At 58.3% G+C, this 57,363-nt stretch carries 55 protein-coding genes (1 of these 55 only partly in view); 24 read left to right on the forward strand and 31 right to left on the reverse strand.

The window, feature by feature from the left end; translation table 11 throughout:
- The first annotated feature begins 352 nt into the window (after positions 1–352).
- Positions 353–1,216, forward strand: coding sequence for a calcium-binding protein (locus MK208_RS18850; protein WP_294119119.1), 864 nt, complete (start codon positions 353–355; stop codon positions 1,214–1,216).
- A gap of 143 nt (positions 1,217–1,359) precedes the next feature.
- On the opposite strand, the gene MK208_RS18855 is transcribed toward MK208_RS18850, so the two are convergent.
- The gene (locus tag MK208_RS18855) at positions 1,360–3,849 is read right to left on the reverse strand and encodes an ATP-binding protein (RefSeq protein ID WP_294119120.1); all 2,490 of its coding nucleotides are present in this window, start codon (positions 3,847–3,849) and stop codon (positions 1,360–1,362) included.
- Entirely contained in the window at positions 3,849–4,577 is a 729-nt protein-coding gene (locus MK208_RS18860) for a response regulator transcription factor (protein WP_294119121.1), read from the reverse strand. The genes MK208_RS18855 and MK208_RS18860 overlap by 1 nt, the downstream gene beginning before the upstream one ends.
- Before the next feature lie 258 nt (positions 4,578–4,835).
- Here MK208_RS18860 and phnD (MK208_RS18865) point away from each other — a divergent pair, with 258 nt between their 5' ends.
- The 5 genes from phnD (MK208_RS18865) (at position 4,836) to MK208_RS18885 (ending at position 9,259) form a co-directional block, all read left to right on the forward strand.
- Positions 4,836–5,813, forward strand: a complete 978-nt coding sequence (gene phnD / locus MK208_RS18865; protein ID WP_294119124.1) for a phosphate/phosphite/phosphonate ABC transporter substrate-binding protein — start codon at positions 4,836–4,838, stop codon at positions 5,811–5,813.
- Between the two features lie 114 nt (positions 5,814–5,927).
- Positions 5,928–6,701, forward strand: coding sequence for a phosphonate ABC transporter ATP-binding protein (phnC, locus tag MK208_RS18870; RefSeq protein ID WP_294119125.1), 774 nt, complete (start codon positions 5,928–5,930; stop codon positions 6,699–6,701).
- On the forward strand, positions 6,698–7,492 hold the full coding sequence (gene phnE / locus MK208_RS18875; RefSeq protein ID WP_294119127.1) for a phosphonate ABC transporter, permease protein PhnE: 795 nt from the start codon (positions 6,698–6,700) through the stop codon (positions 7,490–7,492). Before phnC (MK208_RS18870) ends, phnE (MK208_RS18875) begins: the two co-directional genes overlap by 4 nt.
- On the forward strand, positions 7,492–8,301 hold the full coding sequence (gene phnE, locus MK208_RS18880; RefSeq protein ID WP_294119128.1) for a phosphonate ABC transporter, permease protein PhnE: 810 nt from the start codon (positions 7,492–7,494) through the stop codon (positions 8,299–8,301). Before phnE (MK208_RS18875) ends, phnE (MK208_RS18880) begins: the two co-directional genes overlap by 1 nt.
- A gap of 55 nt (positions 8,302–8,356) precedes the next feature.
- Positions 8,357–9,259 carry an HAD-IIA family hydrolase gene (locus MK208_RS18885; protein ID WP_294119130.1) on the forward strand — a complete coding sequence of 301 codons (903 nt, stop codon included), beginning with the start codon at positions 8,357–8,359 and terminating at the stop codon, positions 9,257–9,259.
- Between the two features lie 24 nt (positions 9,260–9,283).
- On the opposite strand, the gene MK208_RS18890 is transcribed toward MK208_RS18885, so the two are convergent.
- Positions 9,284–10,378, reverse strand: a complete 1,095-nt coding sequence (locus MK208_RS18890) for a Xaa-Pro peptidase family protein (protein ID WP_294119131.1) — start codon at positions 10,376–10,378, stop codon at positions 9,284–9,286.
- Between the two features lie 361 nt (positions 10,379–10,739).
- On the opposite strand from MK208_RS18890, the gene MK208_RS18895 reads away from it, so the two are divergent.
- The 9 genes from MK208_RS18895 to MK208_RS18935 all read left to right on the forward strand — a co-directional run bounded on the left by MK208_RS18895 (position 10,740) and on the right by MK208_RS18935 (position 19,033).
- On the forward strand, positions 10,740–11,540 hold the full coding sequence (locus MK208_RS18895; RefSeq protein WP_294119132.1) for a transporter substrate-binding domain-containing protein: 801 nt from the start codon (positions 10,740–10,742) through the stop codon (positions 11,538–11,540).
- A gap of 66 nt (positions 11,541–11,606) precedes the next feature.
- On the forward strand, positions 11,607–12,269 hold the full coding sequence (locus MK208_RS18900) for an amino acid ABC transporter permease (protein WP_294119133.1): 663 nt from the start codon (positions 11,607–11,609) through the stop codon (positions 12,267–12,269).
- A 10-nt stretch (positions 12,270–12,279) separates the two neighbouring features.
- A complete protein-coding gene (locus tag MK208_RS18905) occupies positions 12,280–12,942 on the forward strand; it encodes an amino acid ABC transporter permease (RefSeq protein ID WP_294119135.1) in 663 nt (220 codons plus the stop codon).
- Complete coding sequence (locus MK208_RS18910; protein WP_294119136.1) at positions 12,939–13,661, forward strand: amino acid ABC transporter ATP-binding protein; 723 nt, start codon at positions 12,939–12,941, stop codon at positions 13,659–13,661. Before MK208_RS18905 ends, MK208_RS18910 begins: the two co-directional genes overlap by 4 nt.
- A gap of 31 nt (positions 13,662–13,692) precedes the next feature.
- Positions 13,693–14,652 (forward strand): dihydrodipicolinate synthase family protein, encoded by a 960-nt coding sequence (locus tag MK208_RS18915; protein WP_294119137.1) that lies wholly within the window; start codon positions 13,693–13,695, stop codon positions 14,650–14,652.
- On the forward strand, positions 14,643–15,575 hold the full coding sequence (locus MK208_RS18920; RefSeq protein WP_294119138.1) for a proline racemase family protein: 933 nt from the start codon (positions 14,643–14,645) through the stop codon (positions 15,573–15,575). The genes MK208_RS18915 and MK208_RS18920 overlap by 10 nt, the downstream gene beginning before the upstream one ends.
- Before the next feature lie 66 nt (positions 15,576–15,641).
- Positions 15,642–16,880 carry an FAD-dependent oxidoreductase gene (locus MK208_RS18925; protein ID WP_294119139.1) on the forward strand — a complete coding sequence of 413 codons (1,239 nt, stop codon included), beginning with the start codon at positions 15,642–15,644 and terminating at the stop codon, positions 16,878–16,880.
- Between the two features lie 12 nt (positions 16,881–16,892).
- The gene (locus MK208_RS18930; protein ID WP_294119140.1) at positions 16,893–17,996 is read left to right on the forward strand and encodes a cis-3-hydroxy-L-proline dehydratase; all 1,104 of its coding nucleotides are present in this window, start codon (positions 16,893–16,895) and stop codon (positions 17,994–17,996) included.
- A gap of 11 nt (positions 17,997–18,007) precedes the next feature.
- Positions 18,008–19,033: a proline racemase family protein gene (locus MK208_RS18935; protein ID WP_294119141.1), complete on the forward strand. Its 1,026-nt coding sequence runs from the start codon at positions 18,008–18,010 to the stop codon at positions 19,031–19,033.
- A gap of 17 nt (positions 19,034–19,050) precedes the next feature.
- Here the strand turns inward: MK208_RS18935 and MK208_RS18940 are convergent, their stop codons facing one another.
- Positions 19,051–20,067: an Ldh family oxidoreductase gene (locus MK208_RS18940; protein ID WP_294119142.1), complete on the reverse strand. Its 1,017-nt coding sequence runs from the start codon at positions 20,065–20,067 to the stop codon at positions 19,051–19,053.
- A gap of 157 nt (positions 20,068–20,224) precedes the next feature.
- Between MK208_RS18940 and MK208_RS18945 the strand changes: the two genes are divergently transcribed.
- The 4 genes from MK208_RS18945 (at position 20,225) to MK208_RS18960 (ending at position 25,310) form a co-directional block, all read left to right on the forward strand.
- A complete protein-coding gene (locus MK208_RS18945) occupies positions 20,225–20,902 on the forward strand; it encodes a GntR family transcriptional regulator (RefSeq protein WP_294119143.1) in 678 nt (225 codons plus the stop codon).
- 91 nt (positions 20,903–20,993) lie between these two features.
- Positions 20,994–22,508, forward strand: coding sequence for an aldehyde dehydrogenase (NADP(+)) (locus MK208_RS18950; RefSeq protein ID WP_294119146.1), 1,515 nt, complete (start codon positions 20,994–20,996; stop codon positions 22,506–22,508).
- 194 nt (positions 22,509–22,702) lie between these two features.
- On the forward strand, positions 22,703–23,659 hold the full coding sequence (locus tag MK208_RS18955; RefSeq protein WP_294119148.1) for a helix-turn-helix domain-containing protein: 957 nt from the start codon (positions 22,703–22,705) through the stop codon (positions 23,657–23,659).
- Between the two features lie 127 nt (positions 23,660–23,786).
- Complete coding sequence (locus MK208_RS18960; RefSeq protein ID WP_294119149.1) at positions 23,787–25,310, forward strand: aldehyde dehydrogenase family protein; 1,524 nt, start codon at positions 23,787–23,789, stop codon at positions 25,308–25,310.
- Between the two features lie 60 nt (positions 25,311–25,370).
- On the opposite strand, the gene MK208_RS18965 is transcribed toward MK208_RS18960, so the two are convergent.
- Both MK208_RS18965 and MK208_RS18970 read right to left on the reverse strand, forming a co-directional pair.
- Positions 25,371–25,784, reverse strand: a complete 414-nt coding sequence (locus MK208_RS18965) for a globin family protein (RefSeq protein ID WP_294119150.1) — start codon at positions 25,782–25,784, stop codon at positions 25,371–25,373.
- Positions 25,785–25,892: 108 nt separating this feature from the next.
- Positions 25,893–27,038: an alpha-D-ribose 1-methylphosphonate 5-triphosphate diphosphatase gene (locus MK208_RS18970; RefSeq protein ID WP_294119210.1), complete on the reverse strand. Its 1,146-nt coding sequence runs from the start codon at positions 27,036–27,038 to the stop codon at positions 25,893–25,895.
- A 52-nt stretch (positions 27,039–27,090) separates the two neighbouring features.
- On the opposite strand from MK208_RS18970, the gene MK208_RS18975 reads away from it, so the two are divergent.
- Positions 27,091–27,774 carry a DUF1045 domain-containing protein gene (locus MK208_RS18975; protein ID WP_294119151.1) on the forward strand — a complete coding sequence of 228 codons (684 nt, stop codon included), beginning with the start codon at positions 27,091–27,093 and terminating at the stop codon, positions 27,772–27,774.
- Here the strand turns inward: MK208_RS18975 and phnN are convergent.
- The 7 genes from phnN to phnG are packed head-to-tail and all read right to left on the reverse strand — an operon-like array spanning position 27,756 to position 32,754.
- Positions 27,756–28,292: a phosphonate metabolism protein/1,5-bisphosphokinase (PRPP-forming) PhnN gene (phnN, locus tag MK208_RS18980; RefSeq protein ID WP_294119153.1), complete on the reverse strand. Its 537-nt coding sequence runs from the start codon at positions 28,290–28,292 to the stop codon at positions 27,756–27,758. The genes MK208_RS18975 and phnN overlap by 19 nt on opposite strands.
- Positions 28,292–28,975, reverse strand: coding sequence for a phosphonate C-P lyase system protein PhnL (gene phnL, locus MK208_RS18985; protein WP_294119155.1), 684 nt, complete (start codon positions 28,973–28,975; stop codon positions 28,292–28,294). Before phnL ends, phnN begins: the two co-directional genes overlap by 1 nt.
- Positions 28,976–29,002: 27 nt before the next feature.
- Positions 29,003–29,773, reverse strand: coding sequence for a phosphonate C-P lyase system protein PhnK (gene phnK / locus MK208_RS18990; protein ID WP_294119156.1), 771 nt, complete (start codon positions 29,771–29,773; stop codon positions 29,003–29,005).
- Positions 29,770–30,651 carry an alpha-D-ribose 1-methylphosphonate 5-phosphate C-P-lyase PhnJ gene (locus tag MK208_RS18995; protein ID WP_294119158.1) on the reverse strand — a complete coding sequence of 294 codons (882 nt, stop codon included), beginning with the start codon at positions 30,649–30,651 and terminating at the stop codon, positions 29,770–29,772. Before MK208_RS18995 ends, phnK begins: the two co-directional genes overlap by 4 nt.
- On the reverse strand, positions 30,648–31,742 hold the full coding sequence (locus MK208_RS19000) for a carbon-phosphorus lyase complex subunit PhnI (RefSeq protein WP_294119159.1): 1,095 nt from the start codon (positions 31,740–31,742) through the stop codon (positions 30,648–30,650). Before MK208_RS19000 ends, MK208_RS18995 begins: the two co-directional genes overlap by 4 nt.
- Positions 31,742–32,311, reverse strand: a complete 570-nt coding sequence (phnH, locus tag MK208_RS19005) for a phosphonate C-P lyase system protein PhnH (protein WP_294119161.1) — start codon at positions 32,309–32,311, stop codon at positions 31,742–31,744. Before phnH ends, MK208_RS19000 begins: the two co-directional genes overlap by 1 nt.
- Positions 32,311–32,754, reverse strand: a complete 444-nt coding sequence (gene phnG, locus MK208_RS19010; protein ID WP_294119162.1) for a phosphonate C-P lyase system protein PhnG — start codon at positions 32,752–32,754, stop codon at positions 32,311–32,313. Before phnG ends, phnH begins: the two co-directional genes overlap by 1 nt.
- Positions 32,755–32,867: 113 nt before the next feature.
- Here phnG and phnF point away from each other — a divergent pair, with 113 nt between their 5' ends.
- Both phnF and MK208_RS19020 read left to right on the forward strand, forming a co-directional pair.
- Positions 32,868–33,581, forward strand: coding sequence for a phosphonate metabolism transcriptional regulator PhnF (gene phnF / locus MK208_RS19015; protein ID WP_294119163.1), 714 nt, complete (start codon positions 32,868–32,870; stop codon positions 33,579–33,581).
- Positions 33,582–33,693: 112 nt separating this feature from the next.
- Positions 33,694–34,875: an alpha-D-ribose 1-methylphosphonate 5-triphosphate diphosphatase gene (locus tag MK208_RS19020; protein ID WP_294119164.1), complete on the forward strand. Its 1,182-nt coding sequence runs from the start codon at positions 33,694–33,696 to the stop codon at positions 34,873–34,875.
- A gap of 22 nt (positions 34,876–34,897) precedes the next feature.
- On the opposite strand, the gene MK208_RS19025 is transcribed toward MK208_RS19020, so the two are convergent.
- The 7 genes from MK208_RS19025 to MK208_RS19055 form a co-directional block, all read right to left on the reverse strand.
- Positions 34,898–35,515 carry a chloramphenicol acetyltransferase gene (locus MK208_RS19025; RefSeq protein WP_294119165.1) on the reverse strand — a complete coding sequence of 206 codons (618 nt, stop codon included), beginning with the start codon at positions 35,513–35,515 and terminating at the stop codon, positions 34,898–34,900.
- Positions 35,516–35,594: 79 nt separating this feature from the next.
- Positions 35,595–36,920, reverse strand: coding sequence for a phosphonate ABC transporter, permease protein PhnE (phnE, locus tag MK208_RS19030; RefSeq protein WP_294119166.1), 1,326 nt, complete (start codon positions 36,918–36,920; stop codon positions 35,595–35,597).
- On the reverse strand, positions 36,917–37,789 hold the full coding sequence (phnE, locus tag MK208_RS19035) for a phosphonate ABC transporter, permease protein PhnE (protein WP_294119168.1): 873 nt from the start codon (positions 37,787–37,789) through the stop codon (positions 36,917–36,919). Before phnE (MK208_RS19035) ends, phnE (MK208_RS19030) begins: the two co-directional genes overlap by 4 nt.
- 70 nt (positions 37,790–37,859) lie before the next feature.
- The gene (gene phnD, locus MK208_RS19040; protein WP_294119170.1) at positions 37,860–38,762 is read right to left on the reverse strand and encodes a phosphonate ABC transporter substrate-binding protein; all 903 of its coding nucleotides are present in this window, start codon (positions 38,760–38,762) and stop codon (positions 37,860–37,862) included.
- 59 nt (positions 38,763–38,821) lie between these two features.
- A complete protein-coding gene (gene phnC, locus MK208_RS19045; protein ID WP_294119172.1) occupies positions 38,822–39,640 on the reverse strand; it encodes a phosphonate ABC transporter ATP-binding protein in 819 nt (272 codons plus the stop codon).
- Positions 39,641–39,856: 216 nt separating this feature from the next.
- On the reverse strand, positions 39,857–42,592 hold the full coding sequence (gene metH, locus MK208_RS19050; protein ID WP_294119174.1) for a methionine synthase: 2,736 nt from the start codon (positions 42,590–42,592) through the stop codon (positions 39,857–39,859).
- Positions 42,589–43,641 (reverse strand): homocysteine S-methyltransferase family protein, encoded by a 1,053-nt coding sequence (locus tag MK208_RS19055; protein ID WP_294119176.1) that lies wholly within the window; start codon positions 43,639–43,641, stop codon positions 42,589–42,591. Before MK208_RS19055 ends, metH begins: the two co-directional genes overlap by 4 nt.
- A 242-nt stretch (positions 43,642–43,883) precedes the next feature.
- Between MK208_RS19055 and MK208_RS19060 the strand changes: the two genes are divergently transcribed.
- Positions 43,884–44,549, forward strand: a complete 666-nt coding sequence (locus MK208_RS19060) for a L,D-transpeptidase (RefSeq protein WP_294119177.1) — start codon at positions 43,884–43,886, stop codon at positions 44,547–44,549.
- A gap of 9 nt (positions 44,550–44,558) precedes the next feature.
- On the opposite strand, the gene MK208_RS19065 is transcribed toward MK208_RS19060, so the two are convergent.
- On the reverse strand, positions 44,559–44,825 hold the full coding sequence (locus tag MK208_RS19065) for a hypothetical protein (protein ID WP_294119178.1): 267 nt from the start codon (positions 44,823–44,825) through the stop codon (positions 44,559–44,561).
- Between the two features lie 267 nt (positions 44,826–45,092).
- On the opposite strand from MK208_RS19065, the gene MK208_RS19070 reads away from it, so the two are divergent.
- Entirely contained in the window at positions 45,093–47,033 is a 1,941-nt protein-coding gene (locus MK208_RS19070; RefSeq protein ID WP_294119179.1) for a BTAD domain-containing putative transcriptional regulator, read from the forward strand.
- On the opposite strand, the gene MK208_RS19075 is transcribed toward MK208_RS19070, so the two are convergent.
- From MK208_RS19075 to bfr, 10 genes are all read right to left on the reverse strand, one after another.
- Positions 46,983–47,717 (reverse strand): hypothetical protein, encoded by a 735-nt coding sequence (locus MK208_RS19075; protein WP_294119180.1) that lies wholly within the window; start codon positions 47,715–47,717, stop codon positions 46,983–46,985. The two genes, MK208_RS19070 and MK208_RS19075, sit on opposite strands and share 51 nt — an antisense overlap.
- Before the next feature lie 12 nt (positions 47,718–47,729).
- Positions 47,730–49,115 carry a peroxidase family protein gene (locus MK208_RS19080; protein WP_294119181.1) on the reverse strand — a complete coding sequence of 462 codons (1,386 nt, stop codon included), beginning with the start codon at positions 49,113–49,115 and terminating at the stop codon, positions 47,730–47,732.
- Between the two features lie 15 nt (positions 49,116–49,130).
- Positions 49,131–50,039 carry a YcaO-like family protein gene (locus MK208_RS19085; RefSeq protein WP_294119183.1) on the reverse strand — a complete coding sequence of 303 codons (909 nt, stop codon included), beginning with the start codon at positions 50,037–50,039 and terminating at the stop codon, positions 49,131–49,133.
- A 256-nt stretch (positions 50,040–50,295) separates the two neighbouring features.
- A complete protein-coding gene (locus MK208_RS19090) occupies positions 50,296–51,516 on the reverse strand; it encodes an NnrS family protein (RefSeq protein WP_294119185.1) in 1,221 nt (406 codons plus the stop codon).
- Positions 51,513–52,262: an ATP-binding cassette domain-containing protein gene (locus tag MK208_RS19095; RefSeq protein ID WP_294119186.1), complete on the reverse strand. Its 750-nt coding sequence runs from the start codon at positions 52,260–52,262 to the stop codon at positions 51,513–51,515. The genes MK208_RS19090 and MK208_RS19095 overlap by 4 nt, the downstream gene beginning before the upstream one ends.
- Entirely contained in the window at positions 52,259–53,077 is an 819-nt protein-coding gene (locus MK208_RS19100; protein ID WP_294119188.1) for an ABC transporter permease subunit, read from the reverse strand. Before MK208_RS19100 ends, MK208_RS19095 begins: the two co-directional genes overlap by 4 nt.
- Before the next feature lie 52 nt (positions 53,078–53,129).
- The gene (locus MK208_RS19105; RefSeq protein ID WP_294119190.1) at positions 53,130–54,128 is read right to left on the reverse strand and encodes an MqnA/MqnD/SBP family protein; all 999 of its coding nucleotides are present in this window, start codon (positions 54,126–54,128) and stop codon (positions 53,130–53,132) included.
- Between the two features lie 190 nt (positions 54,129–54,318).
- Positions 54,319–55,308, reverse strand: coding sequence for a sterol desaturase family protein (locus tag MK208_RS19110; protein ID WP_294119192.1), 990 nt, complete (start codon positions 55,306–55,308; stop codon positions 54,319–54,321).
- A gap of 51 nt (positions 55,309–55,359) precedes the next feature.
- Positions 55,360–56,760, reverse strand: coding sequence for a DUF4856 domain-containing protein (locus MK208_RS19115; RefSeq protein WP_294119194.1), 1,401 nt, complete (start codon positions 56,758–56,760; stop codon positions 55,360–55,362).
- Between the two features lie 297 nt (positions 56,761–57,057).
- On the reverse strand, positions 57,058–57,363 hold the 3' portion of the coding sequence (gene bfr / locus MK208_RS19120) for a bacterioferritin (RefSeq protein ID WP_294119196.1). The gene runs 183 nt beyond the window's last position; the window shows 306 of its 489 coding nt (coding positions 184–489); the start codon falls outside the window, past its right edge; the stop codon is at positions 57,058–57,060.

Genomic DNA, 57,363 nt, shown 5'->3' on the forward strand with positions numbered 1-57,363 from the left:
TTCCTACCACCCCAGCCACTAATCTGAACATCAGCGCTTATCGACTCCGTGACAGTACATTGCCCCCCAATGTGCACCAAAATCACCCGCATCGAACGCCCCGCACGATGCCACACCTCGATAACCCAATCCTTTAAACTTGGCGCGTTGCCCGCGACCACCTCCCTGCGATCACACTTTTCCAACAAACAACTGCTTCCCACCAAGTATCCTCAATGGAAACTCACTGTCCCCACAAGCAAATGTGTCAATCTTTAGGCGACTTTGAATCAAAATTTTGCTACTCGTTGCGTATCCAAAAAACGATAGACACAGCTCTTTTGGTTTTTTCAGCATTTGAGGAGGCTACAAAATGCCAATTTTGACAATCGACGGCACCCATTTGTCCGACACCCTTTTGGTCAACGAAATCACTTATCCAGGCGCTTACACCGGGTTTCAAATTTCCGGCAATGAAGGCGACGATGTGATCACCGTTACGGGTTTACTACCAGCCGAAATCAACGGCGGCACAGGAAATGACACGTTGAGCGGTGGCCGAGCCAATGACACAATTGATGGTGGTGCCGGCAACGATGTGATCTTTGGCGGGCGCGGCGACGACCGCCTGCTCGGCGGCGACGGAAATGACATCATCAACGCTGGCAACGGTGCGGACGAGGTGTTCGGCGGCAGCGGCAATGATCTGCTGAATGGCGCCGGCGGGAATGATTATCTGGCCGGAGACCATGGGAACGACACTATCAATGGCGGCTCCGGCGACGATTTCATCTTTGGCAGCAAGGGTCACAATCTCCTGTCTGGCGGCGGCGGAAACGACACGGTCAACACGGGCGACCAAACCTCCACAGCAGATGGGGGCGAAGGGGATGATCTGATTGTCGCGCGCCTCAAAAAAGGCGGGGACCATATTCTAACTGGCGGGACCGGCGCGGACACGTTTGAGTTTATCTATCAGACCCATAAGAAAAGTTCCGATGTTGTTATCACCGACTTTGAACTTGGCGTTGATGATCTGATCATCGGCGGTCAGGATTCGCAAACTTGGCTTGAGAACAATCTGGCTTTTGCGGCCACATTTGGTCTGGACCTGGTGACGGAAGTTGACGGCAACACGGTTCTCAACATCGGCTCAAATGACTCGATCACTTTCGAAGGGATCTCTTTGGCCGAGGTTGAAACCTACTTCGAAGACATCGGGATCGCGCTCGGCTAAAATCCGAAAAATCGCAGTCAGATTGGGCAGCGCTCTTCCACTTTATGGCCGATGAAGTGGTCCGGTATTCATTTGGGCCACTTTGTTTTTGCGCAGGATCAACAGACAAAAAAACCGACAACAAGGTCAGCCTGCGAGTTAGCTCACTCCAGAATGCCCCGCCAATCTGTCTCTTGCACGGGCTTGGCCACACATCGCGGCTGTGGCCCGCCGGGAAGCGCGAGGCCTTGCGGCATATCACGTGTCGATATCAAAACCAACTTCGCTTCCGGAAACCGGCTGTACCCCATATTCAACAAGTCCCAACCGGACTGACCACTGTCCAGATTCAGGTCGCTGACCAGAAGTGCCAGGTCAGACAAATCGCCCAGCTTTGTGCATCCTTCGGCAAATGACTTAGCGGTGACCACGTCAAACCCCAGCTTCGCCAAATCTCGCGCGGTAGTGCGCAAGTAAACTGCGTCATCGTCAATGACCAAAGCACGCCCAACCGATGCGCCCTGTACAGTTAGGAGAACCTCCTCCCGATAAGGCGGAAAGCGCATACTCACTGTGGTCCCGTGGTCCTCATCACAGGCATTACTCTCCAGAAGTAATGCGCCGCCTGACTGGTGCACAAATCCGTCGACCATCGACAAGCCAAGCCCGGTACCGCCGCCGTCGGCACGCTGTGAAAAGAATGGCTCAGTTGCACGTCTGCGGACAGCCTCGCTCATACCGCGACCGGTGTCGCGTACAACCACCTCCGCCCCGCCACTCGCAGTGGCCCGCACCTGAACACTCACCAGGCCTGCGCCGTCAATCGCCTGTCCAGCATTGACACAAAGGTTGAGCACGGCGCTCTCCAACTGCCCTGGGTCAACCCGCGCGAACACAGGCTCGTCCGGCACGTCAACGGTCATGTCCACCGTTTCCGGCATGCCGATTTCCAACAAGTCGGCCATACCCTCAACCAATTGACCAACATCGGTGACTTGTGGTTCCAAGTGTTGCTTGCGCGCAAAGGCCAGCAGACGTTCGGTCAACGACACCCCAAGGTCCAGAGCCGAGCGGATGCGGGCCTGCAACTCCTTGGACCGTTCCGCATCCGCGTCCTCCAAGAGGTGTACATTGCCAGAAATACTCGACAGGATATTACCGAAGTCATGCGCCACTTCGCCTGACACCTTGCCCAATGCTTCCACACGACGGATTTCCTCAAGCCGCTGCTCCATGCGCTTGCGCTCGGTGGTTTCCGACAGCAGCCAGACCTCTTCGCCATTGGGCAGTGGCGAGCGGCGCAGTTCCAGCACATTGCCTGCTGGATCGATATACTCCTCAAACCCGCCATGCTCGCTGGCAGACGTTTGACGCTCAAAACTCGACTCAGAAATCAAATCAACCACTTTGACTTTTTCACCCGACTGAGCCGCAGGCAATCTCAGGAGCGCTCGTAGATTCGCGTTTTCTGCTTCGATCCACCCGCCCGCTGTGGCAATGGCCACCCCGTCTTTGATGTTGCGAAAAACACGGGAAAACAGCGCGTTCTGGTGCCCAACTTGACGCGTCCGCCGCTCCAGATTGCGCGCGCTCTCCCGAAACACGTGAAACGCCGCATACAACTGACCAATTTCATCATCCGGCGCCGGCCCTTTCGGGAGGTCCGTACGATGATTTCCCGCAGCCAAACTCCGCATCGCCGCCGCGATCAAATGCAAGTTGCGCGCGACGTAACGAGACACATAAAGCGACGAGGAAATTGCCACCATCAGGCTCACAACGGTCAGCGCCAAAAAAGCTTTCTTGGCAAAGGCAAGGTTGCTCGATGTTTCCTGCCGCGCCTGCGATAAACGTTCCTCCGCCTCAAACACTTGTACCGCTGCAAAGGTGCTCACCCGCTTCGTTTCCTGCCGAATACGAAACAAGGCATTCTCCGCATCCAACCGCGCGGCCAAATCACGATGCTTTAGAACAAACAGGCTTTCGCTGCGACGCGTGGCCGCCTCAATTTCTGCCAAGGTTGCCTCATGCATCGGGCTCACTGTCCGCAGCGCCGCATCACGTTGCTTGCTGTACCGGCGGCTGAACTCTCCAAGCTCGATCAAGGCGATGGCCCGCCCGGCACCTAGGGCGCTTGCCGTCAACTGCTGCAACGCGGCCCAGACTTCACGTTCCGCCAAAGGCAACGCCTTGTCACTGGCCAACCGGCGCACCCGTTGGTTCAGGCGTTCCAAGTCCCGGTCAATTGCCGCCAGTTCCGCCTGCCGGGCGGTCTGCGGCGTCAATGCATTTGTCAGGTCGTCGATGGCCAATCGCAACCGCGCCACCGGCAAATCCAGCGCAGCATCTCCAGCCGACAAAGCTTCAACCCGGTTCAGGTTTTCGAGAACCTTGTTCCTTTCCTGCTCCAACTGAAACGGAGGAAACAACGCATGCAGGAAGGGTGCAGAGGTCGCGAGATCTGCGGATTCTCGCGACAGGTCCAAGGCGTCAGACACCTCCGCCAAGGTTTCCTTGTGCAAGACGTTCATCCAGAGCTCGGTACGATTTAGGACTAGAATGCCGATCAGGCTAACCAGCAGGATCAACCCAAACAGAACAGCAATGGCGGCAGACAGGCGAAACCGCACACTCAAGCGCGCCAGTACCGACATTACAGCGTTTCCGCGCCAAGGTTAAAAATGTAACCCTGCGCCCGCCGTGTCTGCAAATGCACAGGCTTTGACGGCACAGGCTCAATCTTTCGTCTCAATCGCAAGATCAAAACATCAATGGTGCGGTCCACATAGCGCTCCACATCTGAGCCCAGCTCCTTGAGAAGTTCTGGCCTCGGGATCACCCGATTGGGATTGCGAGCAAAATACTCTAACAGACGATACTCCGCGTTGGTGAGAGGAACCTCTTCGCCTTCCCGATCCAAGAGCCGACGGGATTGCACATCAATCCGCATATCTCGAAAGGCAATCCCCTGCCCGCTTGCGACACTTGGTTTGGCGGTGCCATGCCCGTAGCGCCGCAGGACGGCCCGAATGCGGGCCACCAACTCGCGCGGATTAAACGGCTTGATCAGATAGTCATCCGCGCCGGTTTCCAGCCCGATGATCTTGTCAATCTCGTCCCCCACACCGGTCAGCATCACGATCGGGATCTCATAGCGTTCCCGTATGTGGATCGCCAAGGTCAAGCCGGACTCTCCGCGCAGTCGCAAGTCGATCAGGGCCATATCGATATGTGGCGGATCTCCCAGCGCCATGAAGGCCGCAATGTCAGGACAACAGACCGCGCCGAACCCGCTGTCCCGCATCAAAGCGGACAGAGTGTCACGTACGCTCTCGTCATCATCCACGATCGCAATGAGCGGCTCGGCCTGGCCCGTAATCATGAAACCTCATCCCGCGGCATTTTGTGGCCAATGGGTGTTCCCATTGACCAAGTGTTTTGAATCAGTTCCGCAGATCATGACAGATTGTAAGTCGGCGCGCGCGGCTTTGTAACACTGTTAACATTAAACCCTTGTTTCGTCTGTTCCGTTAACACAAGCCTGCTCGCGGGCAAGCTCGCCACTCTCCTAAGCTGCTCTGGTCAGCGCCTTGCCTTGGGGCCAATGTTCCACACGGCATGCGTTATAAGGGAGGATACCATGACACCAATTTTTACCCGCGCCGCGACGGCTTTGGGCATCCTGTCGGTCAGCGCCTTTGCCGCTGCTGCCAATTGTGCAGATCGGGGCGCTTTGGACGAGCTTTACTGTGACGCCAATGGCGATCTGGTTGCGGACACGCCAACCGATCCGGCCGAGTTGCGCAACCCGGACACACTGGTTTTTGCTTACACCCCGGTTGAAGACCCCGCCGTTTATGCTGACATCTGGGCACCGTTTATTACCCATATGGAAGACGTGACTGGTAAAGGCGTGCAGTTCTTCGCCGTGCAATCCAACTCCGCCGAAGTCGAAGCCATGCGCTCTGGTCGCTTGCACGTTGCAGGCTTCTCCACTGGCCCAACACCATTTGCGGTGAACCTCGCCGGTGCTGTGCCCTTTGCCATCATGGGCGCCGAGGATGGCCAGTTCGGCTATAAACTGCAGGTCTTCACGCAGGCCGACAGCGACATCCAAGCGGTCAAAGACCTCGCAGGCCGCCGCGTTGCGCATACCTCGCCCACCTCCAACTCCGGCAACCAAGCGCCTCGCGCGTTGTTCCCATCCTTGGGTGTCGAGCCGGACAAGGACTACGAAGTGACTTATTCTGGCTCCCATGACCAATCCATGCTGGGTGTTGTGGCTGGTGACTATGATGCGGCTCCAGTGGCTTCCGAAGTGGTGGAGCGCATGGCGGAACGCGGTCTCTATGATCCCAAAGACGTGCGTATGGTCTGGGAAAGCGATCCGTTCCCAACCACGTCTTTCACCGTGGCCCACAACCTGGACCCGGAACTGTCCGAAAAGATCAAAGAGGCCTTCTTCACCTTTGAATTCTCCGGCACCAAACTGGGCGAAGAATTTGCCGGTGTGAGCAAGTTCATCCCAATCACTTACAAGGATCAGTGGGCGGTCATCCGTCAGATCCAGAGTTCCAACGGCGTGGAATACACCCCGCAGGGTCTCGCAGGTAAGTAACTAAATCACCAAACAAAGCCCGGATAGCGCGCATCGCTGTCCGGGCCTTTTCGGCCCTGTGTGCGATCAGACACCGCGTCACAGGTAAAGCCGCGCTATGCCCGAGAGACCGCAATGCTAAAAATATCAAAACTCACAAAACGTTACGGCTCGGGCGACCCCGTGCTCAAAGAACTCGACTTGACTGTCGAAGGCGATCAACTGACCTCAGTCATCGGCTCGTCAGGCGCCGGCAAAAGCACGCTGCTGCGCTGTATCAACCGGCTGGTTGAACCCACATCTGGCTCCGTTGATTTGAACGGCACAGAGTTCACCGCCCTAAAGGGGCGCGAGCTACGCACGGCGCGGCGTCGTATCGGCATGGTGTTCCAAAGCTTCAACCTGATCGACCGCTTGACCGTGATGGAAAACGTGCAATCCGGTCGCCTTGGTTACATCTCCACCTGGGCGGCCCTCACCCGCCGCTACCCCCGCGAAGACATCCGCCACGCCTATGAGTTGATGGAACGAGTTGGTATTGCCCATTACGCCGATCGCCGAGCCGACGAGCTGTCCGGCGGCGAGCGTCAAAGGGTCGGCGTGGTCCGCGCACTGATGCAACGCCCGGAAATCCTGCTGGCGGATGAACCCACCGCTTCACTTGATCCCAAAACCTCCGAGCAAATCATGTCACTCCTGCGCGACCTGGCGTCAGAATTGAAGCTCCCGGTGATCATAAACATCCACAATGTCACCGAAGCCAAAGAATACAGCGACCGCATAGTTGGCATGCGCTATGGCCGCATCATCTTTGACGACCTGCCGGGCAAGCTGACCCAATCCGAGATGGATGAAATATACGCTGGCGTACCCGCGATGGACCGTGCCGAAGTGGGAGCCGTGGCATGAGCACAGCCAAAGACACTTGGCGCAAACCGCCCTTCATAGCCAACCCGCTCTTGCGCTATGGGCTCTACAGCGCGGTGGCGATCTACGTCATCTTAACAATGACCACCCTGCCGATTGACTGGGACCGCGTGTCTGACGGCATGCGCCGTGCACAACGCATCTTCAGCGGAGCGTTTCCTCCGAGTTTTGAGCGCTCTGGCCTGCTGATAGACGGTTTTCTGGAAAGCCTGAAAATCGCCATCCTCGCCACCGTGGGCGGCATCCTACTCTCAGTACCCCTCGCCTTCATGGCGGCCCGTAACATTGCCATCAAACCAGTCTACTTTCTGGGCCGCGGCATCATCATTGTCGCGCGCAGCTTCCACCCGGTCATCGTCGCCATCATCTTTGTGAAAGCCGTCGGCTTTGGACCCTTTGCAGGCGCGCTTACGCTGGTGGTCTACTCCATCGGCTTTGTTGCCAAACTTCTGGCGGAACGCATCGAGGAAATCGACTTTGGTCAGGTCGAAGCCATGCGCTCTGTGGGCGCTGGCTACCTCGCAACGCTTGTCTACGCAGTCTTCCCGCAGATCATGCCCCGCCTTGTCGGCCTTGGCATCTATCAACTCGACAGCAATCTGCGTGCCTCCGCCGTGGTCGGCATCGTTGGCGCAGGCGGCATCGGAGCCACCTTGGCCAATGCCTTTGGCCGGTACGACTATGACTTCGCGCTCGCCATCACCATGGTCATCGTCAGCGTCATCCTCATTTCAGAGGCAATCAGCGGCTTTATCAGAAAACGGATTGCATGATGAACAGCCAAGCAATGCAACACACGCTTGACCACTGGTCCCGCTTCACCCTGAAACAACGCCTCATGCGCTACGGTGGCTTCGCCCTCACCCTGCTTGTGGTCGCCTGGGCGCTTTCCAGTATCAATGTGATCTGGGAATGGGTCTGGGACGCGCCAGCCCAAATGGGTGATCTCTTTGGCCGTATGATGCCGCCGGACCCCAGCAATCTGCCATCTATCTTGGAGGCGATCTGGCAGACCGTGAACATCGCCACGCTGGCCACGATGTTTGCCGTCGTGGTTGCCCTGCCCGTGGCGTATATCTCGGCCCAGAACACCACGCCCAACCGGCTTTGCCTGTGGATCGGCCGCTTCATTCTGGTCTCGTCCCGCTCGGTCAACACCATCATCTGGGCGCTGCTGTTTGTGGCCATCTTCGGCCCCGGCATTGTTGCGGGTATTGTCGCGATCATGTTCCGGTCCATCGGCTTTCTCGGCAAACTGCTCGGCGAAGCCATTGAGGAAATTGACACAAAACCGGTTGAAGCGCTGGAAGCCTGCGGCGCTTCGCGGTTCAAAATTGTGCTCTATGCCATTGTGCCTCAGGTCATGCCTGCCTTCTTCGCCGTCGCGATCCTCCGCTGGGACATCAACTTGCGGGAATCCACCGTGTTGGGCCTCGTCGGCGCAGGTGGCATTGGCATGATCCTGCAAGGGGCCATCGACACTTTCAACTGGCCGGAGGTCTCCATGGTGTTGCTCACCATCCTCGCGCTGGTGGTCTTTGGCGAAGTCGTCTCTTCCTACTTGCGCAAGAAAATCCTCTGACCTTACAACGGCGGCCGACACCCTCGGCCGCCTTTTTTCTTTTCGGACGCAACTTATGATCGACACGCAAACGGCGTTTGACCGCTACGAAAGCCTGCGCGACGCGCTGCCTTCCGCAACCTTTCCGACCAGGTCCCAAACGGGCCGCGACCTCAGCGACACCACCGCGCACTATGACGCTTACATACTGGATGCCTTCGGCGTCCTGAACCGAGGTGAAACCGCCATCGAAGGCGCGGTAGAACGCATAGCGGACCTGCGCGCCGCGGGCAAACGGCTGATTGTTTTGACCAACGCCGCCAGCTACACGCGCGTGGACATCCTCGCAAAGTACCATCGTTTCGGCTTTGACTTCACCGCCGACGACGTGGTCTCAAGTCGCGATGTGGCCTTCGCAAACCTGCCTAAGCTGGCAGACGGTAAAGTCTGGGCAGCAATCTCTGCAGAAGGAGATGACTTCAGCGACACCCCCGCCTCTGCCAACATCGAAGACCTGATCGCCAACCCGGATCTCTTTGGCACTGCAGGCGGCTTCCTGTTCCTCTCCACGGCCCGCTGGATAGACACAGACACAGCCGCCTTAAGCCAAGCCCTCAAAGCCAATCCCCGCCCATTGGTGGTTGCCAATCCAGACCTTGTCGCGCCACGTGAAGACGGCTTGACCATCGAACCCGGCATTATTGCCCACGACATTCTTGCGCAGACCGGCACAGATGCTGTGTTTTATGGCAAACCGTATGACAACGCCTTTGAAAGCGCACTGGCACGTTTGGACGGCATCCCTCGCCACCGCATCGCTATGGTCGGCGACACGTTGCACACCGATGTGCTTGGCGGGGCCGCAGCGGGCATCGGCACCATCCTGATCACCGATCATGGCCTATTCAAAGGCTTCGACGTCGCGCCTTACATCAAACTGTCCGGCATTCAACCGGACTGGATTATCTCAACAACTTAAAGCGTTACAGAAGGGGGGCGCGTTTCAGCGCCCCACAATCAACAACTCTTTGGGGAACGACGTCAACGCCCGCACGCCCTCGGCCGTGACCAGCATGTCGTCCTCAATCCGCACACCAAAGTTGCCCAGATCATACAGCCCCGGCTCATTGGTCCAGACCATGCCCTCCCGCATCACCTCGTGGTTTCCGCGCATGATGTAAGGCGCCTCATGCACCTCCCGGCCCAAACCATGTCCGGTCTTGGTACGGATGCGATCCGCAAAGGGCGAAGCCTCCAACACACCGGTGACAGAATCATCAATCTCGTGTGCCGTGACTCCGGGTTTGGTCACCTCAAAACCCCGCAAGTTGGCGGCCAAAACGGTCTCATAAACCGCCCGCCCCTCGTCGCTCACGTCGCCCACAAAAACAGTGCGCGTGATGTCCGCTGCAAAACCATCTTTGCGCGCGCCAAAGTCGAACAACAGCGCGTCACCTTCTTGCACCGCATAGTCAGCCCGCGCCTTGCCATGTGGTCGCGCCGTGTTGTCGCCCGCCACAACAATCGGCGAAAATGCCAGATCATCCGCCCCTTCAGCAAACAGCGCCTGTATCAAGGCACTCTCGATCTGCTTTTCCGTCTGCCCAATCCGGACACCCTCCAGCACCCGGCTTAATGCGCGCTCGGACACATCAATGGCAGACTGAAGGGCTGCCACATCCGCTTCCGTCTTAATCACCCGCAAACCAGAAATCGCTTTCTCGCCGTCCACAATGTGCAAATTCGGCTGTGCCTTGGTTAGCGCCACCTGCACAAACACCCGCATCACCTGCCCCTCCAAGGCCAGGGAACCAATATTGAGGTGCTCGGCTAATGCGGCAAAGGCCGCGTCATACCCATCCTGATCGCGCCAATCAAACACCGCGCCATCAAAATCCACCAACGCCCAGCTGCCTAATTCCAGGTTAGGCACAATCGCCGCTGGCGCACCCTCCGCAGGGATCACCGCCAGAAATGGGCGTTCATGGCTCATAAAAGGCTTCCCGAAGGCACGGGTGAAATTTGGCCCTGGCACCAACGCCACAGCATCCACATTCAGATCCCGCGCCACTTGGCGATATTCGGACAGGTTCGACATTTTGATCTCCTGAAAACACTCGATTCAGCGCAGCGCGTGAGTTTTTGGATACAATATCCTCAAATCATCTCCGGGCACAATCACCATAAGAAAGCCAACGCGACGATCCAAGGAATCGCGCGAGTAAGCGGCTACTAACTGCGGGTTTGGCCCACTGCTTCCCGCTTCACGGACGTCCATCGTTTCCAAAGACGTGAAAATTTCAGCCCACCCCCACCAATAGAAAATCAATCATTTTCATAACCTTAAATGTACCCCCTCTCCAATCTACCGCGCCTCATGCGTTCTCTCGCAAATTTTATATTGGATTTTGTATCCAATTTATCCTAGCACTCGGTCCACCAACTTTTGGGAGGACCCTATGCTTAAGAAACTTGCTGCCATCGCAGCACTCACCACCTTCGCCGCCATTCCGGCCAAAGCGGACACTCTTGATGACGTCGTTGATCGCGGCACCCTACGCTGCGGTGTGGTGCTCGATTTTCCGCCTATCGGCTACCGTGACGCCAACAACGAGCCAGCCGGCTTTGACGTCGACTACTGCAACGACCTCGCCGCCGCGCTGGAAGTGGAAGCCGAAGTGCTACCAGTGACCTGGGCGGAGCGTCTGCCAGTGATTGTCACTGGCCGCGCAGACGTTGTGTTTGGTGCAACCTCTGACAGCCTCGCCCGCGCCCGCACCGTCGGCTTCACCATCCCTTACGCGATCTATTACGCCCAAGGCGTGGTGAACGCAGACAGCGGCATCGAAACCTTCGAAGACATCCGCGGCAAACGCGTCGCCGCCGCCATCGGCACCGTGCCAGAGCAGGAATGGCTGAAAATCGCCGCCGAATGGGGCGAAGAGGGCAACTATCAGGGCTACCAATCCGAAAACGAAGTCTTCCTGGCGGTAGCACAGGGCAAAGCCGACATCGGCATCACCACCAACACCGCCGTTCTGCCAATCACGCAGCAGTATGACACCGTTGTGGCCGGCCCACGTATGCCTTGGACCACAGACTACACCTCCGTTGTGGGCAAGCGTGAAGACGTAACTTGGCTGAACTACCTCAACCTGTTTGTGACTCATCAGGTGCGCTCCGGCCGCTACAGCGAACTGTGGGGCAAATACGTCGGCGGCGAAGCGCCAGAGCTGCGCATCCCAGGCGTGATGTACTGATCCACCACTCCCTAAAACCCGCCCCCGTCCTGTCCAAACTGGGCGGGGGCAACGGGAACACTCCTCATGTTTGACTATAATTTCCATTGGCGACCGGTGATGAAAAGCCTGCCAGATCTGCTTGAGGCGGCTTTGCTGACCTTGCAGGTGGCGGTGCTGGCCATGATCCTTGGCATCATCATCGGCCTCTGCCTGGCGCTCATCCGCCTCAACATGCGCGGCCCGTTGCGCTGGATCGCCTCCACCTGGGTCGAACTGGCCCGCAACACCCCTGCCCTGTTTCAACTCTTCTTCTTCGGCTTTGGTCTTGGCGCCTTTGGCCTGCACCTCTCACCGTACATGATTGTGCTCGCTGGTCTGACCTTCAACTGCGCGGGGTACCTGGCAGAGAACTTCCGCGGCGGTTTTCAAGCGGTGCCAGACACACAAATCCGCGCCTCGCGCAGCCTCGGCATGACCGCCTGGCAAGCCTACACCCGCATCGTGATCCCGCAGGTGTTCCGCATCGTCTACCACCCGATCACCAACCAAATGGTCTGGGCTGTGCTCATGTCCTCTCTGGGCATGTTGGTGGGCTTCCGCGAACTCTCCGGTGAGACACAGTTCTTTGCCTCCCGCACGTTCCGGATTTTCGAATACTTCGCCGTCACCGCGGTCATCTACTACGTGATCGTGAAACTCATCCTCGGAGCCTCCCGCCTACTGGCGACCCGGCTCTTCCGGTACTGAGGAGCGCCCCATGGAACCTACTGTCAGCTTCTTCAGCGGCTTTGCTCCCAAAGACCTCCTGTTTCTTGGCGAAGCCGCCCTACGCACCATGTGGATTTCGGTCCTGTCGATCTCCATCGGCACTGTACTAGGCGTGATCTTCGGTTGGATTTTGTACGAAGGCAAATGGGCCGCCGCTCTGACTGTTGCCCCCATTCTGGACGTCTTTCGCTCCGTGCCCCTGATCATCCAACTGGTGCTGTTTTACAATTTCGCACCAATCGTGGGGCTCAACCTCGATCCCTTTGCCTCAGGCGTGGTGATCCTCACGATCTACACCGCCTCGCTTGTGGCCAACGTCGCCCGTGGCGGCATTGAGGCTGTGCAACCCTCCATGCGCCGTGCCGCGCGCAGCCTGGGCATGAGCTACTGGCAAGACCTGCGCCATGTGGTGCTGCCCATCGGCGGCCGCGCCGTATTCCCCGCTTGGGTCGGTGTGGCGCTCGGCGTGATGAAAGACAGCGCGCTGGTCTCGGTACTTGGCTACGTCGAGTTGCTCAAGGCCAGCCAGATCCTGATCACCCGGACACAGGAACCCTTCCTCATCCTCACACTCGCTGGCGCCTTCTACTTCGCGCTCAGCTACCCAATTTCGCGCTACGCCGCGTCGCTTGAAAGAAAGTGGGCCCAATGATCGAAATTCATGACCTGCACAAATACTTTGGCTCCCTGCATGTGCTCAAAGGCATCAACCTGAACGTCGAGAAAGGCGAAGTTCTCTCCGTCATCGGCGCATCGGGTTCGGGCAAATCCACCCTGCTCTATTGCATCAACGGTTTGGAACCGGTGCAACAGGGCAAAGTCGTGGTCGATGGCACCGACGTGCACGCCAAAGGCACCGACATCAACAAACTGCGCCAGCAACTGGGCATGGTGTTTCAACAATGGAACAGCTTCCCGCACCTGACAGCATTGGAAAATGTCGCCCTCGCGCCCAAAATCGTGAAAGGCAAATCCAAAGCCGAAGCCCGCGAAATCGCCGCGCAACAGCTCAAACACGTGGGTCTGGGCGAGAAACTCGACGTCTACCCGTCGGCTCTCTCCGGTGGTCAACAGCAACGTTTGGCTATCGCCCGCGCCCTCGCGATGGAGCCGGAGTACATGCTTTTTGACGAAGCCACCTCCGCGCTTGACCCGGAGTTGGTGGGCGAAGTGCTCGAAACCATGCGCATGCTGGCCGAAGAAGGCATGACCATGATCTGCGTCACCCACGAAATGGGCTTTGCCCGCGACGTGAGCGACCGCGTCGCCTTCTTCCACCAGGGCGTGATGGAAGAGATCGGCCCACCCGAGCAGATTTTCGGCACCCCACAATCTGAACACACCCAAAAATTTCTCGCCAACGTGCGCTAACCCCGCACGCAAGACCAAAAAGGCTCAAGCTATGACCAATAATATCTTCTCCGGCACCATGCCGGCCCTCATGACCCCGTGCAAAGCCGACCGCACCCCGGATTACGACGCGCTTGTGAAAAAAGGCCACGACATGATCGCGGCGGGTATGTCCGCCGTTGTCTACTGCGGCTCCATGGGCGACTGGCCCCTACTGACCGACGAGGAGCGCATGACCGGTGTGGAACGTCTGGTTGAGGCGGGCATCCCCGTGGTGGTTGGCACCGGCGCCATCAACTCCAAATCCGCCGTTGCCCACGCTGCGCACGCGCAAAAAGTTGGCGCCGTTGGCTTGATGGTCATCCCGCGTGTGCTGTCTCGCAGCTCTTCCATCGCAGCGCAGAAGAACCACTTCAAAGCCATCCTTGAGGCCGCACCAGATGTGCCAGCCATCATCTACAACAGTCCAGTCTACGGCTTCGCCACCCGTGCTGAGCTGTTCTTCGCCCTGCGCGCAGAGCACAAAAACCTGATTGGTTTCAAAGAGTTTGGCGGCAAAGACGATCTGCGTTACGCGGCAGAACACATCACCTCGCAAGACGATCAGGTCACCTTGATGGTCGGCGTGGACACCGAAGTCTACCACGGCTTTGTCAACTGTGGCGCCACCGGCTCCATCACTGGCATTGGCACCGCCCTGCCCAAAGAAGCCCTGCTGCTCGCCGCCCTGTCGCAGAAAGCTGCCGCAGGTCACGCCGAAGCCCGTATGCGTGCCAAGGAACTGGAAGAGGCCTTTGGCGTTCTGGCCAGCTTTGATGAAGGCACCGATCTGGTCCTCTACTACAAGTACCTGCTCGTGCTGAACGGCGAGGAAGAATACCGCCTGCACTTCAACGAAACCGACATTCTGAGCGACGCCCAGCGCAACTACTGCGAACAGCAATACAGCCTGTTCCGCACCTGGTTTGCCGATTGGTCCAAGCAAGGCGGAGTCATCGCTGAATGCATGTGATCGACAGCCATACAGGGGGAGAGCCCACACGGGTGATCCTGGACGGGGGGCCGGATCTGGGGACCGGCTCCCTTGCGGAGCGCGCCCGCCGCCTCGCCACGGAGCATGAGGAATTCTATCTCTCTGTCATGCGCGAGCCGCGTGGCCAACCCGCTATGGTGGGCGCGCTGCTTGTTGAACCCGTGGACCCCACCTGTGTGGCCGGTGTCATCTATTTTGACATGGGCGCCGTGCTTGGCATGTGCGGCCATGGCACCATTGGCCTTACTGTGACGCTGGCCCATCTGGGGCGCATCACCCCCGGTGTGCATCGCATCGAAACCCCGGCCGGTGTGGTGGAGGTGGAGTTGAGCGACGCCAACACTGTCACCGTGCGCAATGTCGAAAGCCGTCGTGTGCGCAAACAGGTGCATTTGGACGTGCCCGCGTATGGCGCTGTTACCGGTGACGTGGCCTATGGCGGCAACTGGTTCTTCATTCTTGATCCCAGCCCGCTGCCTGTGAACATCGGCAACATTCGGGCCTTGACCGACATGGGCATCGCCATTCGCGAAGCCGCCATCGCGGTCGGTGCAGGTGGAGAGAACGGCGAACCAATCGATCACGTGATTTTTCAGGGCGAAGCGCCGGAGAAAGGCGTGCACAGCCGAAACTTCGTGCTGTGCCCGGATGACACCTATGATCGCTCGCCCTGTGGCACGGGCAGCTCGGCCCGCTTGGCCTGCTTGGCTGCAGACAACCGCTTGGCGCCAGGTGAAGAGATCGTGCAGCACAGCGTGATCGGCAGCCCCTACACGTTGTCTTACCAAACCGGCCCCAACGGTGGCGTGATCCCCTCCATCACAGGACAAGCCTTTGTCACCGCACAAAGCACCATCCTGTTTGAAACCAAAGACCCGTTCAAACACGGCATCGCGCACTAGCGCCTTCCGGACAGACATCCCGCCTCGTGCCTGTCCGGTTCCTCCCTCTCACGACAGGTCACAGGCATGACAAACGATATCATCGTCATTGGCGCCGGCATCATCGGCATCTCCACCGCACTGGAACTGCAACGTCGCGGCCATCAGGTCCGTGTTCTGGATCGCAGCGGTATTGCGGCGGAAGCCTCCCAAGGGAACGCAGGCGCCTTTGCCTTTACCGATATTGTCCCGCTCGCCACCCCCGGCATCATGCGCAAAGCTCCCAAATGGCTGCTTGATCCGCTTGGCCCCCTGTCGATTCCACCTGCCTACGCTCTGAAAATCGCTCCTTGGATGCTCCGCTTTTGGCGTGCCAGCTGGCAAGACCGCTACACCGCCTCGGTGGATGCCCAAACCCGGTTGATGACCCATTCCCGCGCTGCTCTGGAGCGTCAGATCACCGCCACAAATGGCGAAGACATGATGCAGCGCGAAGGCCAGTTACAACTCTATGAAGGCGAAAAAGAGTTCCGCGCCAGCCTGCCCGGTTGGGAGCTGCGCCGCGCACATGGCATCGACTTTCAAATGCTCGAAAGCCCCGACGCCATCGCAGAAATCCAACCTGGGCTTGATCCGAGGTTCACCCATGCGATGTTCACTCCCGGCTGGATGAACACAGTTGATCCTCAAGCCTGGACACAGCATCTCGCCAAAGCATTTCTCGCGCTTGGTGGTCATATCGACACTGCAACCATTCACGCGCTGAAATGCCATGATAGCGCCGCCGTTGTGCACACCGAAAACGGCCCCATCACCGCCCCCAAAGTGATTGTGGCGGCAGGAGCTTGGTCCCATCACCTCGCCCATACTATGGGCGACAAAATCCCGCTTGAAACAGAACGCGGCTACAACACCACGCTGCCTGCAGGCGCCTTCCCGCTGCGCACCCACTTGACCTTTGGTGGGCACGGATTTGTGGTGACCAAGATCAACGGCGGCGTCCGCGTCGGCGGTGCTGTGGAACTTGGCGGCCTCAAACTCAAACCCAACTACAAACGCGCCGACACACTTCTGCACAAAGCGGCCAAGTTCATGCCTGCGCTGGACACGTCTGGCGGCAAGCAATGGATGGGCTGCCGCCCCTCTTTGCCAGACAGCCTGCCCGTCATCGGCCCCTCCGCACGCAGCAGCAACATCCTCTACGCTTTTGGCCACGGCCACCTCGGCCTCACCCAATCCGCTGGCACCGCCGAACTGATCGCGGATCTCGTGGACAACGCCTCACCCGCCATACCTCTGACCGCCTATGCGGCCACCCGTTTCTGAAGGAGCGCCCTTATGAAAATCACCGGTTTCAACGTCTACCAAGTGGACCTGCCTCTGAAAGAAGGCCGCTATAACTGGTCCAACGGCAACTTCATCGAGGTCTTTGACAGCACAGTGCTGGAAATCCTCACTGATGAAGGCCTCAAAGGCTACGCTGAGTGCTGCCCACTGGGCTCCGCTTATCTGCCGTCTTTTGCCAAAGGCGTGCGTGCTGGCCTTGCCGAACTGGCCCCCCACCTCATTGGTCAGGACCCGCTCAACATTGGCGCCATCAACCGCACCATGGACGCCGCCCTGCGCGGTCACCCCTATGCCAAAGCCCCAGTCGACATCGCCTGCTGGGACTTGCTGGGCAAAGCCACCCTGTTGCCAGTCTACACCCTGCTGGGCGGTGCCGCGCAAGACGACGTTGTGCTCTACCGCGCCATCAGCCAGGAAGACCCGGATGTCATGGCCAAAAAAATCGAAAGCTATGCCGCCGAAGGCTACACCAAGTTCCAACTCAAAGTGGGCGGTGAAGCCAATGACGACATTGACCGCATCCGCGCCACCCGCGCTGTTCTGAAGAAAACCGATCAGTTGGTGGCCGACGCCAATACCGGTTGGACCCGTCATGAAGCCGCCCGGGTTGTAAACGCCGTGTCCGATCTCGACGTCTATATCGAACAGCCCTGCCTGACCTATGAGGAAAGCGTCTCGATCCGCCGCCGCACCTCTCTGCCCTTTGTGATGGACGAGGTCATCGACACGCCCAACACCCTGGTGAAAGGCATTGCTGAAGACGCGATGGACGCCATCAACCTGAAAATCTCCAAGGTCGGCGGCCTCACCAAGGCCCGCCAGATGCGGGACCTCTGCGTGGCGCATGGCATCCCCATGACGATTGAGGACACCTGGGGCGGCGACATCACCACCGCAGCCATTGCCCATCTCGCACGTTCCACCCCCGCGGAATTCACTTTCTCCGCGACAGACTTCAACTCTTACGGCACAGTCACCATCGCCGAGGGTGCACCGGAGCGTAAGAATGGCCGCATGACCGCACCGGACACGCGAGGCCTTGGCATCACACCTGTGTTTGACGCTCTCGGCGAGCCAGTCGCCACCTACCGCTGAAGGACCACATAATGCGCAGCAGCAAAACCATCCACGTGATCTCCGCCCATGCTGAAGGCGAAGTGGGCGACGTGATTGTCGGTGGCGTAACCCAGCCACCGGGCGACACCATCTGGGAGCAACGCAGCTTCATTGCCAAAGATCAAACCCTGCGGAACTTCGTCCTAAACGAACCGCGTGGTGGTGTCTTCCGCCATGTGAACCTGCTGGTACCGCCCAAACATCCGGACGCCGACGCCGCCTGGATCATTATGGAGCCCGAGGACACGCCCCCCATGTCTGGCTCCAACTCGATTTGCGTTTCCACGGTGCTTCTGGACAGTGGCATCATCCCGATGCAGGAACCGGAAACCCACATGACGCTGGAGGCCCCCGGCGGTTTGGTCAAAGTCCGTGCTGAATGCAAAGACGGCAAGGCGCAGCGTATCTTTGTGCAAAACCTGCCCAGCTTTGCCGACAAAATTGGCGTTCCGCTGGACGTACCGGGTCACGGCACAATCACGGTGGACACGGCCTATGGCGGCGACAGCTTTGTGGTTGTCGACGCCTCCGCGCTTGGCTTTGACATTGTGGAACACGAGGCCAAAGACATCGCGCGTCTGGGTGTCGCCATCACCAACGCCGCAAACGACCAGCTTGGTTTCACGCACCCGGAAAATACGGATTGGGACCACATCTCTTTCTGCGCGTTCTGCGGCCCCCTCTCCCGCACAGAGACAGGCCTCACGGGCAAATCTGCCGTGGCTATTCAGCCGGGCAAAGTGGACCGTTCCCCCACTGGCACAGCTGTCTCCGCCCGCATGGCCCTTATGGCCGCCAAGGGGCAGATGAAACCCAACGAGACCTTTGAAGCGATGTCCATCATTGGCTCCCGCTTCTCCGGCCGCATCGTGGAAAGCACATCCGTTGGCGACCGCCCAGCCATTGTCCCGGAAATCTCTGGCCGCGGCTGGGTGACCGGCATACATCAACACATGTTGGACCCGGACGATCCCTGGCCCACAGGCTACCGCCTGAGCGACACCTGGGGCGCATAAAACAGGCTGGGCGGCCCTTAGCCGCCCAGTGTCTTCAGATCCTCAAGAAGCGCCTTTGGCACCTCAACATATCCGCGCTCCGAATTGCGAGCCCGCGCCTCAAACCGGCGTTGAGACGGCAGCCGCGCGCCTTGCTCCAGAATATCTGCAAACAACCGCTCAGCCCGCGCATCATTATCCGCCACACGCCCACCGCTCAGGTGATACGGGTCAAACGCCAGAATGATCTGGCCATGATAGGGCGCTCCTCCCTGCCCTTCGGCAAAGGCCATGCTTTCCGCACTGGTGAGATCATCAATCAGCGGCCCGGCCATCAACTCAATCATGATCGACAGCGCGGAGCCTTTGTAGCCGCCAAAGGTCAGCATCGCGCCATCCAACGCTGCCTGCGGGTCAGTGGTATAATTGCCCTCGGCATCTACCGCCACGCCTTCCGGCAATGGTTTGCCCGCGCGCAAATACAGCTCGATCTCCCCTCGCGCAAAGCCGCTGGTGGCAAAGTCAAACGTAAACGGGTCTTTGCCCGCACGCGGCCAGGAAAACGCCAGGGGATTGGTCCCTAGCGTCCCTCGTTTGCCGCCCGCAGGCGCAACCCAGGAATGGCTCGGCACCATAGAAAGACCAGCCAGCCCTTCTTCGGACAACCGCTCCACTTCCGGCCAAAGGGCCGAAAAGTGGAAACAGTTGTTCACCGCCATGGCCGCCATGCCAAATTTGCGCGCTTTTTCGATCAACAGCGGCATCGCCTCGTTCACCGCCAGAATAGACATCGCATTCCGCGCATCCACCCGCACAATGGCCCCGTCGGACGGATCAATATGCGGCAAGGCATGGCCGTCGATCTTGCCCGCCTTCATGGTCTGGTGACACATGAACAAGCGAAACAAACCGTGGGACTGACAATCATCGCGCTGACACTGATACAGCATCGAGGCAATCGCCGCGGCATGGCGCGGACCATAGCCCACGTCTGACAAGGTTTGCACCGAAAGCGCACGCACCCCTTCCAGCGGCAACTGAACCATGTCCGTCATTCCAAGGTCTCCCAATCTGAGTAAGTGGATATTGGATACAATAGACTCTTCCCTATTCTCAAGCCCTAAAACCACGATCCAGCTGCAAATCCTGTTGGAAAATCAGCGCCCAGCCGGTAGTTGTATCCAAAACACACCTTAGAACGAGGGACACGGCATGGCTGGAAAGCGCGCGGTTACCAAACAAAGTCTGCCAGAGATGATCGCCAACGATCTGCGCGAGCGCATCCTCAGCGGCGACATGTCGGAAGGTGAGCCGATCCGTCAGGAAGCCCTCGCGGAGGAATACGACGTGTCCCGCATGCCGATCCGCGAGGCCCTCAAACGCTTGAACGCCGAAGGCCTCATCCAATGGGCCAACAACCGTGGCGGCACGGTTACCAAGCATTCTATTGCCGAGATTGGCGAAATTTTTGATCTGCGTATCCTGATCGAGACCGACCTGTTCCGCCGCGCGATCCCTTTGATGTCTTTAGCAGATTTCAGTCTTTGTGAGAAAATCCTCGATCAAATGGAAACCTCTTATGATGAGGATGACGTGTCCCGCTGGGGCACACTCAATCACGAATATCACGGCGCGCTTTATGCCGCTGCGGGTCGTGGCCTAACCAAAGACATCCTGGACCGTATCAACGTTCAATCAGACCGCTACGTGCGCCTACATCTCAGCGTCATGGAACAACGGGAACCGGCCAAGGAAGAGCACCGCAATCTGCTCAAACTGGCGCGGGATCGGAATGTGGACGCCGCTTGTGATCTTCTGGCGGCCCATATCGAGCGCACCAAAACTGAGCTTCTGGAACTGATCGAAGCCAAACGCGCCATCGAAACCTAAGACACAAGCGCATTTTGCCGGATCGGACTTGCACGCGCTACTAAATTGGATACAATATCCATAACTGAGTTTTTTTAACAGCGAGTCCCACATGACTTTTGTTCCTCACGGCAACCACCTCATTGCTGGCACCTGGGTGTCGGGCGACACCAAATTTCCATCCGAGCCTGCGCATGGCCCCGCGCATGACTTCTCTGTCGGCACCGTCGACAACGTAGACGCCGCTGTGCAAGCGGCCGAAGACGCGTTCTGGAGTTTTGGCTACTCCACCCGCGCCGAGCGCGCCGCATTTCTGAACGCCATTGCCGATGAAATCGAGGCCCGCGCCGAGGCAATCACCCGGATTGGAACGCAAGAAACCGGCCTGCCCGAAGCCCGCCTGCAAGGCGAACGCGGTCGCACCACCGGACAGCTGCGCCTGTTTGCGGAGCACATCCTCAAAGGCGACTTCCTCGACCTGCGCCACGACCCCGCCTTGCCGGACCGTGCGCCCCTGCCACGGCCCGAGCTCAAAATGATGCAGCGTCCCATTGGCCCTGTCGCCGTGTTTGGCGCTTCCAACTTCCCGCTGGCCTTCTCCACCGCCGGAGGCGACACCGCCGCCGCATTGGCTGCCGGCTGCCCCGTTGTGGTCAAAGGCCACTCCGCCCACCCAGGCACCGGTGAAATCATCGCCGAAGCCATCCACGCGGCCATCAAGTCCTGCGACATCCATCCCGGCGTCTTCAGCCTGATTCAGGGCGGCAACCGCGCCGTTGGGTCTGCCTTGGTGCAACACCCGCTGATCAAAGCGGTGGGTTTCACCGGCTCCCTCGCCGGTGGCCGTGCCCTGTTTGACCTATGCGCCTCCCGCCCTGAACCGATCCCCTTCTTTGGCGAACTCGGCTCCGTGAACCCGATGTTCATCTTTGAAAACGCGCTGGCCAACCGCCATGCGGAACTGGCAACCGGCTGGGCTGGCTCCCTCACCATGGGTGCGGGCCAATTCTGCACCAACCCCGGCATTGCCGTTGTTCTGGCTGGCAAAGATGCTGAAACCTTCGCACAGGAAGCCACCACCGCACTGGCTGATCAGCCAGAGCAAACCATGCTCACCGACGGCATCGCCGCCGCCTACCGCAAAGGTCAAACGCTTGTGGCCGAAACAACCGGCGTTCAGGAACTGCTGAAAACCAGCTGCGACCTGCGCGGCGCCACGCCGTATCTCTACCAGACCACCGCACAGAACTGGCTCGCCAACGAGGTGCTGGGCGAGGAAGTGTTTGGCCCGCTGGGCGTGATCCTGGCGGCGGAGAACCTCGACGAGATGCGAGCCGTCGCCAAACAGCTTCAAGGCCAGCTTACCTGCACCCTGCACATGGACGACGCCGACACCGCAGCCGCGCAAAGCCTGCTGCCCATTCTGGAACGCAAAGCAGGTCGCATTCTGGCCAATGGATTCCCAACCGGCGTTGAAGTCAGTGACACCATGGTGCACGGCGGCCCTTATCCGGCCTCCACAAACTTCGGTGCCACCTCTGTCGGCACCCTGTCCATCCGCCGTTTCCTGCGTCCGGTGTGCTACCAAAACCTGCCCGCAGCGCTGGACCCAACCAGACTAACCTAAGATCCGGCCAACCGGACCTATCCCAAAGACACCTCCCCAAGGGCGGCATCTCGCAAAGATGTCGCCCTTTTTTTGCGCCGCGCCCGCGCCTTTGGTCGCAGTTGCACTTCTCCCGCTTTCCAGTAGCTTACCAACCAGACCCGCAGCCAGTTTCAGCCAGCCCCCCTGTTCGTTACACATTCGGAGCGACCCTCATGCGCCCCATTTCCCATGTTGACCGCGTTCTGGACGCTGCCTTTTCATCCTCTGCCGCCGCACACTCCCGCCTCGCCGCAAGCTGGCGCCGCTCCGCCCACAAACATGGGCTGGATCCGGCCTCCAAACGCGACGTTGCGCGTGTGACCCAGGACTGCCTCAAGGACCGCCGCGCGGCGCTCGACACCTTTATGACTGTGGCCGCCCCACGCCTGGACGCGCTTTATGCACTGGTCGGCCAATCCGGTTGCGGGGTGTTTTTGTCTGACGCCAAAGGCGTGATCCTCGACCAACGGCTCAGCGACGCCGACGCGCCAACCTTCGACCACTGGGGCCTGTGCAACGGCGCGGATTGGAGCGAAGCCCAGGAAGGCACCAACGGCATTGGCACCTGCCTCACCGAAGGCCGCCGCCTCATCATCCACCGAGATGAACATTTCTTTGCCCGCAACACCGCGATGAGCTGCATCGACGCGCCAATCTACGGCAGCGACGGGTCGATTGTCGCCGCCCTCGATGTGTCATCCGCCCGCGCGGATCAAACCGAAGCCTTCAACCGCCTAATCGCCGCCCAAGTGGCTCAGACCGCCCGCGCCATCGAAGAAGCCCACTTCCGCGCCACTTTTCCCAACGCCCGCATTGTCGTCGCCGAAAGCGAAGACGCCGAAGCCGCCACCCTTCTGGCCATCGACAGCGACGATCTGGTGGTCGGCGCCACCCGCGAGGCCCGCCGGGTGTTTGGCATAGAAAGCAGCCCCGCACTCACGCCGCGCCCCGCCGCAGACATCCTGGGGCGCGAAGACGGCCCCACCGGGTTTGAGAAAGCCGAACGCGCCGCCGTGGTGCGGGCCATCGCCCGTGCGGACGGCAACATCAGCCAGGCAGCGCGCCAACTCGGTATTGGCCGCGCTACGCTCTATCGCCGCATGAAACGCCTCGGCCTTAACGAAACGTAATCGAATGTGTCTCGCCCCTGAGACACATTAAGACCTCGACCTTCTCTACCGCAGTGACCGCCTTTTTGGCCTGCGCCATCCTCCCGGCAATCCGATCGGAGGAGATCGGACCTAGAGGAGGACCACTATGAACGACATGACACACACCGAGGCTGGCACTTACGTCTCACCGTTTGCAGATCGCTACTACAACTTCATTGGCGGCGAATTTGTTGCACCGGTTAACGGCCGCTACTTTGACAACGTCACCCCGATCACCGGCGAGAAAGTCTGCGAAGTCGCCCGCTCCGACGCAGCCGACATCGAAAAAGCGCTGGACGCCGCGTACGCCGCCAAGGACGCCTGGGGCAAAACTTCCGCGGCTGAGCGATCCAACCTACTGTTGAAAGTCGCGGACGCCATCGATGCCAACCTTGAACGTCTGGCCCAAGCGGAAACCTGGGACAACGGCAAGCCAATCCGCGAAACAATGGCAGCGGACATTCCATTGTCTGCCGACCACTTCCGTTACTTCGCAGGCGTGCTGCGCGGTCAGGAAGGCAACATGTCCGAAATCGACGCGGACACCGTGGCCTATCACTTCCACGAGCCACTGGGCGTTGTTGGCCAGATCATCCCATGGAACTTCTCCATCCTGATGGCCGCCTGGAAACTGGCACCCGCTCTGGCCGCCGGCAACTGCATCGTGCTGAAGCCAGCAGAGCAGACCCCTGCCGCGATCATGATCCTCGCGGAAATTATGGCCGAGTACCTGCCTTCTGGCGTCCTGAACATTGTGAACGGCTACGGTGTAGAAGTGGGCGCCCCACTGGCCAGCTCCAAGCGCATCGCCAAGATCGCTTTCACCGGCTCCACCGCGACCGGCAAGAAAATCATGGCCGCCGCCACGGACAACTTGATCCCGGTCACTTTGGAATTGGGCGGCAAATCGCCAAACATCTTCTTCTCCGATGTCATGGCCAAAGACGACGCCTTCCTCGACAAAGCGGTCGAAGGCTTTGTGCTCTTTGCCTTCAACCAAGGCGAAGTCTGCACTTGCCCGTCCCGTGCGTTGATCCAAGAAGACATCTACGAAGAGTTCATTAAACGCGCGATTGCCCGGGTGGAAGCCATCAAACAAGGTGACCCACGCAACCCGGAAACCATGGTGGGCGCGCAGGCCTCTGTAGAGCAGCAAGAGAAAATCCTCTCCTACCTGACCATCGGTGTGGAAGAAGGCGCCGAAGTGCTGACCGGCGGCGCAGCAGCCAAATTCAACGGCGAGCTTGCGGGCGGCAACTACATCCAGCCAACCATACTGAAGGGCCACAATAAGATGCGCGTCTTCCAGGAAGAGATCTTTGGCCCGGTTGTCTCCGTGACCACGTTCAAAGACGAAGAAGAGGCGCTCGCGATTGCCAATGACACTATGTACGGTCTTGGCGCCGGAGTCTGGTCGCGTGACGCCAACACCTGCTATCGCTTTGGCCGCGCCATCGAGGCAGGACGCGTCTGGGTGAACAACTACCATGCCTACCCGGCCCACGCGGCCTTCGGTGGCTACAAGCAGTCCGGAATTGGCCGTGAGACCCACAAGATGATGCTGGACCACTACCAGCAGACCAAGAATATCCTGATGAGCTACAACCCAAACAAGTTGGGCTTCTTCTAGGATCTCCTAACCCGTGAGGAGACTTCCCCCGCTGTTCCCCAACAGCGGGGGCTTTTTTGTCTAGGACCCGCCGGAACTCGCGCCGATCATCACGTCAGCTAGCGTGCCATAGGCAGCGGTCCAAGCCTCCGCGACATCCTGTGTGAACTCATCACCTAGCCCCTGCCTCAAGGCCCAAATCAAAGCCTCGCCTACAACGGCGTAATGCTCCGGCGCAACCTCGTAGCCACTGTGCCGCTCACCGAGACCCACCACTGCCGGCAACAGAGTTTCAGGACTATTCAACCCGGTCACTGCCAGCCCCAACATCTGCATCAACTTCTTTTTCTGCTCCGCCAAGTCGTCTGAAAAAAGCGGCCGCACCTCCGGCGCCCGCTCAAACAACCGCCCATAGAACAGATCCGCAATGCGGGCAGCCATTGGGGTCACCTGCCGAAAACTGCCCTGCACCAAAGCGATCTGTTCTGGGGTCATGTCGCGTATCCTTCACAAGTGTAGTAGGCCCAGCCTACACCAGATCCTTGATTTCACGACAGGCAATTTGAACCGCGATCCAGAAACACTTTTTTCAGTTTTTGGCCCCTAAGCCGCGCGCACCCCTTTGTGCCAAACAGCGCGCAACGCTGGCACATCCTCGGTCAAACGGAACCGAATAAGGTCCGCCTGAAGGCCAACCTGCAAACGCCCGCGATCTTCAAGGTTGGTGTATTTGGCGGGGGCGGCTGTCACAGTGTGCAGCCCCTTGGCCATATTGCCCCATTCATTGCCCAGCATCACGGCGCCCAACAGCAGTGAAGACGGCACATAGTCCGACGAAATGATATCGAGCAGCCCATTTTGAGCCAGTTCCATCGCCGCAACGTTGCCGGAATGGCTGCCACCCCGCACAAGGTTGGGTCCACCCATGATATTGGCGATGCCGTGGGCGTGATTGGCTAACGCCGCCGCAATCGTGGTTGGGAACTCCGCCAGGTGGATACCATAGGCCGCAGAGGTGGCCACTTGGTCTGCCGTTGTGTCGTCATGGCTCGCCAACACTGCACCAAAGCGCTTGGCGGCCGCTACTGTCGCCTCCTCATGGGCTTTGCCAAACTGGTCGTGCAGACCATGGAGAAACTGCACATACTCCCCAAAGCCTTCCGCATCCATCGCGTATTTGCCACAAACGTAAGCTTCAAATTTCGAGATATCGGTGAACTGGCGCTGACCCGGCGTATGGTCCATCAGGCTGACAATACCAACCCGATCGTCCGGTCCAAACTCGGCCAGTTCCTCTACCAAAGTTTCCGAACAGGTCTCCGCCCGCAGATGCAGATGGTGGCTGATCCGCAAGCCCCCGCTGTCGCGCATCGACAGAATTTCATCGGCCACAGAGCGTGCGTATTTGCCGTAGTTACGTCGCTCATCAGACAGGATCGAGCCAACCCGCAAAGCGTCAAAAACCGTGGTGATACCGACACTTGCGAGCTCCGCATCATGCGCCACAATCGCGGCCTGATGGGGCCAGTCCACTTTGGGACGCGGCTTCATATGCCGCTCCAGATTGTCGGTATGCAACTCCACCAGCCCAGGCGCTACAAAATCCCTTTCGCAGTCCTCCGCGCCGTTCGGCACCGAAGTGCCCTGCGCAATGTCCACGATCTGCCCGTCCCGCACCACGATGGATCCCGTCACGGTTTCCTCCGGTAAAACGAGGGTGGCATTTGCAAGGATCATCTCTTGTGTCATGTGGGTGTCACGCATTGTTGGCATTCGCTGTCAAAAGGTTGAAAGGGGCACCATGCAGTTTCAAAGATACGGCGTATACTACACTCCGCATCCCGGCGCACTGGCGGATTTTGGGAAGTCTTGGCTGGGGTGGGATCTGGTTTCCGGGCAGACGGTGGCCCATCCAGAGATGGATGGATTGCCACGGCCGGTTGCGGACATAACGGCGACACCGCGCAAGTACGGGCTGCACGGCACCATTAAGCCCCCGATTTTTTTGGCGGAGGGCGCAGATGCCGGAGAACTTGCCCGGCGTTTTGAAGCGCTCTGCACCACGTTGGCGCCGGTCACGCTGGGCGGCTTGGTTCTGGCCCGTCTTGGCGGATTTATTGCGTTGAAAGTCGATGGCGATCAAACCCCGTTGGCCAATTTGGCAGGCGCAGTGGTGCGCGAGTTGGATGACTTTCGCGCGCCACCGACGGAGGCCGAACTGGCCCGCCGCCGCAAAGCCAAACTGTCGGCCAAACAAGAGGAGCTGCTGGCGCAATGGGGTTACCCCTACGTTATGGAAGAGTTCCGCTTTCACATCACCTTGTCCGGGCGTCTCGGCTCTGACGTTGAGGCCACGATGGACGCTCTTGCACCTCACATCACTCCGCTGTTGCCGCGCCCGTTTGAAGTCGACAGCCTGACCTTGGTGGGCGAGGACATAACGGGCAAGTTCCACGAAATCCATCGTCAGACCCTCTCCGGCTGAAGCGCGGCCAAGGCGCGCTGTACGGTTTCGCCTAACAGCCCATCATTGGCAATTTCGATCACATCCGGTCCTTGCGGGCGCATGCTGTCGGCCCGCTCCAAACGGGCGACAATCTCGGCGGAGGTTTCTCGCCCACGGGCCGCAAGGCGGGTGGCAAGCGTTTCCGTTTTGGCCGTGAGCGACAGGACGGCAAAGTCATCAAACGCTGCCCGCGCCTGATCCAAAACGCCGCGCGACAGATTCACCAACACCAGTGAAGCCTTAGGGTGCGCCACCGCCGCCCGTGGTACCCCGTAACGCAAGCCATGTGCGGCCCACCACATCTGAAACCTGTCTTGGGCAATCAGATTGTCAAACTCCGCGTCGGTGGCGCCAATCGACTTTTCCCCGCCAGCACCAGCCGGGCGTGTGATCACACGGCGCACAAGTGTGATGTCTTTGCGCAAAGCGGCCATGGCCTCCATCACAGAGTCTTTGCCCACACCTGAAGGACCGACAACGCCAATTACATTTGTCATCACGCTGCCACTCCGGGGGTGAACACCGTGACATCAATCTCCCGGTCACAAACATGCTCCCGCGCGGCTTCATCATGGAAAATGCCCACAATGGCCGCGCCACGCGCTTTGGCCTCCTCAATGAGGCTCAGCACGGTTTCGCGATTTGCGGCATCCAAACTGGCTGTCGGCTCGTCCAACAACATCGCCGGATAGCTATGCGCAAATCCTCGCGCGATGTTCACACGCTGCTGCTCACCACCTGAAAAGGACGTCGGCGACAAAGACCACAACCGCTCCGGAATATTAAGCCGCGCCAACAGGTCACGCGCCCGGTCCCGGGCCGCTTCAGTCTCAACACCAACGGCCAGCAAAGGTTCGGCCACCACGTCCAAGGTTGGCACCCTGGGTACGACGCGAAGGAACTGGCTTACGTAGCCCAGCACCTCCCGCCGCAGCGCCAAAATCTCACGTGGCTCAGCAGTAACCACATCCACACCGTCCACCACAATGGAACCGGCGGCGGCCAGATAGTTGCCGTAAATCATCCGCATCAAGGTGGATTTTCCTGCCCCTGATGCTCCTGTCAGGGCCACACATTCGCCGCGTGCCACCGAAAGCTCAGCCGCGTCCATCACCGGAATAACGACCCCGCCCTGATTGTGCAGAGTGAAGGTCTTGCTCAGATTTTTGATCTCAATCATCAGTTTGTCTTTCTCAAAACCTATAGGTCACACTTGCAAAACCGAGCTGACCAGCAGTTGCGTATACGCATGTTGCGGATCATCCAGCACCTGATCGGTCAGGCCGGTTTCCACCACATGGCCGTCTTTCATCACCATCAGTCGATCGGCCAACAAACGCACCACTGCGAGGTCATGGGTCACAATGATCGCGCTCAACCCCATCTCGCGCACCAACCCGCGCAGCAAATCCAAAAGCCGCGCCTGCACGGAAACATCTAAGCCCCCAGTAGGTTCATCCATGAACACCAGCCGAGGACCTGTCACCAGATTGCGCGCAATCTGCAGCCGCTGCTGCATACCGCCAGAAAACTGCGTCGGCCGGTCATCTACACGGGTCTCGCTGATCTCCACGCGGCCAAGCCAATCCACAGCCTCTTCGCGGATGTGGCCATAGTGACGCGCGCCCACAGCCATCAGCCGCTCGCCCACGTTACCGCCTGCACTCACATTCATGCGCAGCCCGTCACGCGCGTGCTGATGCACAAAGGCCCAGTCTGTGCGGCTCAGCATCCGGCGCTCCGGCTCACTCATCGTGACCGTATCCCGCATGGCGCCGTCGCGCATTTCAAACAGAACCTCGCCGGTATCCGGATCAAGATGCCCGGCGAGGCAGTTGAGCAGAGTCGACTTGCCTGACCCACTCTCCCCAACAATTCCCATGACCTCTCCTGGGTAGAGGTCAAAATTCACATCCTTGCAGCCGATCCGGTGGCCGTAGAACTTGCTGATGTTCTCAACTTTAAGAAGCGGCGTCATGCGGCTGTCTCCTTCAGCGCAGCACTTGCAGCTGCGGCTTGCGCGCCAACGTGGCCGGCCTTGCGGCGGCTGGCGCAATAATCTGTGTCCGAGCACACAAACATCCGGTTGCCCGCGTCATCCATGATGACCTCGTCCAAATAGCTGTCTGTGGCACCGCACATGTCACAAGGATGGTCAGCCTTGCTGGCTTCAAACGGGAAATCCTCAAAATCGAGGCTCACCACTTGGCAATAGGGCGGCAGCGCATAAATCCGCTGCTCCCGGCCAGCCCCGAACAACTGAATCGCCGCCATTTCCATCTTTGGGTTGTCAAACTTCGGGATCGGGCTTGGGTCCATCACGTAGCGCCCTTCGACCTTCACCGGATAGGCGTAAGACGTGGCAATGGCACCGTGTTTGGCGATGTCCTCATAGAGCTTCACATGCATAAGGCCATATTCCTCGAGGCTGTGCATCTTCCGGGTTTCAATCTCCGAAGGCTCCAGAAATCGCAGCGGTTCCGGGATCGGCACCTGATAGACAAGAATCTGATCCTCTCGCAGGTCCTCTTCCGGGATGCGGTGACGGGTCTGAATGACGCTCGCTTGCGCTGTCTCTTCGGTGGTGTCCACACTGGCAGTTTTCTCAAAAAACTTGCGGATCGACACGGCATTTGTGGTGTCATCCGCGCCTTGGTCGATGACCTTCAGCGTGTCCTCGGGCGTCAGAGTTGCCGCTGACACCTGCACCCCGCCCGTGCCCCAGCCATACGGCATCGGCATTTCCCGGCTCGCAAACGGCACTTGGTATCCCGGAATGGCAAGCCCTTTCAGGATCGCACGCCGGATCATGCGCTTGGTCTGTTCATCCAGATACGCAAAGTTATAGTCGCTCATTCCGCCGCCTCCTGTACTGGCATTGTGTTTTCCATCGCCTCACGGCGTAGCTTGCGGATCAGCTCCAACTCAGACTGGAAATCCACATAATGCGGCAGTTTGATGTGCTCCAAGAAGCCCGTCGCCTGAATGTTGTCGGAATGATAGAGCACAAACTCCTCGTCCTGCGCCGGCGCGCCAAGGTTGTCTTCGCCCAGCTCCTCCCAACGCAATGCACGGTCTACCAATGCCATCGAAATCGCTTTGCGTTCGGATTGCCCAAAGACCAGTCCATAGCCGCGCGTAAACTGCGGCGGCTCAGTTTTGCTGCCCTGAAACTGGTTCACCGTCTCACATTCAGTCAACTCAATCTCGCCAACCTCAATGGCAAACCCCAGCTCTGGGATCTCCATCTCGACAGGGACTTTGCCAATGCGCAACTCGCCCACAAAAGCGTGGTTGCGCGCATACCCGCGTTGCGTGGAATAGGCCATCGACAGCACAAAGCCTTCATCGCCACGCGTCAGCGCTTGCAGCCGCAACGGGCGATTGGCTGGCAGTTCAAGCGGCTCGCGCGTCAAATCGCCAGGGACGTCTTCCGAGTCCACTTCCGTCTGGATCAGCCCCTCTTTGTTCAGGAACTCCGTGATATGCGGCGTCGGCTCTGCGCGTGCTTCACCGCGCTCAACCGCGGAAGCCTCCCCTTCTGCGACCAACGCGAAATCCAGCAAACGGTGGGTGTAGTCAAAAGTTGGCCCCAAAACTTGCCCGCCCGGCGCGTCTTTGAAGGTCGCCGAAATCCGGCGATCACAGGCCATATCAGCGGTTTCCACCGGCGCCGATGCCCCAAAGCGCGGCAAGGTGGTGCGATAGGCGCGGATCAAGAAAATCGCCTCGATCATATCGCCCCGCGCTTGCTTGATCGCCAGCGCCGCCAGATCCGGATCATAGAGCGATCCCTCGGCCATCACCCGGTTCACCGCAAGGCTCAGCTGTTCGCGGATCTGCGCAACGGACAGTTCCGCCACATTCAGATCGCCCCGGCGTTCTTCGGCCAACCACGCATGCGCATTGTCAATCGCGCGCTCGCCGCCTTTCACTGCAACATACATCAGGCCGCCTCCACTTTTGTTGTTCTGGGCAGCGCAGATACCTGATCTCCGCTGGTGAAGAAGAAATCGAGCCCCAATGGGAAGAGCAGAGCATTCATCTGAAAAGCTTCTGTCTCAGGCAGCGCCATCTCGGCGGTTTCCTTAATACCTGGCCCGCGCAATGTTGCGCCCGCTGCCACAAGTGCCTCGCGCTCCACAATCAATGTCGCTGAACGATCCGGATATTCCGGCGTACCAATCGCAAAACGGTTGAGTGGTGCTAGGGCATTCCAGTTGCCAACCGCAAACATCGCATGTGTAGCCCCTACGATGGGCGCCCCAATGTGGAAAGCGACCCAGTCCCGCACTTCCTGGCAATCCCAGTCGCCAGCCAAATGCAACGGCGTGTCTGGATCACACAGCGTCAGGATCAACGTCCCAGCGGCAATCGACATCGGTGCAGGCGGCTCAACGCCTTCCAGGGTTTCGACCGTGCCTGGCCGTGCCATCACATTCATCGCTGCGCGAAACGCATGCGCGGCATCCACCGGCGCATTGGCAAATCCGCCTTTCAGAACATCTGCGTTCATCAGTCCTCTCCCCGCACCATGGTGAAGAAATCCACTTTTGTGGCCGCAGCCTTCTCCGCACGCGCGGTTTTGACTTCCGCCATCTCTGCGCTCAGTGGCTCCAGAACAGCGGCTTTCACTGCCGCCGCTTCCGGCCCCTGCATCAACGCATCCACCAGCGCAGCAATCTCTGCCTTCTGCTTGTCACGCCCTTGCACATAGCCGTGCCCCACCTCGCCACTCTCCAGCTGCAAGGCGCAGCGCGTCAGCGTCATCTCGCCAAGATTGAACGGCGCGCCAGTGCCTCCAAGGCGCCCCCTCACCATGCTCGCGCCAATTTCCGGCGCGCGTAGCCAGTGGAATTTTGGGGCAGCGCCATATGCATGCCAAAGCGCGTTCAGTCGATCTGCGGGCGCTTTGGCGAGCAGCGACATCCAGGCGCGTCTGTTACTTTCTGCGGTCATCTAGACACCTTGTGAATTTGTCTACTTTCCTATACAACTAGACAAATCCTAGCTGTGCGATGCGAGTCGCGCAATCCTGAGTCCTGTGAATTTTTGATGACATCGAGCCTGCCATGACCGCCAAACGCACCCCAATCTGGCAATCGATTGCCGCTTCTCTGACGGAAGACATCACCGAAGGCCGCTACGCCCCCGGCGAAAAATTACCTACCGAAGCAGAGCTTTCGGCGCGATTTGGCGTCAACCGACACACCGTGCGGCACGCAATAAAATCCATGTCCGAAAATGGCTTGGTGCATGCGCGGCGTGGCGCAGGTGTCTTTGTGGCTCAAGTTCCCACAGACTATGCCATCGGCAAGCGTGTGCGCTTCCACCGCAATCTGGAGCAAGCGGGTCGACTGCCCGGCAAGGAGGTCCTGCACCTGGAAACCCGCACGGCCGACTCTGCGGAAAAGGAAGCGTTGAAGCTCTCCGAAAACGCGCGTGTGCATGTCTATGACGGACTTTCGCTTGCGGACGACAACCCGATTGCCGTGTTCCGCAGCGTATTCCCTGCCGCGCGCTTTCCGATGCTCACGGACCAACTGGCAGACCTGCGGTCGGTCACGGCAGCTCTCAAAGCCAACAATGTGTCGGATTACACCCGCGCCTGGACACGCCTCACAGCCAAGCGCGCCACAGCCACACAAGCGCTCCATTTGCGCCTGAACGAGGGTGATCCGATCTTACGCTCTATCGGCGTAAACGTGGATGCCAATCAGACTCCAATCGAGTTCGGCACCACATGGTTCGCCGGAGACCGGGTCACACTCACCTTGTCAGAGTAACGTCACGTGCAAAAAGATATCTCCACATAGTTTGAAAAAGTGACCCTGAAACGTCACGGCGGCGACACATAAGGACTGTAGAGATGGCGCAAAACAATTTGAGCACATCCACATGTCCAAACCCACCCTGTCCCTGCGCCTCACCGGCGCCAAAGTTCTGTGCGACGGCCTCCTTCAGGAAGACACGCTTGCAATTGAAAATGGATTGATCACCACCGGCCCGTTGCCGGAGGTAGACCTGACCGGCTATCTGCTGATGCCGGGCATCATCGACATGCATGGCGACGCCTTTGAGCGTCATATCGCGCCGCGCCCCTCCGCACCCTTCCCGCTGGAAATGGGCCTGCGTGCCACCGATCGGGACGCCGCCGCCAATGGGGTGACCACCGCATGGCTGGCCCAGAGCTGGAGCTGGGAAGGCGGCCATCGCGGCCCCGAAGCGGCAGAAACCCTGCTTGCGGCGATGGACCACTACCGCGATCACGCCGTCAGCGACCTGCGCATTCAAATCCGCTGTGAAACCCACACCGTGGACACGGGCGAGCGGCTGCTGTCCGCTGTGGAGCGGCACAAGGTCGATTATGTGGTGTTCAATAACCACCTCGAAGAGGCGCTCTATCTGGCCCGGGAAAAACCCAATGAAATTGCGCTCTGGGCACAGAAAGCCGGGCGCACGCCTGAAGAACACATGCGCCTCGTGCGCGCCGCTTTTGACCAGTCCCCAAGGGTGCCGCGCTACCTCTGTGCCATGGCAGAACGCTTTGACGCGCTTGGTGTGCGCTATGGCAGCCACGATGACCCGGACGGCGACACCCGCGAACGCTACTCTGTGCTGGGTGCGCGCATTTGTGAGTTTCCAACCGCACGCGGCCCGGCCGCCGTGGCCAAGGCGGTGGGCGACCACGTGGTGATGGGCGCCCCCAACATCGTGCGCGGGGGCAGTCAAGCAGGCAATATCAACGCCGCCCGTCTGGTGGAGGAAAACCTTTGCGACGTGCTGGTGTCTGACTATCACTATCCGGCGCTCGCTAAGGCGGCCTTTCGCATGGTGGACGACGGTCTATGCGACCTGCCCAAGGCTTGGGCGATGATCTCGACCAATGCGGCGCACATAATGGGGTTGTCGGATCGCGGCACACTTGTGCAGGGCAAGCGCGCCGATGTCGCTATTGTGAATGCCCAGACCCATGCCGTTGAAGGCACAATCTGCGCTGGGCGCATCACGCATTTGACCGGCGAAGCGGCACACCGCTTCTTTGCCAACCAGCCCACCTCACGTCTGGCGGCGGAATAAACCGCCAGACCGCTCAGTGGCTTCAGGTTTCGTATTTTTCTAGAAAGGCTTCTGCCTTCAGCGCGCGGAAATCGGCAAGCGCCGCGCGCAGCCGCCCATGCTCCCAATCCCACCAGGCCAAAGCCATCAAACGGTCCGCCACTTTCTCACTGAACCGCCGCCGCATAGGCGTGGCTGGCATGCCCGCCACGATCATGTAGGGCGGCACGTCTTTGGTCACCACGGCCCCGCTGGCCACAATGCTGCCATGACCAAGCGTGACCTCTGGTTTGATCATCGCCCCATGCCCAATCCAGGTGTCATGCCCTATAGTGGCCACACGACTTTGGCGATGTGCGAAGAAGGCTGCATCCGGCTCGGCATCGTCGAAATAGTCGTCGGACCGATAGAGAAAGTGGTGCAAAGAGGCGTTTTCCATCGGATGGTCCGTCGCCCCAATCCGACTAAACGCAGCAATGTTGGCGAACTTGCCAATCTTGGCATTGGCCACCTCCGCCATCCGGTCACAATAGGAGTAATCCTCAAAATGCGCAGAGATAATCCGACTGCCCTGCCCGATCTCCACATAGCGCCCAAAGGTAGCGTCATGCAGAATGCAATTGTCATGGATCAACGGTGTGTTGGCTGAGAGTTTGGGCATCTTTGGCTCCCCTTTAAAGTGATTTTGGACGTCCGGCTGCAGTTGCGACCCCGCAAAAACCACCGCCGGACGCACCCTCTCAGTGACCGCTGTCATCTGCCGCAATGAGCTTGCGGCGCAGCCAGCCAGAGAACCAATCCATCACCATCACCATCAAGATGATCAGCACAATGTAGTAGGTCACCTCTTCCCAGTCCTTCTGGGTGATCATGGCCTGGGTGAGCATCAACCCAATGCCGCCCCCGGTGATGGCGCCGATGATGGTCGCGCTACGGGTGTTGGATTCCAGATAATAAAGGATCTGGCTCAGCAGGATCGGGGTGATTTGCGGAATAACACCAAAGCGATAGCGTTGGATTGGCTTAGCCCCTGTCGACTGAATGCCTTCAATCTGCTTCTTGTCTACGTTTTCAAGCGCTTCCGAGAACATTTTGCCAAAGCTACCTGTGTCCGTGATCAGGATCGCCAGAGCGCCGGTAAGGGGGCCAGGCCCAAATGCGCGGGACAAGACAATCGTCCAAATCAGCGCATCCACGCCGCGGAAAAAGTCAAAGAACCGACGTGTGACTTGGCGCACCACCATAAATGGCGAGAAGTTCTTCGCCGCCATAAACGCCAGTGGCAATGCCACCATCGCGGCGCCCATGGTGCCGAGGAAGGCCATCAAGATGGTTTCAAAGATCGCCCATGCCACGTCCTGATGGCGCCACATCTTGTTGGTCCAGAAATCCTGCCAAATCTGCGCATGTTCCCCGCCCAGCGCGCGCGACATCACCTCACCAACGCTCAGGCCGGAATACGGGCTGTCCAGGGTAAAGAAGAACAGCTCCCAACCGTTGAAGTAGCGGAACACTTCTGTCCGGTTGCGCGTGATGGTCAAACGCCCGGCCTCCGTGGTGATGGTCATCCGGTTTTTTGACGCGTTGATCCACTCTGGAGTTTCGTCAGTCGGCAACACCGCCTGCACGCCTTTCGCGCGGCTAGGTTGCGCCGTTACAATCCCATATTCCGGAATGGCGTAGCTGACAAAATTGTCTGCGCCAAAGGTCACAACGTGCCCGTCTCCCAAATCAATGACCGTCTCGGTCTCGCCACGGGTCACCCACTCTGGTGACGTGCCGTCGGGATAAGTGCCCTTGCGCTCACCTTCTATGGCGGCGCTGATCTCTCCGGTGCGATTGTCACGCGTGACATGCGTCTTGTAGCTGTAACTGTCCGCCACCAAGGCGCGGGCGTTATCCACTTCAAACCGCTGCGCCAGTCCCGGAATGTCAAAGGCGAAGAATATGTAAGTCAGGTAAGCAAGCACCATGGCAGGCAGACCGAAGCTCATTAGCTTCTTACGATTGAACAGACGGTCGGCCTCGACCTTCAGCAGATCGGTTTCATTGGCAGTGATGGTCATGACGCCACTTTCTGAGTTTTGCCGTGTGTCAGGCGCTCGCGCACCACGGAAGAGAGTTGATCGACCGCTACGATGGTCAGGAACAACAGCAGGAAAATTGCCATGGCGTCGTCATACTGACCTTTGCCCCAGCTCATGGCGTTGCGCAGTTCGTAGCCAATGCCGCCTGCACCAACGAAGCCAAGGATCGCCGACGCGCGGATGTTGATTTCAAAACGCAGCAGCGCGTAGCTGAAATAGTTCGGGGCCACCTGCGGGATCACGCCAAGCCACATCCGTTGTGACCAAGAAGCCCCAACCGATTGCAGCCCCTCGATCGGCTTAAGGGAGGCATTCTCGTTGACCTCAGAGAACAGCTTGCCGAGCGCGCCCGCTGTATGGAACGCAATGGCAATCATCGCAGGCACTGGCCCGCCGCCCATCACAAAAATTAGCACCAGCGCAATCACGATCTCTGGCATCGCGCGCATTATGTCCATCACCCGGCGAAACAGCGGGACAAGCCGCGGCCACTTCGCCATGCCGCGCGTGGACAGCAGCGACAGCAACATACCCAGCATCGCCCCCAACAGAGTGGAAGCGGCGGCAATATTGATGGTCTCGATCAGCGATGGGAAATACGTCCAAAGATTGCCCGGCAATTCCGCAATCTTCTCGACCGCTTCGCTCAACACCTCTTTGGGGAAATCAAAAAACCGGTGCAGCCCGTCCCAGAAACCGCCTGCGTTCCGGTCATCTGCAATCATGAAACCGGTGACCATTAACGCGATAAACACCACCAAGATGATGCCGTCCATCATCCGCTTGCGTCGCATCTGCGCCATATAGTCGGCGCGGATGTCCAATACGCTTGAAGCCTGATCTGTCATGATCACCCTTTCCTTGAAAAACAGGCCCCGCAGAAACAAACGGGGCCTGCCAAAACCAAGTGTTCTTGGCTTAGTTGGACTTCAGCTTGCGTGCCTCGATGATCACCTCATAGGCGTCATGCCCGATTGGCATCACACCTTTGGCCTCGCCAGACAGAACGCCATAGGCGCAATCCGGATCAATCGACGGCAAGGACGCCATCAACGCAGTGAACTTGACTTTCACGTCCTCTGGCAGCGCTTTGCGCAGAACAATCGGACCTTCTGGGATCGGCTTGGACTGCCAGATTTTGACCAGCTCGTTCATGTCCACAAGGCCAGCATCCACAGCGCGACGCAGTGCACCAGAGTTGTAGCCGTCTTCCCATTCGCCCAGACCGTCAGCCCAGGTCACACCGCCGTCAAAGTCGCCGTTATTCACACCAACGATGGTCTGCTCGTGGCCGCCGGAGAACTTTACTTCGCCGAAGTAATCACCAGAGGTCATAGTCGCGCCAGTAGCTTCCGGAATTTCGATGGATGGGATCAGGAAGCCGGAGGTGGAGTTTGGATCACCAAAGCCAAAAGTCTTGCCTTTCATGTCTTCCAGCGAGGTGATGCCGCTGTCTTTGCGGGCAAAGCCAATGGAGTAATATCCGTAACCACCGTCCACGTTTACTTTTACCAGGATCGGCTCAACCGCTTCCGGGTCGGACAGATAGGTTTTGGCGTAGCCGGATGCACCCAACCAGGCCATGTCGATGGTACCGCCCAGCAAGCCCTGGATCACGCCGTTGTAGTCTGCCGGGGCGAAGAGTTTGGTTGGAACACCCAACACTTCTTCCGTCTTTGCGCGAAGGCACTCGTTGTTGTTCAAACGGTCCTGAGCGTTTTCGCCGCCCAAAAGGCCAATGCGGAATTCGCTGATGTCTTCTGCCACAACAGGTGTGGTCAGGGCGGTGGTTGCCAGTACGGCAGCGAGCAGTTTTTTCATCGTGGTCTCTCCAGTTGGTAAAAACCCCACGCTGTTCGCTGCGTGGGGCATGATGAAAGTCAGGCAAGTTCGAGATCGGCGTGCTCTTTGGCGGTGCGGTCCAGCGTCTCGATCTCGGTCGAGGTGGCCGCTTCGCTAAAGGAGGCATCTGCGCCGTAAATGTCGCGCGCCACACCGGTGGTCAGCTGCTCTGGGGTTCCGTCAAAAACGATCCGCCCGTCGCGCATCCCAACAACGCGGTCGCAATAGCGGCGCGCAGTGTCCAGCGTGTGCAGGTTGGCAATGACCATGCGGCCATCTTCTTCATGAATCTGACGCAGCGATTGCATCACCACCTGCGCGTTCATCGGGTCCAGCGAGGCAATCGGCTCGTCAGCGAGGATAATCTCAGGATCCTGCATCAACGCGCGGGCAATAGCGACACGTTGCTGCTGACCACCGGACAAGGCTTCAGCTCGCTTAGCCGCATGTTCGGCAACACCAAGACGCGCGAGAATGTCGATGGCGCGGTGCAGGTCTTCGTCGGGGAACAGGTTGAACATTGTGGCCAAAGTACTGCGCCGATTGAGCGTGCCATGCAGCACGTTGCTGACCACATCCATCCGCGGCACAAGGTTAAACTGCTGGAAAATCATCGCACAATCGCTCTGCCAACGTCGCTTGTCACCACCACTCAGCGCCGTGATGTCTTTGTCGCCAAAAACAATCTGCCCACTGGTGTGGTCCGTCAGGCGGTTCAGCATCCGCAGGAACGTAGACTTCCCCGCCCCAGATCGCCCGATGATCCCGATCATCGCGGGCTTCTCCACAGTCAGATTGACCGCATCCACAGCCACGTTCGGCCCAAAGGCCTTTGTCAGATTGTCTACTTTCAGCACAGCGCATCCCCAACTTTGTTGGGATCGCAATACGGGCGCTGCTCAAAGAAAAAGTGTCAGTTCCTTGAACTTTTTGTAACCATGTACCGGAACCGTCCTCCAAAGCCCCACGACAAACAAAAGGCCACCGCACGCAAGAAGCAGTGGCCATTCTTATTTTCCCCGAACCAAAAGCCTGCCCTCATGGCAGGCTGAACTTACATCGGCCTGTAAACCTCAAGCCGCCGCGTTTTGGGCGCCATCCGTAGGAATGTAGTTGAGCACCGGCGCCAACCAGCGTTCTGCCTCTGCAAGTGTCATACCCTTGCGCGCCGCGTAGTCCGCAACCTGATCGCGCTCCACTTTGCCAACGCCAAAGTAATAACTTTCCGGGTGGCCAATATAGAGCCCGACAACAGATGACCCCGGCCACATCGCCATGCTCTCCGTCAAGGTAACGCCGGTGGCCGTTTCTGCGTCAAGCAGTGAGAACAACGTCCGCTTTTCGGTGTGGTCCGGTTGCGCCGGATACCCCGGCGCAGGACGGATGCCTTTGTATGGCTCACCAATTAAAGCCTGCGGATCAAACTGCTCCTCTGAAGCATACCCCCAGAACTCCCGCCGCACGCGCTCGTGCAACATCTCGGCCATGGCCTCGGCAATGCGGTCTGCCAGCGCTTTCACCAGGATGGCACCATAATTGTCGTTGGTCTTGTCGAGCCGCTCGGCAATCTCAATCTCTTCCGGCCCCGCGGTCACCACAAAACCGCCAACATGATCCGCCCCCTTACCTTCAGGCACGACAAAATCAGAAAGCGCCACATTTGGTCGATCTCCGCGCTTACTTGTCTGCTGGCGCAGGGTGTGCAGCGTGCTCAACATCTCGCCGCGGCCCTCATCCGCATACAGCCGGATGTCATCGCCCACCGCATTTGCATGCCAGAAACCAACCACAGCGCGCGGTGTGAACCAGCGCTCCGAGATGATCTTCTCAAGCATCGCCTGAGCGTCCGCAAACAACGCCCGCGCTGCTTCCCCTTGTTTTTCATCATCCAGAATTTTGGGATAAACGCCGCGCATCTCCCAGGTCTGAAAGAACGGCGTCCAGTCAATGTACCGGGCAATCTCCGCAAGGTCCCAATCCTCGACAACCCGCGTCCCCGTGAAGCTTGGCGCAACCGGCGTATAGGTGTCCCAATCCAGCTTCAGCGCGTTGCCTCGCGCTTTGGCCAGAGGCAGGCGGTTCTTGGCCCGCTCACTGCGCTCGTGCTTTTCTGCCACATCGGCATATTCCGCCTGCAAGGCCGCAACATAATCCGGCTTTTGCGTTGAGCTTAGCAGCGCCCCAACCACGCCAACGGCACGGCTGGCGTCGGTCACATACACCGCCTGCCCTTTGTTGTAACGCGGCGCGATTTTCACCGCCGTATGCACACGAGAAGTGGTCGCGCCGCCAATGAGCAATGGAACATCAAACTCTTCCCGCTCAAGCTCTGTCGCAAGGTGAACCATCTCATCCAGTGACGGCGTGATAAGCCCGGACAGCCCAATGATATCGACGTTCTCATCCCGCGCCACTTCCAGAATTTTCTGTGGCGGCACCATCACGCCAAGATCAACAATCTCGTAGTTGTTGCAGGCCAGAACAACCCCGACGATGTTCTTGCCAATATCGTGCACATCGCCCTTAACCGTGGCCATAAGGACCTTGCCGGCAGACTGACGCCCTTCGCCTCCGTTCTGGCGTTTTTCTTCTTCCATATACGGTAGCAGAACCGCCACCGCCTGTTTCATCACACGCGCGGATTTGACCACCTGCGGCAAGAACATCTTTCCCGCGCCAAACAGATCGCCCACCACGTTCATGCCGGCCATAAGAGGCCCTTCAATCACATGCAAAGGCCGCTCTGCCGCAAGGCGCGCTTCCTCGGTATCCTCCTCGATAAACTCGGTGATGCCATTGACCAGCGCATGTTCCAAACGCTTCTCAACTGTCCATTCACGCCAGCTCATGTCCTTCTCTTTGCCCTTCGCTCCGCCCTGTCCGCGGTAACGCTCGGCAATATCGAGCAGGTTTTCGGTCGCGTTGCCACCGTCTTTGGGCAGTCGGTTCAGCACCACATCTTCACAGGCTTCGCGCAGTTCTGGATCAATCTGGTCATAAACCGCCAACTGGCCCGCGTTGACGATCCCCATATCCATGCCAACCTTGATCGCATGATAGAGAAACACCGCATGCATGGCCTCCCGCACCGGCTCGTTGCCACGGAAACTGAACGAGAGATTGGAAACGCCACCGGAAACATGGCAATGCGGCAGGTTTTCCCGGATCCACCGTGTCGCTTCAATAAAATCGACGCCGTAGTTGTCGTGTTCCTCAATCCCGGTCGCCACAGCAAACACATTGGGGTCAAAGATAATGTCCTCAGGCGGGAAGCCCATCTCCTCAACAAGAATACGGTAAGCCCGCGCACAGATTTCCGTTTTGCGCTCAAAGGTGTCCGCCTGGCCGGTCTCGTCAAAGGCCATCACCACCACCGCAGCGCCATAGGCCAGACAAAGGCCCGCGTGATGCCGGAACGCCTCTTCGCCTTCCTTGAGGCTGATGGAGTTCACAACAGACTTGCCCTGCACACATTGCAGCCCGGCCTCAATCACCTCCCATTTGGAGCTGTCGATCATAATCGGCACGCGGGCAATGTCCGGTTCTGAGGCCACCAGGTTCAAGAACTCGATCATCGCCTGTTTGCTGTCGATCAGGCCTTCATCCATGTTGATGTCGATGATCTGCGCGCCATTCTCAACCTGATCGCGCGCCACATCCAGCGCAGCGGCATAGTCGCGGTTCACGATCAACTTCCGGAACCGGGCGGAGCCGGTCACGTTGGTACGCTCGCCGACGTTCACAAAAGGAATATCTGGGGTCAATACAAAGGGCTCAAGACCTGAGAGGCGGAGATAAGGAGCGGTCATTTGGTCACCTCACGAGGAGCAAAAGGGGCAACGGCATCGGCGATGGCGCGGATGTGATCTGGGGTTGTGCCACAGCACCCCCCGACCAGATTGACGATCCCCTCACGGGCAAACCCTGCAACCTGAGCTGCCGTTTCATCCGGCGTTTCGTCGTATTGGCCAAAGGCATTCGGCAAACCCGCGTTGGGATAGGCACAGGTCATCGATGTCGCGACACCAGCAATCTCGGCCATATGGGGGCGCATCGCTTCTGCCCCAAGTGCACAGTTCAGGCCCACGGAGAAGGGTCGCGCGTGGGCTACGGAATGCCAGAACGCCGTCGGTGTTTGCCCCGACAGCGTCCGACCGGAGGCATCCGTGATTGTGCCCGAAATCATAATTGGCAAACGCTTCCCGGCGCGCGCAAAACTTTCAAACGCCGCAAAAATGGCCGCCTTGGCGTTGAGCGTGTCAAAGATCGTCTCGATCAGGATCAAATCCGAACCGCCCTCGATCAACCCATCAATCTGCTGTCCATAGGCGATGCGCAGGTCGTCAAAGCTTACCGCACGAAAGCCCGGATCGTTCACATCCGGACTGATCGACGCCGTGCGGTTGGTTGGCCCCACTGCCCCGGCCACAAACCGTGGCCGTCCGTCTTCTGCCTGCGCCCGATCCGCGGCCCGGCGCGCCACCTGGGCACCAGCGACGTTCAGATCATGCACCGCATCTTCCAGCCCGTAATCAGCCTGCGCGATTGTCGTGGAGGAAAATGTGTTGGTCTCGAGAATGTCTGCGCCCGCCATGGCAAACTCAAACTGGATATCCTCAACCGCTTTTGGCTGGGTCAACGCCAACAGATCATTGTTCCCTTGTTGCGGCTGGTCTGGATCATAGTGATGACGGCAGCCTGGACCATGGATGTGCCCTTTGGCGGTGAAGTCTTCCTCCGACATGTTCAGCTTCTGAATCATCGTGCCCATTGCGCCATCCAGAACCAATATCCGGTCTTTCGCGAGCGCACGCAGCGTTGCGTGGGCTGGGGTTTCTGGCAGGGAAAAATTGAGCATACCGCAGGTTCCGATCATCTATGTTGGTCGGGCTTATAGCCTAGCTTAAACATGAGAGAAAAATGATGATCCCAAAGGATGATTATGAACACTCTTCATAATCAAAGAGGGATACCGTGTCTGGCAATCTTTACGCCCCCCAGCTTCCGTCACCGCTCTGCAGCGCTTCACACGACAATTTGACTTTTGCAGGGACAGATTTCTTCCTACATTCCGGGTCTGTTTTCTTGAGGGACATTGACATGCTCACCCGCCGACATTTCCTAATCACGTCCGCCGCATTGTTCTCGGCACCCATCGCCGCACCTGTCAGTGCAGCACCCATTTCAGACCGGTCACGGTGGAACAGCTGGGACCGGCAGGTCACTCCTGCCAACTATGATCCAGCCACCTCCAACCCCTGGGGCCTACATGCCAGATTTCTACCGCAACGCGTGAAAGCCAACGACGGCCTGACGCCGGGGGACATCCATGTCGATGCGGTGGCGCGGTATCTGTACCACATTCAAAACGATGGCACCGCGATGCGCTACGGCGTCGCCATTGCCAAAGGCAATCTCTACGAACCCGGCACCTACACAATCCGCCGCAAAACCAAATGGCCCACTTGGACCCCGACTGCGCAAATGATCAAACGCGAGCCGGCCGTCTACAAACAGCACGAGAACGGAATGAATGGCGGCCCCTCCAACCCACTCGGGTCCAGAGCCTTCTACCTATACGTCGGAAACCGCGACACCTACCTGCGCATCCACGGTTCTCCCTCGCCAAGCTCCATCGGCGGACGGGCAAGTTCAGGATGTGTGCGGATGGTCATGCCGCACATCAACGACCTTTATGAGCATGTTGCTACGGGGTCGACTGCGGTCCTACACCCCCCTGAGGACGCGGTGACGTCCACAACTTAAACAGCGCGCCTATTCCGGTGGCCGGGAGCACAGCGGGTTCCCCGCCTTCGCCCGCAACGGCAGGTACGTCGTTTCGACCGGCCCCACATGCCGGTACTCATAACACCCGTCTTCAGGGTTGATCCGCACTGTGGTGAGATCCTGATACGGTGCTGCAATGGCAACCAGATTGTCAGAGAGATTGGTCAGGTGGCCTTCCGAATTTGTGCCCCCTAAGTCACTACAGCCCGCCAGAAAAAATGCGAAACCGGCCACACCGCAAATAGTCTTTGTCATAATCATCTCCAAAATCTGCATTTTTGTTTGTGTCTCAAGCCAAGACAGGCTGCCATTCAAAACATCGTGACGCCGCTCAGCTCGGATTTCCAATCATCGACAACACTCCCTGCGGCCTGCCAAAACCTGACACGATTGCCCACGTCCAAGCCCAACACTGCCCAGTCTCTGTTCAAATCAAAAGCCACAACCTTTTGTATAGTCAGCACCGCAATTCGTTAACAATGACTCATTGCACAGGTTCGCGTCCCTCAGCATAATAACCACATGAAAACTGTACCGGAAACGTTTGTTCAATTCCTCTCTGAGACGAAGTTGAGAAAAGCGCGGGCGTTGGCGGTTTACCTGGCGATGGAACCAGGTAAGGAGCGACGCAGCGAACTGATCATTGACTTGCTTTGGCAGGATGCACAGCTGGCCAAGGCACGCGCCTCGCTGCGCCAAACGGTTCGGCATTTGCGTATTATGTCAGAAACGCGAATTGCTTTTCCGCTGGTCGCCCGCAAAGGGTTACTCGTGTTAGACCACCCGAGGGACTGGAGCCTGTTTGACGAGGTGGAGCAAGGTCTGTCGGACCCGGACCAATTCCAAACAGCGCGCCGCGCCGGATTGGACCTGCTGGATGCCTTTGAACAGCTGCTCGGGATTTCGGACAATTTTGACAGCTGGCTGGCGATCACCCGCAACATCACCGTATCAAAACTGAGCGCGACGCTGGAAAAGGTGATGTCACAGCCCGAAGCAGCACTGTCTCAAGATGCGGCGCAGTTTCTTCTGGAGTTGAATGCCTGTCATGAGGAAGCCGCCCGATTTCTGATGCTTCAGTATTGGGAAGCAGGCGCGCCAAACAAGGCCATAGAAGTTTACAACCAGCTGTATCAGGCACTTGATGAAGCCTACGATCAAGATCCCGAAACCAGCACAATTGAACTTCTGGCGGCGATCAAGCTGAACCCCGAAGGCGCGCCAAACAAAGCTGCGGCAAAGTCGGGGCGTCCCAGTCGCGTGACGATGGTGGTGGAAGACCCCGACAACGGTCTGCTTGATGATCGCGATGCCAGCTTCCAAGCGGTCCTTGTCACAGACCTTCGCAGCCGGCTCGGCCGATTTCGCGAATGGCAGGTCATTGCCACCGAGCCAGAGGACAACGATTTCCTCGCTATCCGGCCACGCCTTTTCAAGCTGGACGGACAGTATCGTTTTCTGGTCGAAATTGTGCATCCCCGCAATCGAGAGCTGATCTGGTCCGAAATGATCGAAGATCCTCACAGCGACTGGGTTGGCAAGGTCCGAATGCTCATGTTGAACATCGGCAACGCACTGCGGGTGGTTGTGGCGGACCGGCAGGGCAAAGACGAGCGCGCCGACCTATACGACCGCTGGCTCCAATCCCTGGCTCTCAAGGGCACCTGGACCCATGACGACGAAGCGCACGCAGTGGCACTTCTGCGCGGCATCACCCAGGAACAACCGGAGTTTGGCCCTGCCCACGCAGAACTGGCAGGGATCTACAACATCCGCCATATCCTGCGCCCCGGCACCCATCAGGATCCAAGCCTCCGGGACAAAGCGCTGACACATGCGCTGGACGCGGTCGCAGCAGACGCGATGGACACGCGCGCTCACCGGGTTCTGGCCTGGTGCTATTGCCATAAGGGCGAATTCGACCTGGCCGAATTCCATTTTGAGCAGTCCCTGCAATTAAATGCGCAAAATACCCAGACGTTGGCATCAGGTGTTTTGGGCTTTGCGTTTTGCAGCAATGAGCCGCGCGCCCGCGCCATGCTAATCGAGTTGGAACGGCTGCCTGAAACGCTGCAACCGTTTCACGAAATCTATCTGGCGGCTGCGCATTATCTGCTCGGCGATTACGCCACCGCCGCAAACCATTGCGCAGGCGGCGATGGACTGATGTCGACCACCGGTGGCTGGCACAGCGCTGCACTGGCAAAACTGGGGGAAACCAAGGCCGCCAGACAACGCTTAGAGCAATATTACCAAGAAATCAGCGCGCTTTGGCACGGCACGGACACCCCGCAACTGCACGATGTGATCGACTGGTTTGTCGCCTGCTTCCCATTGCGCAGCGACGCGGTGGGGGAAGACCTGCGCCGCACGCTCTATGGTCTTGCGGCGCAGCCATTATCGTCTGATGCCCTAGTCGCACATGTTGGTGATGTAGATACCCACCGCGCGATGGAAGGCTGACACCGGCGACGCCAGAATGCGCGCCATGGATTTGCGGGTTGGATCTTCTTCGTCATCCTCAGCGCCAAGATCATTATCAAGCGCTGTTGAGTCCGCCCAAAGCGTGTTCAGCTGCGCTTTGATGGCGATTTTTGCCTCATCCGAAAGCACCGTGCCAGCCGCTTGCACATCGGTCAGCGCGCGATCCAGCAAACCATCGTAAAAGTGCTTTACCATCAAATGATCGAGCGTATAGGTCAGCGGCGGCTCATACCCTGGTTGATTGGCCTGGGTGCTAAAAAACGCCTCGCGCTCCGCCAGCGTGTCGCGCACCGGAACCACCAGAGTGCGGGTGTTCACATCGCCGTTTTCCGCGTCCGACGTACGCTCATCCCATTGCAGCTTAAGTTCGAAGTTTTCATGGATCTGGGCAATCTTAGGGTCATTGAGGTCGTGTGTCTGATCCATCGGCACAACCGCCATCGCCTGCTTGAGCAGTTCGGCCGCTTCCTTGTACTCCGCGCTGTCCTCATCCAACGGACCTCCGCGTGACAGCTCCACCACTTTCTTACCAATAAACTCCACGTTCAACGCCGTGCCAAGCTGACCATCATTTTCCGGGTCGGTGGATACCTCACCGTCGTGATGCAAATACTTTGTCCCGCCGCCATCAACCTTGCGACCCACAATAATATACTTGTCCATTTTACTTCCTCCTTACGTATTCACGATATTAATGATCTGCATGAAACTGCTGGGCTGAGGCAGATCCGGTGCAACAGCACTGGGATCGACCATGCGCACTCTGGAAATGGCGTCTTCGATCTTGCAGCGCAGCAATAGGCTACCAAGCGGCCCAAAGCCGCCGTTTTTGCCGTATAGCTGGGCCTCGATCATCAAGATCAGATGGATGTGACAACGCGCAACCTCAGCTTCCGTCAGTTCAAACCCCATCGGCGCCGCCACCTGCCGGGTAAAGTCCTGAGCAAGCTTGGTGGGTGCCAAGCGGTCGGACCAATCCGATGGCATCTGTGCCAAAACCGCTTGAATATCCGGACCGTCCAGACTTTGTGGCCCCAGGTCACGGGCAGTCGCGGCATCAAGTTGATCGATGGTCACCCCACCGCGTGGCCGGAAGAGCGGCGAGAAGCTGGCTGAGATGCCAGTTTTTGTCCCGTTCCGCGCTTGATCAAACAACAGCGACCAATCCAACGGCCAACTGCTGAGTTTGTGCTCGTTGTTCCTCGGCGACCGCAGAACAAGTCCGCCCAGATCACGCAACTCGGGGAATTTGTAAGCTCTACGCGGCAAGGCGTGAAAAGCGCGCATCAATCCGTGCTGCGTGGTGACCGCATCAATCACTTTGTAACCGCGTAGCTCCTCTTCTGGCATCGCCGCCACTGCGGGAGCCAGAAACCAAGGCAAAAAGTCCTTGCGTATAATGCGATGCCAGCTGCGCAACACATGATTGCGCGCCATGGAAAACGCCATGTGGCGCCGGCTTTTCTCGTCCCCGGGCAACACCTGATAAAACTGCTCCGCGACACGATTGTGGTACCGCATCATGATCGCCGTTATTCGGTGCAAAAGGTGGACATCGCGGTTGCGCGCGTCGGCAATGGCCCGAACGCTCGCGTCATCGCCTCGGTGGGCCAGCGTGATGACACTCATCCGGTTGATCCGAAACAACTGCGTTTCTTGATCATACAAATGCGGAAGAACCCGCGGGCCGGCCCCGTAGAGTGTTTCCAGTGTCAACGGGTTTTCGATGGCATTGTGACGCTTGGGCGGACACGATTCATCCTCCTCACGCACCGCATAGGGCACTTGAGTGATCGGAACACTGTGCCCCATATCGTGGCCTATCAACTGGCCCAGATAGGTATACCCGGCCGGGATATGTTTCTTGGACGCCACACAGGCCTCACGCCAACTCTCAGACGCAAAATCAATGGCTGGCTGTTCCGATGATATGCCTGCGCCATCGCCTTCTACATGCCCCGCAGGGCATCCAGACCCGCTGACCCAGTTCTGATTTTTGTGGTGCCCCGTTTCAATATGAAAGGCCGAGATCACTTCTTCTGCTGTTGGATTATGGCTCATTGAAAATCCCCCCGGTTACATAAATGGCGAATCCTGCCCCTGAAGGCCGGCATTTTCGATACCTTGCACTGTGCAACACCAAACGCGCCGCAGTTGACCGGCCGGCGTAATGTCACGCAGCGTCACCCCTTTCGACAGCGCCTCAATCGTGATCGCCTGCGCTGAAGCAGGCTCGATTTCAGCCTCAGCGCCCAAAAGCGCAGGACAACGGTGGGTATAGGCCGCTATTTTGTCTTCAATTGCGCGGGTGTCTTGGTCGCTGTGTCCGCTGCGAGAAGCCAGCACCTCTCCCAGATTCAGCTCCATCAACAGTGTCTCACGCAACGCTTTGCGCACAGCGCGCTCAGGGTCTGTGTCGGCACCAAATCCCAGAATTGGGTCCTGGCCTGTTCCGCCCTGCGCACGGCTGACCGCAACGAAAACAACACCGGGACAGTCAAGCAACCAGACCCCCGTCTGACGGCGCTGAACAGCGCCTAGGCGCAGTTTTTTAAGCCATTCCCAGATCCCCATCCGAGACAACCAATCAGAAGAAACAGGCCGCGCGCCCATTTGCCCAAGCCACCATGCCCACACAGCGGCACGTTCATGGGCCTCAAAAATAGCAAGGCGCTGCGCAACAATCGGGTCTGGATGTGCAGCAACGCCAGATTGTCCCGTCAAAATTGGCGGCTGACCGGTTTCTCGCAGGGCAATATGCGCTTGAATTTCGGCAGTTTCACCCAGACAGCATTCCAACGCGTCTTCACGCGTGTCACCGGCCCCGCTGGCGGTCGCTGCTCCGTTCACAAGCGCTTGCAAGACACACAGGTTCGGCGACGTTAGAACTTCGCGCCAGTCCTGACGAGTCCACGCCGAAATCAGTTGGTTGGCTTCTTTCGCATTGGGTTTAGGTTGTTCTGCGCTGCCCTCAGCTGCTCCCATGCTTTGCTTATCCTTTGTCGTTGCACGTGTTAGATAGCGTGCTGGTTCAGCTCTCCGGACATCACTAGAATACCTGTGTGATTTTCCTGTGACCCGGCCTGTCGCCACCTGCCCCGAGCACCCTCACCGAAATGGGCCTGTACTCCCGCGTAAGTAACGGACTGAAACTCGTTACTGGCCCAACAGCAAATCGCGCGTTTCGATCAACTTGCCAAAGGCCGGAAACCGCAAGGACCCCTAAAACGGTCTCAAACCCTTAAGCCGACACATCATCGCCAAGGTTGCCGCGTCCGGAGATCGCAGGCCAATACGCGACCAACCTCAAAAGAAAACCTGCCGTCCACAAGAGAGAGGCGACGGCGTACATGGGGCCAGGCAAATCCACGCCAAAATCGGGCGCAACTCGAAGGGCGACCGCAGCAACAAGGCAATTGGCACCAAAACGGGTTCTGATCGACAAGCCCAAAGGTTGATCCGTGTGTAGTAGCCCCGCAATGGCAAACACGGCGTAGGTGCCCACCCCCAGACCGCCCATAAAAGCCACATGCAGACCAGACACCTCGGACCAGAAGGCACCAAGACGCGCCGCACCAAACAGGATCAATCCCCCGCCGGCCAACGCGCTGCTTCCGGCCAGCATCAAGATTTCCGCCCGCAGAGCCTCCCGGCCAATGAATCCTTCTGCCACACGATCCATAAACGCCGCCCCTGCTGCACACCAAAGAAACCCCGAAACAGCGTCGCTGAGACCGGCCGCTTCCCCCATCATCGCCACAAACACCAATCCTGGTGCCAGATGAAGACGGCCGGGATGAGGGCGGAAAGGAGAGGTTTCCTCGGAAGGATCCAGAACAAGATTGGTGACAGGCACGGTGATACGCGAAAGCGCAAGGCCAAGCAGACCCAGAAACGCAAAACCCGCGAGGTAAATGCCTTTGCTGGCAAGCTCAAAGCTGTCGACATGGAAACCGAAACGTCCGACCGCCGTGCAAATTGCCAGCAGGGCCAGCCAAAACACAAACGGGAGAAGTCGATCTGTTCTTCTTTGCAAGGACAGGTGAACAAGCCAGCCAACCAAGCCAACCATCCAGAGCGCATCGGCCAAAGCACCAATCAGGCCAATATCTTCCCAGCCCAGAAACCCCACTCCCCGACCAACGCTCCATAGCGCCAACAAGCGCCACAGCCACGCGCCGCGCGGTGGCTCAGTGTCTGTCCATTCCGGGGCGGCGGTAGTGATAAACCCAATGAGCGCGGCACCAAAGGCTCCGACAATCATCTCATGTGCATGCCACAAGGACGGCGGAACGGTCTCTGCCAAAGGAACTCCCAAGCCAAACGCGAGGATCCAAAGCAGCGGATAAAACGCAGCATAAAGCGCCGCGACGGGAAAGAAGAGCCGAAAGCCCTCTTCAGACAACGTCGCCCAAAGACCAGACGTCAAGGTCCGACGATGCGCCGTAGGTCCACAACTCATGCGATCTGCCTTTCGTCCACATCATGGATATGGCGGAAAATGGGATCAGACCTAAGCGCATCCTGCACCCATGCAAAAACCTGCGCATCTCCCCGATGTCCCGGCGTATCGGGCAACAAACGTTCCCCGAGAATGCCATCACCACGCGCATCCAAAACGGCAATTCGATGCGAAATCCGTGCGGCCTCTTGCAAGTCATGGGTGATAAATAACCCCGCCCTCTGACCGCCCGCGCAGGTTTCGATCAACACGTCCTGCATACGGCGGCGCAACGCGACATCCAGTGCGGTAAACGGCTCATCAAAAAACAGAAAGTCCGGCTCAATGGCCAATGCCCGCGCAATAGCCACCCGTTGACGCATGCCACCTGAAAGCTCTACGGGAAACTTATCCAGATCCTCCGCCTCCAGCGCCACTTGCGCTGCAGCTTGCGCTATCCGGCGCGCACGTTCTTTGCGCGGCAGACCCGTCAACCGCAACACGTAATCAATGTTTCCCTGTGCTGTCGCCCAAGGCAGCAAAGCCGGATCCTGAAAGATCATTCCATGACGAAGATAGCCACGCGTGATCCGGCCCTCCTTTGCCTCAACAAGTCCCGCGGCGATATGGGCCAGTGTGGACTTGCCGCTGCCAGACGGCCCGACAAGCGCAACAATTTCTCCCGCCTGAACATCCAGCGTGATCCCAGATAGGTTGGTCCGCCCCAGATAGGCGTGACCGATGTTTTGCAAACGCAACAAACTCATCGCTTTACCCCCCAGGGCTGAGCAGCTCGGCGCCAGCTGTCGACTTCTGATTTCACCGGCTGCACAAGCGTGTATTCGACAATTATCAACAAGCCGACTGACACCAAAACCCAGGCTAGCGCCTGCGCAATATCGAGGTTGATACGCGCCTCCGCCAAGGCTCCGCCAATGCCGCCCGCATTGGCCAGAAGTTCTGCCATCACCGCCACTTTGAACGACGTACCAAGCGCCAAGGCCAGTGCAGGAAACAGCGTGGTGGTGGTTTGTCGCAAACCCACGGTGAGAAAGCGCCGGATAGGGCCTGCGCCAAAGGCTTCCGCCATCCGATCCAATCCGCGATCCCGTGTTGTGATACCGCGCGCCGCGCCCATGAACACAACCGGCAAGGCGGAAATCAGGATCACCGTGCGCACGGTCGCGTCCGACCCGCCAAACCAGATCATGGCCAGCACAATCCAGGCGATGGGCGGCACGCCCAAGAGCACGGTGATCAGGGGCGTCACCAACCGAAGCGTGGCCGGGGAGTATCCTGCGACAATCCCAAGCGCGGTTCCGGAAATGCCGACAAGAGCAAATCCCGTGATCGCCCGCTGAAGCGTCAGCCCCCCTATTGCCCAGGCTTCCGCGTCCCGTGCCAACAGGCCAATGGCCCTGAGCGTGTCCAATGGCGCCGTCAGGATGAAGGGGCCATAAGCCTCATGGCCCGCCTGCCAAGCGGCGGCAAGCAGGCACAACGCCGCCAATCCAGCCCATCCGGACCAGAGAAACTCCAACACACGTCCGGCACGGGAAAGGAGGAATGACCAGACTGTCACAATAGCGTCCTTTGGGATGGCAGAGGCGTCAATCCGCCCCTGCCCTGGCTGGTTAAATGTAGAAGGCGTCGTCCGGCAACTTGCCGCCAATCTTCTTCATCTCTGCCCCAGACATCGCGCTCAGCATACGCTCAATATCCGCACGCGCTTCATGCGAAGCGCGCACCACCAGGTTGGAGCTTGGCACAGATTTTGCCAGCACCGGAGCCGGCAATCCCAGAGCATCGGTGGCATTTTTGGCGACAGACATCGGATCGCTTTGCACCTCTGCAACTGACAAGTCCAGGGCCGCCTGAATGGCAGGCAGCGCCTGGGCAGAGCTATCCAGGAAGCTTTGCGTGACCGCAAGGCCTGCCTGTGGCAACACTGGCGCCGCACCCGTCATCTCCCCCCAGGCCTCTTGCAGGTCGATCACCCGATGGATGGTTTTGCCAGCCATTTTTTTGCCTTTGAGAATGGCGGCTGTGGCCGCAGGCTCAGACGTTAACGCCGCATCCACACGCCCCGCCATCATCATCTGCATCGCCTCTGTTGGCGTGCCTGTGTAGGTGATCTTGAGGTCCGTTTCAGCCGCCAGATTGTGATGCTCAAGCAGCTGCGCCAACAGAATTTCCGGTGTATCCCCCCGGAATGGCACGGCGATGTGCCGCCCTTTGAGATCAGCGATACCTTTGATCGCAGCATCTTCTGAGATCACATACAAGAGCCCATTGGTCATCACGTTGGTCAGTCGGATTGGAAAGCCCCGATTGTAGAGGTTCGCTGCGGCCTGAACCGGCACCACGGAGATTTGAATAGAGCCGGAGGTGAGCCCCGCCCGCAACTCATCCGGGCTGCGCCATGCGGTGAAACTGGGGGCCGCAGAAACCTCGGCAAGTTTTCCAGAGGCGACCGCATGGGCCAAGGTGATCGAAGGCCCAGCGGGCGGCCCAAAAATCGACAGCTCTGGCAGCGCCATGGCCTGTGCCATCGTGCCGATCGCCGGTGTCGCGAGACCGGCAGCCGTGGCTTTCAAAAACAGGCGACGTGAGAAGTTGGTGTGATTGGCCATTGTTCATGTCCTTTGTCTCCCGCCAGCGAAGGCGGGTTCAGAGAATGAAAGAAATGGCTGGTCGCAACGGCAACTGGCTAAAGACGTGTGGGCGGACAACCTGTCCAAACCTGCACTCTTTGTCAGTGAGATAGCTCTCGCAGCGCCATGCAGCCTTGCGATAAGTCAAGTCGTGCGCAAAATCGAAAAACTATTCCGTTTTTCGCTGTGGCGTTCGCAGCAGTTTGGCCACCTTTTTGCTGCGCCGTTTGATATAACGCCAGGTATCAGAGAACGGGCGCAGATAGATGTCCAAAAGATTGGCGGCGCTCGCCTCTTCTGGAGGCAAGCCAAAGGTCAGTTCCTCTTCCTGCTCTGACAGATGCAGAGAACCAAACAGCCAATCCCAGATCGCCAGAGCCGCGCCAAAATTCTTGTCAAAATGACGTTCCGCAGTGGAGTGGTGCAACTGGTGTTGCGCCGGAGAGATCAACACCCGTTCCAACCAGGGCCAATAACTGATGTTGATGTGGGAATGGCGCAGGTTCGAACCTGTGACGTGGAACACAAACACCAACACATTGACCCCCACAACCGTGTAGAGATCAACGGTGTTGCCGAAAGCAAAAATGAAGACCGGCAATACCAACCCCTGCGCAAAGGCGCTGCGCAACCCGTAGAGCACACCTTCAAACGGATGCACTCGGTAAACCGTGATCGGCGTAAGCGTTTCTGCGGAATGGTGCACCTTGTGGATTGACCACAAGGGCGGCCATTTGTGCATCCAGCGATGCAGCAGATATTTGGTCAGGTCATCCATCACAAACAGGGTGACGGAGAACAGCGCAACAACCAGCGCCTTGTTGGCATCCGAAAAGACACCCGAGCTGATAAAGCTCTGCCTGTGCAACGCAAAGTAAATCGCAGTGGCAATGGCCACCTGTGTGATCAAAAGCGGTGAAATGAAGAGCGTAAAGGCGCGGTTGATCACAAAGATCTGGTAGTCGGCCAATGCGGACTTGGAAAAGAAGACCTTCCGGTCAAACACCCGCGCAAATGTCTCGCGCAGAGAACGGCGTTTGACAAACAACAACCAGAGGAAAGCGATCAGTAGAGACAGCGCCAGATAGCCGACAAAGATCCTTTTTTTGGGATCAGCAAAGTCGGAGAAAACCGTGGCGAATGTCTGTGTCAGATCCATGGGGCAAAGAGAATGGGGGCGGCGCTTTTGTCAACGCCGCCCGCCTGTACCTTAGTCGGTTTCAGCAGATGCTTCGGAGTTCAGCTTGCCTGCCAGACCTTCCAGATCGGCCAGCGCGTCGTTGGCGCGGGACTCGATGCCGAAGGTGTCAACAAGCACTTGCTGAACGTTCAGCATGTTCAGCTGATAGTCAGACCAGGTCATGCGACGGTCACGCAGGAAGTTGCCGTCCGCGTCCACACCAGTGACGTAGGTGTTGTCCAGAGTAACCGGGCCGTAGCCGATCAGACGGTTCAGCTCCACGGCAGTTTTGCCGAGGTTGTTTTTACCGGTCTGCAGCGCCATTGCGAAGCCTTTCAGCTCACCCCAGTGCTTGGCGTAGTTGCGGTACGCTTTTGCCAGCTCTTCGCCTTCCAGGCTGCCCATTTTGGAGATGTCATTGTAGACAGAACCGGCATATTTGAAGGTCGCTTCCGCCAGCACTTTTTCCCACTCGGACTCGATGGTTGCAGCGTAGCCTTTCAGTTCCGCACGCTGCGCATCGGTCAGCGCTTCGCCGTTTGCAGAGGTGATCAGCTTACGGCCGTCGATGAAGGCCTGCATGATGGTGTGCATGTAGTTGGTGGATTTTGTGCCACCTTTGTCCGCACCGGCTGCGTAGTAGGCCGGGCCAAACACGTGCTCGGATTTCAGGTCAACCATGCCGTCGCCATCGGCATCCGCCGCGGCGAGGTCTTTTTGCTTGGCAATGCTGTAAGCTTGCTCTGGGCTCAGGCTCAGAGTGTGCGCAGGGCCACCCCAGTAACCAAAGGCCTCATCCCAGGAGTGCTCTTTGCCTGTGTAATACGCGCCATCTTTGTATGGCTTGTTGTTTGGCTTGTTGTCTGCTTCCAGCTTCTCGTCGAGATAGTTGTCAACAGCCTGATTATACATCATGGCGCCCATGGTGTACTTGGAGATCAGCTGACCCCAGTCCATGCCGTTTTCCGCGTCAAAGCCACCGTTGGATTGAGCAGCGTGCTTGATCATATGCAGAACAGCTTCTTTGCCGGTCACATCGCCAGGCCATGCAGGCATTGCGCCGTCATAGAATTTGCCGGAGATGTTCTTGCCTTTGGAGATCGCGTTTACGGTCGCCTGTTTCACAGGGTAACCGTCCTTGGAGGCTGGCGCCAGAATGTCCAGATCCGCGTCAGAACCGTTAAAGAAAGCAAGCAGCATCGCTTCAACTTCGGCTGCATTGGCACCGCCGTCGCCCTTGCCAGCAGCTTTTTTCAGGCTGTCGTGCAGCGCGTGGCGTGCAATCTGACCAGAATAGGAAACAGAGTTGGTCTTGTCGCCTTCATAGCCCTTAACTGTGATCGGATACGGACCATAGGTTTCCGCAGTTGCAGCACCTGCAACGGCGCAGAAAGCCAGTGCAGTGGTCAGTTTCAAAGTGGTTTTGAACATTCGCGTTCCCTCCAAAAAAACCCGACAAAGTAAGTCGGGTAAAATCCTGAGCGAACTAATCGGGTAAATTTAGAATTGAGTCAAGCCGTTGGACCGCGTCAAAATGGATGCGTACACGGAATTGTGCTGGGCCGACTTTTCCACAACGAGCGCACGCGCCAACCGGCGACACCTCACTGCAGGCGTTAAACGACGTGCTAAAGGGGGGTGTCGCCCAATTATCCAATTTTCGAATGGCCAAGCGCGGCTCAAACACTGAAAGGCCACAGTTAGAACCGCGCTTCAAACACGATTTTGTTACCCGTCTACGTCGTCAGCTGAGTCAGCGTTCAACTGATTGTAGTTGGCCGCACCAATGTCATCGAGCAGCCCGATTTGTGTCTCAAGGAAATCCACATGGCCCTGCTCGTCCAAGATCAGCTCCTCAAAGAGATGCATCGAGGCAAAGTCGCCCACATCCGCGCAGTACTTGCGCGCTTCGGCGTACAGAGCCACAGCTTCCATCTCTACTTCGAGGTCACACGTCAATGTTTCGCGAACATCTTCGCCGATACGAAGCGGATTCAAGCTTTGCAGATTTGGCATACCTTCTAAGAAGATAAT

The organism is Shimia sp., from assembly GCF_022448905.1.
Lineage (GTDB): Bacteria > Pseudomonadota > Alphaproteobacteria > Rhodobacterales > Rhodobacteraceae > Shimia.

Coding starts and splice junctions, on each gene's coding strand:
- MK208_RS18860 (WP_294119121.1), bottom strand. CDS start 4,577: ATGATTACGGGCCAGGCCGAGCCGCTCATTGCGATCGTGGATGATGAC.
- MK208_RS19080 (WP_294119181.1), bottom strand. CDS start 49,115: ATGAGCCATAATCCAACAGCAGAAGAAGTGATCTCGGCCTTTCATATT.
- MK208_RS19110 (WP_294119192.1), bottom strand. CDS start 55,308: ATGGATCTGACACAGACATTCGCCACGGTTTTCTCCGACTTTGCTGAT.
- MK208_RS18920 (WP_294119138.1), top strand. CDS start 14,643: ATGCATGTGATCGACAGCCATACAGGGGGAGAGCCCACACGGGTGATC.
- MK208_RS18965 (WP_294119150.1), bottom strand. CDS start 25,784: ATGACCCCAGAACAGATCGCTTTGGTGCAGGGCAGTTTTCGGCAGGTG.
- MK208_RS19020 (WP_294119164.1), top strand. CDS start 33,694: ATGTCCAAACCCACCCTGTCCCTGCGCCTCACCGGCGCCAAAGTTCTG.
- MK208_RS18885 (WP_294119130.1), top strand. CDS start 8,357: ATGATCGACACGCAAACGGCGTTTGACCGCTACGAAAGCCTGCGCGAC.
- MK208_RS18890 (WP_294119131.1), bottom strand. CDS start 10,378: ATGTCGAACCTGTCCGAATATCGCCAAGTGGCGCGGGATCTGAATGTG.
- MK208_RS18850 (WP_294119119.1), top strand. CDS start 353: ATGCCAATTTTGACAATCGACGGCACCCATTTGTCCGACACCCTTTTG.
- MK208_RS18925 (WP_294119139.1), top strand. CDS start 15,642: ATGACAAACGATATCATCGTCATTGGCGCCGGCATCATCGGCATCTCC.
- MK208_RS19055 (WP_294119176.1), bottom strand. CDS start 43,641: ATGCTCAATTTTTCCCTGCCAGAAACCCCAGCCCACGCAACGCTGCGT.
- MK208_RS19090 (WP_294119185.1), bottom strand. CDS start 51,516: ATGAGTTGTGGACCTACGGCGCATCGTCGGACCTTGACGTCTGGTCTT.
- phnG (WP_294119162.1), bottom strand. CDS start 32,754: ATGACCGCAGAAAGTAACAGACGCGCCTGGATGTCGCTGCTCGCCAAA.
- MK208_RS19095 (WP_294119186.1), bottom strand. CDS start 52,262: ATGAGTTTGTTGCGTTTGCAAAACATCGGTCACGCCTATCTGGGGCGG.
- MK208_RS18975 (WP_294119151.1), top strand. CDS start 27,091: ATGCAGTTTCAAAGATACGGCGTATACTACACTCCGCATCCCGGCGCA.
- phnE (WP_294119128.1), top strand. CDS start 7,492: ATGAACAGCCAAGCAATGCAACACACGCTTGACCACTGGTCCCGCTTC.
- MK208_RS19115 (WP_294119194.1), bottom strand. CDS start 56,760: ATGTTCAAAACCACTTTGAAACTGACCACTGCACTGGCTTTCTGCGCC.
- MK208_RS18930 (WP_294119140.1), top strand. CDS start 16,893: ATGAAAATCACCGGTTTCAACGTCTACCAAGTGGACCTGCCTCTGAAA.
- phnE (WP_294119166.1), bottom strand. CDS start 36,920: ATGACCATCACTGCCAATGAAACCGATCTGCTGAAGGTCGAGGCCGAC.
- MK208_RS18995 (WP_294119158.1), bottom strand. CDS start 30,651: ATGAGCGACTATAACTTTGCGTATCTGGATGAACAGACCAAGCGCATG.
- MK208_RS18950 (WP_294119146.1), top strand. CDS start 20,994: ATGACTTTTGTTCCTCACGGCAACCACCTCATTGCTGGCACCTGGGTG.
- phnN (WP_294119153.1), bottom strand. CDS start 28,292: ATGACAAATGTAATTGGCGTTGTCGGTCCTTCAGGTGTGGGCAAAGAC.
- phnC (WP_294119125.1), top strand. CDS start 5,928: ATGCTAAAAATATCAAAACTCACAAAACGTTACGGCTCGGGCGACCCC.
- MK208_RS19085 (WP_294119183.1), bottom strand. CDS start 50,039: ATGGGAGCAGCTGAGGGCAGCGCAGAACAACCTAAACCCAATGCGAAA.
- phnD (WP_294119124.1), top strand. CDS start 4,836: ATGACACCAATTTTTACCCGCGCCGCGACGGCTTTGGGCATCCTGTCG.
- MK208_RS19070 (WP_294119179.1), top strand. CDS start 45,093: ATGAAAACTGTACCGGAAACGTTTGTTCAATTCCTCTCTGAGACGAAG.
- phnF (WP_294119163.1), top strand. CDS start 32,868: ATGACCGCCAAACGCACCCCAATCTGGCAATCGATTGCCGCTTCTCTG.
- MK208_RS18910 (WP_294119136.1), top strand. CDS start 12,939: ATGATCGAAATTCATGACCTGCACAAATACTTTGGCTCCCTGCATGTG.
- MK208_RS18955 (WP_294119148.1), top strand. CDS start 22,703: ATGCGCCCCATTTCCCATGTTGACCGCGTTCTGGACGCTGCCTTTTCA.
- MK208_RS18945 (WP_294119143.1), top strand. CDS start 20,225: ATGGCTGGAAAGCGCGCGGTTACCAAACAAAGTCTGCCAGAGATGATC.
- MK208_RS19025 (WP_294119165.1), bottom strand. CDS start 35,515: ATGCCCAAACTCTCAGCCAACACACCGTTGATCCATGACAATTGCATT.
- MK208_RS19075 (WP_294119180.1), bottom strand. CDS start 47,717: ATGGACAAGTATATTATTGTGGGTCGCAAGGTTGATGGCGGCGGGACA.
- MK208_RS18935 (WP_294119141.1), top strand. CDS start 18,008: ATGCGCAGCAGCAAAACCATCCACGTGATCTCCGCCCATGCTGAAGGC.
- phnH (WP_294119161.1), bottom strand. CDS start 32,311: ATGAACGCAGATGTTCTGAAAGGCGGATTTGCCAATGCGCCGGTGGAT.
- MK208_RS18915 (WP_294119137.1), top strand. CDS start 13,693: ATGACCAATAATATCTTCTCCGGCACCATGCCGGCCCTCATGACCCCG.
- MK208_RS18960 (WP_294119149.1), top strand. CDS start 23,787: ATGAACGACATGACACACACCGAGGCTGGCACTTACGTCTCACCGTTT.
- MK208_RS18970 (WP_294119210.1), bottom strand. CDS start 27,038: ATGACACAAGAGATGATCCTTGCAAATGCCACCCTCGTTTTACCGGAG.
- MK208_RS19065 (WP_294119178.1), bottom strand. CDS start 44,825: ATGACAAAGACTATTTGCGGTGTGGCCGGTTTCGCATTTTTTCTGGCG.
- phnK (WP_294119156.1), bottom strand. CDS start 29,773: ATGACGCCGCTTCTTAAAGTTGAGAACATCAGCAAGTTCTACGGCCAC.
- MK208_RS18940 (WP_294119142.1), bottom strand. CDS start 20,067: ATGACGGACATGGTTCAGTTGCCGCTGGAAGGGGTGCGTGCGCTTTCG.
- MK208_RS18900 (WP_294119133.1), top strand. CDS start 11,607: ATGTTTGACTATAATTTCCATTGGCGACCGGTGATGAAAAGCCTGCCA.
- MK208_RS19000 (WP_294119159.1), bottom strand. CDS start 31,742: ATGTATGTTGCAGTGAAAGGCGGCGAGCGCGCGATTGACAATGCGCAT.
- MK208_RS19060 (WP_294119177.1), top strand. CDS start 43,884: ATGCTCACCCGCCGACATTTCCTAATCACGTCCGCCGCATTGTTCTCG.
- MK208_RS18855 (WP_294119120.1), bottom strand. CDS start 3,849: ATGTCGGTACTGGCGCGCTTGAGTGTGCGGTTTCGCCTGTCTGCCGCC.
- MK208_RS18895 (WP_294119132.1), top strand. CDS start 10,740: ATGCTTAAGAAACTTGCTGCCATCGCAGCACTCACCACCTTCGCCGCC.
- MK208_RS18905 (WP_294119135.1), top strand. CDS start 12,280: ATGGAACCTACTGTCAGCTTCTTCAGCGGCTTTGCTCCCAAAGACCTC.
- phnE (WP_294119127.1), top strand. CDS start 6,698: ATGAGCACAGCCAAAGACACTTGGCGCAAACCGCCCTTCATAGCCAAC.
- metH (WP_294119174.1), bottom strand. CDS start 42,592: ATGACCGCTCCTTATCTCCGCCTCTCAGGTCTTGAGCCCTTTGTATTG.
- phnD (WP_294119170.1), bottom strand. CDS start 38,762: ATGAAAAAACTGCTCGCTGCCGTACTGGCAACCACCGCCCTGACCACA.
- phnL (WP_294119155.1), bottom strand. CDS start 28,975: ATGATTGAGATCAAAAATCTGAGCAAGACCTTCACTCTGCACAATCAG.
- phnE (WP_294119168.1), bottom strand. CDS start 37,789: ATGACAGATCAGGCTTCAAGCGTATTGGACATCCGCGCCGACTATATG.
- MK208_RS19105 (WP_294119190.1), bottom strand. CDS start 54,128: ATGGCCAATCACACCAACTTCTCACGTCGCCTGTTTTTGAAAGCCACG.